A 57,671-nucleotide genomic window follows, 5' to 3' on the forward strand; every position below is an offset into this window, starting at 1 on the left:
TACTCCTTGCTGAGAAATTCAACGAAAACAGATAAACATGGAGCCAATACGTTGCAAACATAGAGGCCGCATCATTTGAATTATGATACGGCCTCCTTTAAAAGCATTTTTGAGAAAGGGCTTTTGCGGTTTGCAGAAGCCCTTCGATTTTAGTTTAGCTATTGGCCGCTTAGTTGCTGCGGGCTTTTTTGTTCCAGGAATTTAGCTACCGCGAGTTTAGCATAGCGTAACTCGTGGAATATGTAATTTAAGTTTTCAACTTAAATTACATACCTCATCAGCGATGCCTAAATTATAACATTGCACATAATTTAAGTTAAAAACTTAAATTAACAAGCCACGAGTTACGCTGCGCTAAACTCGCGGCAGCTACGTAGTTATGGGCTTTTTCTGTTCTATAAAGGCGTTGGCTATATAGGCCACTATCATCACCAAAAAACATCCTATCGGGTTAAGCCATAAGTAAGCAACTGTTTTACTTAAACCCAGGTATATGATGGCGGCTTCGCTAATAATAGCGGCAATAAACACGGGGGTGCCTTTTATCTTTTTCATGTAAAAGGCTACTACAAATACGCCTAAAACGGTGCCGTATACATAAGAGCCTAATTGGTTTACGGCCTCTAACAAATTACCGAGCTTACTGGCGTATAGTGCCATTACGACGCAAACTACTCCCCAAAAAACCGTAGATAGACGAGATGCATTGAGGTAGTTTTGATCGCTGGCGTTTTTGTTGATGGTACGTTTATAGATATCAACCACAGTTGTTGATGCCAGGGAGTTGAGCGCACTGGCTGTTGAGCCCATGGAGGCTAAAAATATAATAGCTATCAGCAGGCCCACCAGTCCATGTGGTAAGTATTGTTTAACAAAGGTGAGGAAAACGTAATTGGTGTCGTTTTCGTCGGCACCCTGGTTGCTCTTCTTCATTACATCAACAGCATCCTGCCTTATCATCTTAGCTTGCTGGTCGGCCAGTTTCAAGGCTTCCTGCGCCTTATCCACCTGTTGCGAATTTTTACTGTCAATGGCTTTTAGCAGCTCAAACGTTTTGGCTTTCCTGTTTTCAAAGGCCTGGGTGTATTGCTCATCAAGGTGATTGTATTGTGTGGCGTAAGCTCCCTTTTTTACATTATCCACCTCGTAATTATTGAAAAACATGGGCGGCCTGTTAAACTGGTAAAAGGCAAAAACCAATACCCCAATCAACAGGATCAAAAATTGCATCGGAATTTTGATCAATCCGTTCATGATCAATCCCAAACGGCTTTGCCCTACCGAGCTGCCTGTTAAGTAGCGGCCAACCTGGCTTTGATCGGTACCAAAGTACGAAAGTTGTAAAAAGAAGCCGCCGATCAGTCCACTCCACACATTGTAGCGGTTGTCCCAGTCAAACTTCCAGTCAATCACGTTCATGCGGCCAAGCTTGCCGGCCATTTTTATAGCGTGGCCAAAGCCTACCCCCTTAGGCAACAAAACAACCAGTAATACCGCAGCCACAAACATCCCCATAAAAATGATGCTCATTTGCAGCAGTTGGGTGTATGATACCGCTTTGCTACCGCCATAAACCGTGTAAAATATAACCAGGCCCCCAATAAACAGTGTGGTGTACACCGTATTGATGTTTAATATGGTTGATAGAATGATAGCCGGCGCATAGATAGCAACGCCTGTAGAAAGACTGCGCAATACCAGGAAAAGGAAAGCGGTTATTGCACGGGTTTTTAAATCAAACCTTTGCTCCAGGAACTCGTAAGCGGTGTAAACTTTTAATTTGTGAAAGATGGGCACAAAGGTGATACAGAGCACGATCATGGCCAGTGGCAGCCCGAAGTAAAACTGCACAAAACGCATCCCATCTGAATACGCCTGGCCCGGGGCCGATAAAAAGGTGATAGCACTGGCCTGGGTAGCCATTACCGAAAAACCTACATGGTACCAGGGCAATGAGCGGTTGCCCACTAAAAACTGATCGATGTTTTTATTGCTGCCGCTTTTCCAGATGCCATAAAGCACTATGCCAAATAGCGTAAGACCTAAAACTATCCAATCGGGTAAGCTCATTCAAAATATTTAGTAATGAGCCAAAATACAAAAACTAAAAAAACCAGCCATGCGACTACAATGCCGTAAAACTGGTTCCAATTTTTTATAAATGAAGGCAGATCAGGATCAGATCTTTTCTCCACGACCTCTTACCAAAACATTGAGGAAGAATGCGGCAGTTAATAAGCCTAATACACCACCAACAAATATCCAGGTAAATCCTTTATCAAGTATTAAGCCTACAAACATACCCGATACCAGGGCAACTATATAGAATACAAAATCAAGGTTGTCTTTTTCTTCTTCGTGATTACTCATATCTGTTGTGTGTTAACGGAGCAAAAATAAGCGATTAATTGAATTATAGCAACAGTTAATTTAGGGAAATGATTTTAATATTTTATAGCTGCCGCGAGTTTAGCTGGTAATTTTAATTTAAGTTTCCAACTTAAATTATGTGGGTTATTATTTAATTTGTCATGAACTTAAATCAACACAATCTTCGTATTTTTCATTTATGAGTAGTAATTATAAATTCCGCAACCAGGAGTGTTTGTACTTTGTAACATTTACAGTAGTAAAATGGCTGGACGTTTTTACCCGAAGAGAATACAAAGATATTGTTGTTGACAGCCTTAAACATTGCATTGAACATAAGGGGTTAGAACTATATGCATGGGTAATTATGAGTAATCATGTCCATTTGATCATCGGAACGCATGATAAACCCATGCAGGATATTTTAAGGGACGTTAAAAAGCATACATCAAAAAAGATCACTCAGGCAATTGCCGAAAACATGCAGGAGAGCAGGCGCGAATGGTTATTGCATTTTTTTGAGCGCGAGGGAAAAAGCAATCCCAATAATGAACATTACCAGTTTTGGCAACAGGGAAACCATCCTATTGAGTTGTATACCAACAAGGTTTTAGATCAAAAGTTAGATTATATCCACATTAACCCGGTAACCGCGGGTTGGGTTGATGAGCCGGAGCACTACCTTTACAGTAGTGCCAGGGATTATGCCGGAGGCAAGGGTTTAATCGATATCATTTTAGTTTAGACTATAATTTAGCTGCCGCGAGTTTAGCGTAGCGTAACTCGTGGTTTGTATAATTTAAGTTTTCAACTTAAATTATGTGCAGATTATAATTTCCAATATCATTTAGTGAGGTGTATAATTTAAGTTTTCAACTTAAATTAACTATTACCACGAGTTACGCTGCGCTAAACTCGCGGCAGCGATTTTTAAAACAACCCAAACTTATCCCGCATCCTGTGCCCTTCTTCCAACACGTAAGTCATGGGTACTTCGTGGCCAAGGTCCTTAAATACCATAATGTCGCGATATTTTTTGGCAATGAGGTTGTAAAATGCGTACTCGTTGTTGGGTGGTGCCAGGTGATCAAGCAGGCCAATGCCTAACAGGATTGGTGTTTTAATATTTTGGGCAAAGTTCTTGATGTCGAAGTAATCGAGGTTATCCAGCACCTGGTCAAATTTTATCCCTTTTTCGCCGGCGTATTTACGCAGGTCATACATTGGCCAGTCGTCCTGGTCGGTAAGGTTACGAATATCGCTCAGGATAGGGTTTTGTGACGAGATCAACTGGGCGCGGCTATCCAGGCCTGCTACAGCCGCCGCGAGGAAGCCGCCCATACTACCGCCCGATACTTCTATGCGTTTAGGATCAAGCTCGGGGCGCGAGTAAATAAAATCTATCGCCCGGATGCAATCCATAATAGCACCACGAAGCACATATTTATTTTTGTCCTCTACATTCAAGCTAATATAATCCAGCCTTTTGGGGTGAATCACATCGCGACTGTTACCCTGTCCGCGTACATTAAGGGCCATAATGGCAATATCATCATCCTGCCCAAGCATGGGTTTCAAATCAACCTGATAGCCAGGTAAAGCCAAAAACGTGGTGAACTTTTTATTTTTGATGGTTGTTTTAGGGATGGTAAGCCAGCCACGCACCGTAATATTATCCAGCGACCGCATTTCAACCAGGTATACCTTTCGATTTTCGGTTTCCTGATCAGTCTGCTCCGTCATTTTAAAATTGGGCTTAACTGCGGCCAACTCAGCTTTGGTGTTTTGCCAGAAGCTGTCAAAATCCGCCGGGCGGCCATGTTGCGATTGGATCTCATCGGGCCTTATACCAAATACACGGCGGGTGGTATCGTCGTAATCAGATACATTCACCATAAAATTGATCTTATAAAAACCCGGCTTTTGCGCAGGCACCGTAAAATCATAACTACTGCTGCTATGTTTAGATAAGATTATTTTACGGGTTTCCTTTGCCACCGTAACACCTGCAGGCGTTACCGCTATATAGGATACAGTGCCCGTTTGCGCGGCGTCAGTTGCATTTTTTACGTTGAAAGTATAACTTGCCCGGCTGCTAAAAATAGCGTCTTTACTCCCTGCGGTAAGTGTTGTGGTAACCTCATCATCAGCCTTAGCTTTATGCCCGGGTATTTTAGCACTCAGGCAATTGGCAATAAACAGGCACACCAGGCTTAATGCAACAAGGGGGGATTTTATGCAGGTCATGATTTTTAAGTATCTCAAATATAATAAACTACTACCGGGTATCTATACGGTAATTTAAAGATGCCGACAGACTTGTGCCCGCGCCCGTATTACGACCGGTAATAAATGTGCCACCGGTTAAAAACAGCGACAGGTTTTTAGCAAACGCGTGCCCATAGCTTAAGGATACCTGGTTAAAAGCAAAATTCCTGCTGGTATTGGGGTTGGCCGAAATAATGGGGTTATTATTGAATAACTTATTGGTACTGGTAGTATAAAAACCGCTAAAACTAAGTGACAGCTGCTCTTTAAATTTTTTGTCGAGCGTTAAGCCATATGTGGCACCATACCTATCCTGAAAAACCGCGTCTTCGCTCATCCCAAAATAGTCGCGCACGCCATTTTCTAACACAAAAAAGCTTTGCTTACCAAACAGGTGGCCACTCCCGGCAAATGCCAGCTTAAGTTCGGCACCGTACTGACCGTAGCCCAGATTGGCATTGTTACGGTAGGTAGGGATGATGCCCGTAGCCTTTAAGCTGAAATAGTATTTATAGTTGATGTTGGCCAGGTAATATTTAAGCCCAATTTCTACATCCTGCAAACCGTTAACGGTTGTTGCGGCAGGGGTTGCATCGGTTTTAAAATAATTCATGGTGTAGGGCACCAATGCCGATAAGGTAAATTTACGACTGATGCCATACTCGCCATATAACGAATAGCTTAATGAATGGAAGCGCCCGTTATCATCAAACGCCCTGCGATGGCTGGTTGAGTCAAATTGTTTATTGGCAAAAAAGTAGCTAACCGATGGCGATAAAATAAACCGGCCCGGCCTGACAGGAAAACCATCGGCATAACTATTTTGATATGATGCCGCAACTAACACCGCGGCGGCAATCAGGTATTTGAATAAGTTTTTATTGAGGGTCATCTGTTTAGTCATTCCTATCCGTTTAAAATAATCCAAAGGTGTCGCGCATCCATGCGCCTTCAAAATCCTTGTATTTCTGGCTTACCTCGTGCCCCAGGTCTTTATAAACCATTACCCTTTTATCGGTATTTAATGAATTATAAACGGCGTATCCATTGCCGGGTGGTACATAAGGGTCAAGTAAACCTAAGCCCAACAAGATAGGGCATTTAACAGTGGTAGCAAAGTTTTTAGTATCGTAATACTCCATGTTTTGCAGCACCTGGTCAAACGTAACATCGGGTTTACCGGCCACATATTTCCTGATATCGGTTATGGGCCATTCAACCGCACCAACTAAATTATGAACATCGCTCAAAATAGGGTTTTGTGCCGAGCATATGGTAACCCTGTTATCCAACCCGGCCAAAGCGATGGCTAAATAGCCACCCATACTGCCACCAGTAGCCAAAATCTGATCATGCCTTAACTCCTTGCGCGAGTAAATAAAATCAACCGCCCGTACGCAATCCATAATTACGCCGCGCATCACATACTTATTTTTATCCTCAATATTGTATGATATAAAAGCATCCCGCTCGGTATGGATCACATCGCGGCTGTTGCCCTGCCCCCGTGTGTTTAAGGTGATGATAGCCAGGTCGTCATCGCGCCCAACAATTGGCTTAAGCGTTACCTGGTAACCCGGCAAGCCCAACAGTACCGAAAACGTTTTGTTTTTGTTGGATGTTTTAGGAATGGTCATCCACCCGCGGATAGTAAGGTTATCCAATGATTTCATCTCGATGAGGAAAACCCTGCGGTTATCGGTGTTTTGTGATGGCTGCTCGGTAACTTTAAATTGTGGCTTCACTTTAGCCAAATCTGCTTTGGCCGATTTCCAGAATGCGTCAAAATCGGCAGGTTTGGGATAAGCCGATTTAATTTCATCTGGCCGGATGCCAAAAGCACGACGGGTGGTATCGTCATAATCAGATACATTGATCATCACATTAAGCTTGTAAAAGCCTGTTTTTAATGAAGGGATTTCAAAATTGTAATGCTCCTCGCTTCGTTTGGCAATTTTTACCGGCTTTGAAAACGTTTTAACCTTAACGCCTTTTTCATCTGTAAGCAGGTATGATACGGTGCCCTCCTGCCCGGTGTTATAGGTATTTTTTACATCGAAGGCGAACGATGCTGTGGAACTAAAAATGCCGTCTTTATTATTAATGCTAAGCACGGTAGATACCGTTTCTTCATCTTCCTTTTTTGGATCTGTTTTTTTGTTTACAGGAGAATCGTGTTGGGCAAAGGCCTGCTGAAAGGCTGTTACTGCAAATAATAAAAGTAAATATGCTTTAAAGTTAGTTGCCATATATATTCATTATGCACTGATCTTTGCCGACTCGTTTTCAGGGTTTCGCGCTTTATTTTTGATCAGGAAGTCTGATTTACGAATATAATGGTTAAGCGGTTCCTCGATGAGTTTGAACAAAGTGATTGAAATAATATTTAGAACGATGAAAGCGTACAGAAGGTTCAAACTATCATACTCAAAAGGCGAATGCCAGTCTACCCCCCACTTATCGTACAGTTCAAAAGTATAGTCATTAAGCCGGTTAAAACCATAGTGCAAAAAATTGTACGTATAGCCTAGATGGATAAGGTAAAATATATAGGAGCTTTTACCCAGCAGCTCCACAAAACGGGTAGACAGAAACTTTTTGAGAATAGTAGTTTCGGTGAGTAAGCCATAAAAAAACAACGCGATAGACATTGCCAGCAGGTAATTGTTGGTAACAATACCCCACGGATTGTGCAAACCAGCCTCGTACTCTTTAGGAATGTTTAGCGTCGACATGATCCATACACAAAAGAAGATCATGAAAAAGCCCAGGTAAGTAAATTTCTTTTTGCTTGTACCATCCAGCTTTTGTTTACGAACGATAAGCGCCAGCTGTATCCCGGCAAAAAACTCAAAACACCTTCCTAAAAAGGTGTACAGCATCATAAAAGTAAAATTGCCAAAAAAGCCGAACCAGTTTACATGGCTAAAAATTAATACCAGCAGAACGCCCAAACCGGTAACCGCGATGGGCTGGATATAAAACTTTTTGTATTTGGTAGCGATAAGGAAAATAAACGGTGCCGAAAAGTAAAAACACTCCTCAACCGTAAGCGACCAGCCTTGTGCTACTCCCGTAAACTTAAACTGATCAAAAAAACCACGTAAAAAAACAATGTTCATCAAAAACATAAGCACCGGGTTTTGTCCCGCGGTAACTATTGGATTTTGCGTAAAATGATAAGCGATAAATGCGCCTATAGTTAAAATGGCGTACATGGGGTAAATACGCGCCACCCGGTTTTTAAGGTATTGCTTAAACCAATCCTTAGTAAGTTTAAAGCTATCGAAATACCTGAAAGCGATTAAAAAGCCCGAAAGCACAAAGAAAATAGTAACCCCGATGTGGAACTCGTTAAAAAAACGTTGCACAGAGTGAGGAAATTTTTCATCAAAAACATAGGCAAAGTGCGATATGAACACCAGGTAGGCAGCCATTGCACGTACGCCGGTTAAGGCCGGAATGTAATTTTGTTGCGCTCGTTGTGACAAAACAATTGTAAGTTAGAAAAATCAACCAGTTTTTTCAACCATAAGTTAACAAAACCAATACCAAAGGTTATAAGGCCGTTAAACGTACTAAATGGGGAATAAGTTTGCGATGCAGCTTTAGTTACTTAACTCGCTGTAATCGACGAAGGTAATTTAAGTTGAAAACTTAAATCAGGTAGGCCACGAGTTAGGCTACGCTAAACTCGCGGTAGCAATTTTATAAAGCCGATCCCTGTACTACGCCTTTGCTCAGTATCCGTTGATCAATATAATATTGGATCTCTGATTTTTTTAAACCCCAGTTGGGTGCAATAAGCAGTTCACGGTCGCTGAGGCCGAAGAGGCGCTGGATCACAATATCCGGGCGAACGCGAGGTAGTAGTTCGCATAAAAAGTCGGCATACTCATCAATACCAAATAGCTTGAAAGGTTCACGTTTGTATTTAACGCCCATTACCGATCCTTCAACAATATGCAGGTGGTGAAATTTCACAAATTTTATCTGCGGGAAACGGTTGATCTCGTCGGCATACTTCAGCATCATATCATGCGTTTCCCAGGGGAAACCAAAAATGGTGTGCACACAAATATCAAGCTTGCTGTTTTCAACCAGTTTAAGGGCGTTTACCAATTCCTGGTGACTGCAGCCCCGGTTAATCTGGCTAAGGGTTTCATCGTAAATGGATTCCATACCCATTTCCAGGTCAACGTCAAAGCGGTCGGTATAGCTTTCTAACAGCGCGATTTTTTCGGCATCGATACAATCGGGGCGGGTGCCGACACTTAAACCAACAATATCTTCTGTGCCATAGCTTAAAGCCTCATCATACATCATTTTTAAATAATGCGCCGGCGCGTAAGTATTGGTATTGGGCTGAAAATAGATAATGAACTTATCGGCTTTATTGCCTTTACGGGCACGCCCCATGCCTTCCATCACCTGCTGCTTAATAGTAGGCGCGTTACGACTTACCGATGGCGTAAACGAATCAACATTGCAATAGGTACAACCGCCATAACCTTTTGAGCCATCGCGATTGGGGCAGGTAAAGCCGCCATCAACAATAACTTTAAACACACGGTGACCTTTGTATTTTTCCTTCAACCACGGACCATAGTTATTATAGCCCTTTTCCCATACCTGTGTTGTTTCGCCTGTTAATTGCATTGTGCTGCAAAGATAGCTTTTTTAGACAAACGATTTTAGGACAAAGGAGTAAGGACTTTTTGGGGTTAAGGATTGACAAATAACAGGACAAAGACTTTTGGAGTAAAAGGCTATTAGAAAGGGCTTGCTCCTTTGTCCGAAGATCCTTCTCTAAAATCCTTAGATCTCGCGTTCTTACTCCTTTGTCCAAAAATCTTTTATCCAATCAATTCACCTTCAAATAAGCCTTCTTATACTCGCTCAAAACTTTGGTTATTTTAGATGGGTTGCGCCATTCAAACAAATGAATTACCCAAACAGTAAAGCTGAGCAGGCCCACCGGGTAAACAATACCCTTCCCCAGTTTATTGATATCGGCATCGCGGCTCGATATCGAATTAATGTAGTCCTTCCCGTTTCGGCTATCAATATCTTCTGCAAAAGCCCAGGCCCCATCCCGGGCATTACTAAGCGCAAACTGGATAAGGATAGAATTGTTTTGCGCGTGCAAACCTGCCAATGATAACAGGGGCGATACCTGGTCAAGCTCGTTGATCACCTCGTAAGTAAGTGCCGAAAGGATGGTGTTGATGGCATTAAAATCTTTATGTACTTCGGCAAGCGGTTGGTTAAAAGCACGCGCGGTTTCTACAACGGCAACACCCAAATCGAGATTGATATGCGCGTTCATACCTATCAGTAGGTGCTGCAATACCATTTTTGAAGGCTTATTAAAAATATCAAACGCCAATTGCCACGATGCGGAAGGTTGCTGTTTTTGCTGCCATTGGTTATAGGCTGTAATGTACCGGCTGGCAAATGTAACATCCAGTTGCTCCATCCTTGGGCCGTTTTCAAACTCGCCATTAACGATGCCTTCCTTTACCTTGCAGGTAACCTTATGGTATAAGGCAGCAAAATAACCCGCCCGGCTGCCCGTTGCAATAGCGTCGGCAATAATGGCTTCCAATTGCTGAATGATCTGATCGATAGTGGTGGCCTGGCTCATATATTGACCAATATACGACTTTGGGACGATAGGACTATGAGACTTTTTGGATGATGGGACTATCGGACTGTGAGACCAAGGCAAACGCATCTAAATAGTTAACGGCGATAAGCTGTTATTTAATAATGGCTAACGGGATAAGCTTATGGCGTCGGGAAGACATAAGCATCAAACGATACCTTGTTTTTATTGCGTGGTGCTGGTTAAATCATCCAAGTGTTGAAGGGGCTTGTATTGGCAAACAACAGGCAAAATATTGGGATGCGCTTAAATTGCGCAATACGCCAGTTTAATGCTAACCCTGTTAAAATATAAAATATTGATTGTCAGTTTATTATAAATTAATATCTGGAATGTGTTAAGTTATGTTAACCCAATTAGATGCGTTTGCCCTTATGGTGAGACTTTTAGATTATAGATTGATAACAAGTTGTCTCCTCGCTCCAAAACCTATCTCCAAAACCTCGCAGTCCTATAGTCCAAAAGTCTCACAGTCTTTTCGTCCCCAAGGTCCAAAAACTCCTATCTTGCGCTTTATGTCGTTAACCGCTGCAACCGGCAATACCCAATCAAAACCGCATTTATTTTATGCAGACTTTTTGCGGGCGCTGGCAACTGTAGCGGTGATCACCCTCCATAATGCTGCTGATCCGGCTGCTCAGTACGGCCATATCCCTCAAAACGACTGGCTATCTGCCGCGTTTTATAATGGTCTTTGCCGTTTTTGCGTGCCCATGTTTGTTTTGCTGAGCGGCAGTTTGTTGCTCAATCCGGCTAAAGATGTCACCATTAAGGAGTTGTTTACCAAACGCCTGTCCAAACTGGTTATTCCGCTGGTATTCTGGAGCGCTTTTTATATGGTGTTTTATCATTATTTTGATAAAACCTACCCCAGTGCCAGCTTTGTGTACTATTTAAAGGCTTTTTATAGCGTGCCGCTGGTATTCCATTTTTGGTTTTTATATATGATGACGGGGATTTACCTGGCTTACCCTATTATTAACCTTTTTATCCGGTCGGCAACCGAAAGCCAGGTATTGTATTTTATTGCGATTTGGTTTATTGCCAACTGTGTTTTGGGGATCATAGATATATCTTTTGAAACCGCCAACAACATCGAGTTACATGTTTTTACGGGCTATATCGGTTATTTTGTATTGGGTTACTATTTAAAAAACTTCTCCTTCTCAAAAAAAACGTTGTATACATTGTATACGCTGTCTGTAATAGCTTTTATCACATCAATAGCAGGCATCATTTTATTGCAGGTGTACCATTTCAAACATGCTACAGATCTGATTGAAAGCGACCTTACCCCCGAAATCCCTTTTGCCATAGCGGGCTTGTTCCTGTTTATGAAAAACTATCCCTTCGACACTAAACAGCAATGGTGGAAAATATTGGTTAACAACATCAGCAAGGAAAGCTACGGCATTTACATATTACATGTGCTGTGCATGCAACTTGTTTTTGGTAAAGGATTTTTAAATACCAGCTTCGGCACGCTGAGCCTGTTGTGGGTTATTCCTATTAAAATGCTGACAGCCCTAAGCCTTGCCTTTATCCTGGTAAAAATCCTGAAGCGAATCCCGTTGTTGAAGCTTACACTTTAGTTTAGTAGCAAGTAGTTAGTATCAAGTCGCAAGTACTGAAAACTGGGTATTTTTTCTGTAGAGACGCATATTTGCGTCTCTACAGAAAAAAGCTATTGTGGACAAATCAACCTTGATTCCCTCCCCAAAAATCTTGATACTTGATACTAACTACTTGATACTAAAAAATGCTTTTCGAGGACGAAACTTTTACCAAAACCCCTGCTACGCAAATCAGCGGCCGCAACCGTACCTATGAAAATTGCAAATTTATTTCCTGCGATTTAAGCGGGGCCAATTTGAATGGTGTTGTATTTATCGATTGCATTTTCGACGGCTGCAACCTGGCCCTTGCCGATGCCGGTGACGCGGGCTTTCAAAATATTGTATTTAAACACTGCAAACTAAGCGGGCTAAATTTTAGTAAAGCACGTGATTTTCTGTTCGAGGTGCATTTTGAGCATTGCATACTGGATAATGCCATCTTTTATAAAAAGAAAAATAAAAAGGCCCGCTTCAATGACTGCTCCATGTCCGAGACAGACCTTACCGAAGCCGACCTTACCGAGGCCAAATTCATCAACTGTAACCTTAACCGGGCGTTCTTCAGTCGCACCATATTAAAAGGAGCCGACTTGCGCAGCAGCTACAATTTCATTATCGATCCGGATGATAACATGATCAAAAAAGCCATGTTCAGCCTGCACGGCTTACCCGGATTACTGGCTAAATATGATATTAAGATTGAGGGATAATATTTTGATGCTTATTGAGTTATAGTACTTCCCGGATCAGAATAAACCTTATGCGAAAAATTGTACTGCTTGTAACATTGCTGCTAAACATTGACGGCGTTTTTGCACAAACGCATGATACCACGGCATTGAGCTACAAGCTAACAAGCTGCTTTACCTCTGAAATAGATACTATGGCCTATATGGCTTTGGTGTTGCATCCCGAAAGGAAACTTAAAACGGTAGCCCGCAATCCATGGAACATAAATGTGCGCCTTGCAAGCAATCCAATTTACAATCAACCTTCTGCAGATAGTTATCCGCGCCTGCAAAATAGCGATACACTTGACGCTTACCAGCGCTTCAATAAGTTCAACGATGCTGTTTTAAATGGCAATATAAAAAAGGCAGAAGCGCAAAAGGAATTTAAGCTACTGCTTCATTACATTAACCATTGGCTTTTTGTGCGCAGCCAGACAGATCAGTTAGGTGATGCTTGGGTATTTCCCTTAAAAGGATACAATTACCATGCTATTGGTGGCAACGGAGATGGCTATTCTGATAAAGGCTATCGTTACCTTGATGGCAACAAACATGGTGCACATCCGGCTCACGATATTTTTATAAACGATAAAAACCAGGACTGTATTGACGACCGTAGTCATAAGCCCGTAGATGTGCTTGCTGTAGATCACGGGATTGTGATTGCCTGCAGTGACACCTGGCAAACTGATAGCGATCTACGCGGTGGAAAGTATATCTGGATATACCATTTTGTTTATGGTTATCATCCCAGTGGGAATCAAAAATCAGATTCTTTTAGATCAGGGATCATTACCTATTACGCCCATAACAGTAAGATATTTGTACATCCAGGTCAAGAAATAAAGCCAGGCGACAAAATTGCAGAGGTTGGTCGTACCGGCTATAACGCCTATAAAAAGCGCTCGCCTACACATTTGCATTTTTCGGCATTTAAGCTGTTTGATGGCTTGCCGGTGCCATTTAACCCTTATCAACAATTAAAAAAAGCGAAAACGTTATGAAAGTTTTTTTACTGCTGATAGCGTCTTTGTTGTGGACCAGTCCGGCTAAAACAGATAATGTGGTAAGCCGTTTTAAAGCACCAGCAGGATATAAACAAAGCTCCGCAACGCCGGGTAGTTTTGCGGCCTGGCTACAGGCCATACCCTTAAAACCTTACGGATCGCAATGTTTAACTTACCAGGGTAAGGTGGCCCGCACCGAATCATATACGGCCGGCATTCTGGACGTGAGCGTAGGCAATTACGATTTGCAGCAATGTGCCGATGCCGTAATGCGTTTACGCGGCGAATACCTGTATGCTCAAAAGAATTACAATGCCATCTCCTTTAACTTTACCAGCGGTTTTAAGTGCGATTTTACGCATTATGCCGATGGCTACCGTTACAACAATGATCATTGGGTTTTAAAAGCAAAAAGAGACTACAGCTACCCCAATTTTATGCGATACATGACCCTGGTGTTTAGTTACGCGGGAACCCTATCGCTCCAAAAAGAATTAAAACCTGTTCAAAACCCGGCTACCTTAAAAACCGGGGATATATTCATTAAAGGAGGTTCGCCGGGGCATTGTTTTATAGTGATGAACGTGGTGGAAAATGCCCAACACCAAAAGAAATTCCTGCTGGCGCAAAGCTATATGCCCGCCCAAAGCATCCAATTACTGCAATACCAGGAAGATCCATGGTTTAGCGTTAGCGAGCCCGCATATATTTTGTATGGCGAATTGGTTAGTCCAGCTTATTTAAAACGATTTGAGTAAAAGCTGCAATGCAATTAGTTGGTATTTTAACTTGAATGAATAGAGGTAAGGGAGGCTACAGTATGGATACATCTTTTAGAATCGTATCACTAAACAAAAACGTTGTCATTTCGAACGAACCTGAAGGGAATTGCGCGCCGGAGGTGAGGAGAAATCTTATAAAGGTGGACAATCGGCCATGTGAGGCGTATAAGATTTCTCCTCGCAACCCCGCTTTTACCTCCCCAGGCTCGTTCGAAATGACATTTTTCTTTAATAAAAAAGATGTGTCCACACGGTAGGTAAAGTGGAGTTATCTTTTCTCGACCCTATCATAAAAGCCGCCGAAACTGTTATTTTTTACAGCTTCCTCATTAAAAAAATCACCCGGGAAACCTAATTCTATGGCGCTGGCATCGCTTAAGCGTTTCATTTGATCGGCAGTTAAGGTGCTTTCAACTGTTTTAAGGTTATCCATTAGCTGATCTACCTTGGTAGCACCAACAATAGGGATGCAGGAAAAATACTGTTGCCGTGTCCAGTTCAAGGCCACGTGGCTTTCGCTTACGCCAAGCTCGGCTGCTATCTCCATTACAACTTTGGTAATGGCTTCGCTGCGGGCGTCCAATCTTTTGCTTTCGGGTTTTATACGGCCTTTATCGCCTTTTAAATATTTACCGGTAAGCGCGCCGCCCGCCAAGGGTGCCCATGGTGTAACCGTCATACCAAAGTGTTTAGCCATCGGGATTAGCTCACGTTCGGCGGTACGGGCCAGCAGGCTGTACTCTACCTGTAAAGCAATGAACTGGCTCCAGCCCATTAGTTCGGCCAAAGTATTTCCTTTCGCTACAACCCAGGCCGGGGTATCGCTAATGGCGGCATAAGTTATTTTGCCCTGTTTAATCAGGTCGTCCATGGCACGCAGCACTTCATCTATTGGGGTAATGTTATCCCAGATGTGCAGGTAAAGCACGTCAATAAAATCAGTTTTAAGGCGCTTTAAACTTTCCTCAACACTGCGCATCATATTTTTACGATTATTGCCCGATGCGTTAGGGTTGGTTACATTATCCTTTAAAGTGTATTTGGTAGCCAGTACAAAATAATCACGATCATGGTGTGCCATATAATCGCCAATGATCTTTTCGCTGGTGCCCAGTTTATAGATGTTGGCAGTATCAAGGAAGTTGCCACCCGCGTTGGCGTAAGCATCCATAATATCAAAGCTGGTTTGCTTATCTGCCCCCCAGCCAGCTTCGGTACCAAAACCCATAGTGCCCAGGCACAGTTCAGAAACTTTAAGGCCGGAACGGCCAAGTAATTTGTAATTCATAAGCCAGTGACATTAATTATATGTCATTGTGAGGCACGAAGCAATCGCAAACTTTACAGGGCGGACTTGCACAGTTCGCGATTGCTTCGTGCCTCGCAATGACATCAACAACAAAACAATAACAAAATTGCTTTGTAATATTAAACAATACAAATGTATTACCATGAAAATTATAACACTGTATACCCCCATCCATATCCACGAGTTGTTTAACATTTTGCAGCATAAGCTTAATGAGCTTTTTCACGAGCGCAGGCAAAGTGATATCAATTTCACCATCAGCGGTAAAGATGATGTGTTGGAGATCAGTCAGCTGGATTTGTATGAGGGCCCATTGTTTAACCTGGAGGTTGATGGCCACGAGCTAAAGATAACCCGTAACGAGCATTATGTTGATGATGTAAACTCGCTTACCATCGAGTCTATCCTGAACGATCTGTTTGCCGATGTGGCCGGTCGCTTTGGTACCGACCTGGTGCAGGAAGGTTAGGTATTAGTTAATATAATTTATAGCTTTAACAGAAAATTTACCTGTTATGCGTAAAAATTATTGCCTCCTTATCCTGCTTTTAATTTTATCATTTGCCACTTACGCCCAAAACCCTATTAGCCTGCAGGGCCAGCCGGTAATTATTAACAAGGATACCCTTTTTAAATTTTACACCGGGCAGGGTCTTTTTGAAGCCCATGAACGTGCCGAGGTTGTAACCAAACGCATAGAGGGGCTTATCAACAGCATTGATTTCAATAAAGATTCGCTCAGGCTCAGCAATGATTCCAACCTGTCGGTTATCACTTACAAATCGCAGATCATCATGGCGGTTAATAACCAGGATGCCCGGTTCTCGGAAGTTAACCGCCAGCAACTTGCCGCCAGTTATTTAAATATCCTGAAAACCAAACTGGGCAATTATTTTGCTAACAACAGCACCCAACAGGTAACCATTAATATTTTAGAGGCCACCGCGGTTGTTATCCTGCTTATCATTTTAATCTGGGCCTTAAATAAAGCCGCCAGGTGGGTTAAACTAAAGCTCCTCAGGGCCTGGGAAGCACGGATGGATAAATTAGCCGCCCAGGGCGCACCTGTGGTGTATGCGCATCGGCTGCTTCCGCTTATTACCGGGTTATTGCGTATTGGGCGCTTTATACTCATCATTTTACTGGTTTACATGGCGCTGCCTGTGTTGTTCTTTATTTTTCCATCCTCAAAGCCCATTGCCAATTTATTACTGGGCTATATTGTAACACCGTTTAAAAGCATTTTACTTGCCATAGTTAACTACATTCCCAACCTGCTTACCATAGCCGTTATTTACCTTGTTACACGGTACATTGTTAAACTGGTAAAATTTATTGCTAACGAAATTGCACAGGGTGCTATCAGCATCAATGGCTTTTATGCCGAGTGGGCCATGCCTACCTACAATATCATCAGGGTGCTGCTCTTCGCGTTTATGTTTGTGGTGGTTTTTCCTTACCTGCCGGGGTCCGACTCTAAAATTTTCCAGGGGGTAACCGTGTTTTTGGGCGTACTGTTCTCTTTGGGATCATCATCGGCCATATCAAATATGGTATCGGGCATTGTACTTACCTATATGCGCCCCTATAAAATTGGCGACCGTATAAAAGTGGGCGAAGTAAGCGGCGATGTGGTAGAAAAAAATCTGCTGGTTACCCGCCTTCGCACTATAAAAAACGAAGATATAACCATACCCAATGCCACTATATTGAGCGGGCACACCGTTAATTACAGCACCGTTGCCAAAACCATGGGCCTGGTATTAAACACCACGGTAACCATTGGCTACGATGTACCCTGGCAAACTATCCATAACCTGCTCATCAGCGCCGCCGAAGCCACCGAAGGCATCATGACCGATAAAAAACCCTTTGTACTGCAAACGGCCCTTAACGATTTTAACGTGAGCTACCAGCTAAACGCCTACACCGCGTTATCAAACCAAATGGCTGCGGTTTACTCCCGCTTACATCAAAACATACAGGATAAATTTAACGAGGCTGGGGTAGAGATCATGTCGCCGCACTACACCTCGTTGAGGGATGGTAATCATATCCAGATCCCTGATGGGTATGTGCCCGAGGGATACAGTAAGCCGGGGTTTAAGGTAGAAGGTGATGGAAATATCCAAAGCTAAATTTACTTACCTACCATCCCCAAAAAGAAAAAACCTGCCACTGGGGCAGGTTGACATTTAGTTATAGAACAGTTAATAGTTAAAGTTCAAATTTGGCGTTTACTGAATACTGATGATTTTGTAAAGCACCCAGTTATCTGTTTCGTAAACGCGTTTGTAGTTTATCCCACTGTTTACAATACGAATAAGTGGAATATACCTGTTGTTTAGCTGGGTGTAACCCGTAAAAGGGTTTTTAGCCGTGGCAATCAGTATATAATCGTCGTATTTATAAGGTGTTTCTATGCCGCTCAAAAACAATTCCTGGTAGGGCAAGGTCAGTTGCTTGATATTGTTGGTAAACGCGGCAATAGGGTAAGCCACCGCATCGTCTACAAGCACATGGGAGTTTTTGGGGAGGCCGTTAATGTAATCAGCAATTTCCATACTTTCATGCTGATCTGTATTTGGCGTGCGGTTAAGCAGCGTGGCCATATAACTTCTTTCTTCGGGGATGAGTGAGTTACGCAGAAAGTCAAAACCAGTATAAAACTGCACCAACACTACAAGTGCTACTATAATTTTAAACACCCGTTGATTTTTAACCGTTTGCGCTTTAAATATTAAACATAGCAAAGCCAGCACAAGAAACACCATGTAATACTCATAGGTGAGATAAAGCTTATCATATTCAATGTGCAAAAACTCAATAAAAGCAAATGGTGTTAAAATAGTTAATGCCTGGTAAGTGCTTTCGCGAAAAAGATATATGGCCACCAAAATGAGCGGGCAAAAATAAATTACCCTGGCCGATACCAATATCGATAACTCGGGTAATTGGTAATTGGTAGCCGCGGTGGTCATGTCGTAGTTAAGCTTATCAACCAGTACCGTCCACGTAGCGTACGGACTTTCAATGAAATAGTTAAGATCATTGGCGTGCGTTAAGTTTAACAGCTTATAGCAAATGATAGATGCAATAGGCAATATAAACAGGATGATATAAATGGCAAACGTTTTACCGATTAGCTTACGACGTAATGACGGGCTGTTGAAACTTAAAAACAACCTGAATATAGATTCCTTTTCGCCCAGGTTTAAACTTTGCAATGTGATGGCCAGTACCAGTGGTACAAAAAACAAACTAAGCCAGATAAATTTATAATCGCAAAAAATAAGCGTAACCAACGACATACTGGCCAGCGAAACGTGAAACGTAGTATTTGAGCGATAAAATTTAAGCAGGTTAAAAAAGAACAGGAAGAAAAATATAAGTACCAGGTAAATGGCCTTGCCCGATGTTGCCGTGTAAACAATTCCCGGGTGAAAAAAGAACATCAGCACAACCAGGTACAGGTAAAAGTCATCATTTTTAATACGGCTGCTCATGGAAACCGCTATGAGGTAAAACAAACCGGCAGTACCTATGGCAGATGCAATTACCGGTGCCAGGAAAGTGTTGACAGAGCTAAAAATAATAGAGCAATAAAAAGGCAAAAGCGGCGCCGTAAGGCCCATTACTTTAATGCGGTTGCCTACGCCTTCAAAAATGATCTTGGTCTTCTCAATATAAAAAATAGATTCCCGGTTATAATAACCCAAATGGTTTAAATACACGCCTATTACAATGTAGTAAATGGCAAGCATCGCGGTTATTATAAACAGATATTGACTTTTTGATATCCTCATTTTTATTTAACAACGTTTGTAGGGTTATTAACTTTACTTAAACCATGATTGGTTTTTTCCCAGTAAAACGGATTGGTAATAAGCTGGTACAAACCCATATAAGCTGCTGCCGAGTGCATTAACCAGTACACCGGGTTGGCAATGGCAAACAATATGAGCTCAAAATAGCGGCGCTTAAATACAGCCATCATGTTTACGTAAATCATCAGAATGTTACCCACCATCAAGTTAAATATTGCCATAAATAAAACCCAATCCGGAAATAACGACCGGATGGTTGAAAAATCAAACACAACATAACAAACAAATATGGCCAGCAACAAAGGGTACACTAAAAACGTTGCCGATGTGGCGCCAATAAAAAAGTTAAAGCCCAAAAAGCCTTTCCAGCCCACTTTACGCCACAGGGTTGCCGGGTTACGCATGTGTACCAGCCAGGTTTGCATATATCCTTTAATCCACCTTGAGCGCTGCCTGATCCAATTAAAGGGTTCATTGTTGGCCTCTTCATAAGTGGTTGAGTTTACAATAGCCACCTTATACCCCTTAGCATAAGCGCGAACGCCAAGATCGGCATCTTCGGTTACGTTAAACGGGTCCCAGGCACCCAGTTCAACCAGCGCATCCATTTTAAAATGGTTACTGGTACCACCTAATGGAATAGGGATATCCAGGGTATCCAGTCCGGGCAGCATATAATCAAACCAGTATGAATACTCCAGCGTAAACATACGGGTCAAAAAGTTCTCATTACGGTTAAAGTAGTTTAGCGCGCTTTGAATACAGATATAGTGCTCTGGTAGCTTGGCGAACAGGGCTACCACTTTTTTAAGCTGATCTGTATCAGGAATATCCTCGGCATCGTAAATGGTTAAAAATGTTCCTCTTGAAAAGTGTAAACCGTAGTTACAAGCTTTGGGCTTGGTTTTAGGCATATGAAATGGCACAACAATCACTTCAAAAACAGCAGGAAAATCCAGGTTTTGCACCGCTTTTAAGGTTTTATCGTCATCTTCCTCAATAAGCAGTTTAATATCTAATAACTCACGCGGATAATCTAAACTCTGCAAATTCCAGATGAGTTTTTTAATCAGCTTATCTTCTTTATATACCGGCAAAAGTATGGTGTATGGTGGTAGTTCGTCATTAACAACGTTGCGCACTTCCTCCTTACTTACCGCCTGGTGCAACTCAAACCGGGAACCTACCAGCGCCAGGAACAGCTTAAATATAATAGCCACCAGGAAAAACAAACTTATAATTACGTTAAGTATGATGGATGTATTTTTAAAGCTTAAAACCATCCCTACAGCTATAATAGCCAGCAGGCTAAAAATAACTACAAGCTGTGGTGTGGTAAAAGTTATTGATGCCGAGCTTTTGGGGTCGCGGCGTAAAAGTTCATATACTGCTGCTTTAACATATTTTTCGCCAAGCAGCTTGTGGCTCAGCCAGGTAATATCCAAATCATAAGCAATGATAATATCGGGCTCCATATCGTAAGTAAACCTGATAAAATCTATAAAAAGCTGATCTGTAGGGTCGGCCATTAAGGTTACCACCCGGTTATTCTCTATCCTCAGCGGTAGGGCCAGGTGATCATTGGCAAATTTAAGTTCAACCTGTTTTAAAACTTCGGGATCAAATGCCTCTTCTCTTATTTGTGCAAAATGATAGCCGGCGTTGCTTAATGAGCGTTCATAGTTTTTGCGGGAAATGTAGCCAAAGTTAAGTGCTATCTTAACATAGGCCATTCCCGATGTTTCTGCAAAACTTTTAATCTTTACCTGATCGCCTGGTGTGATAAATCCGTCATTAGCCAAAAGTTCAGGAATTGAAATACTCATTATATATAGGTTACTTTATTAGTATCAAGTAGTTAGTATCAAGTAGTTAGTAGTAAGCATCAAGTAGTAAGTATCAAGTAGATGGCGTGATTTTAAAAATCTTACTACTTGATACTTACTACTAAAACCTAATCGTTAAACAGATCCTGTGACTTTTGAACCCTTGAACGAACATACAGGAATGATAACAGTATTAATATCAATATACCTAATAGTATGTAAAGATTGTAGCTATCCCAGAAACGGGTTAAACCACTTTTGGTATCAATGTACTCCAGGTTTTCGCTTGATTTATTAATGTTAAACAGGTACTTGTTGGAGTTAACATCAGAGATACAAACATTGCTTGACAGGGTGGAAAGTTGCTCGGTAATTGATTTTGAAGCGGCTAAAAATGCTTCGCCCACATGCACCCCTGTTGCGGTAATTACCAACGTGGCATTGTTGCTGCGGCCATAAAAAATTTGAGCCAGGCCGGCCGATACCGTATCTGACAGTGAATATACCGGCGTATTATTATCTGTTCTGTACAGCCTGAAATCTTTTTCAAAATTGATAGGTGCATCCCTAAACTCTTTCAGCAATTTATCATCCTTTGATAATAATGCAATGATGTTGTATTTTTTTAGATCTGTTGAAGGAATATCATCAGAGTAAACAAATTCTGGGAAGTTGTTGGCATTGATGTTGTTGTTTAGCTCATAAATGATCTCTCCCATTGCTCCGGCGGCGTATTTAGCGTAATCTTTGGTTACCACTATGCGGGTAGTTCCGGTGTTAAACGCTTCAGGGTATTGATAAAAGCTCAAATCACTGGTTACAAAAGGATTTTTTGATTCCAGGTATGATTTGTCAACATCAACTTCGGCAAAAAAGTTGGTAAAGCTGTCCTTACAGTGGCCACTTGTTGGGTAAAACCTAAATTCGGCTTCAAGTGTATTGTATTTGTGATGCTGATAACGGTTAATAGTAATACCGGTATTTAGTTTACCGGTACCATCCAGTTTTTCGCTGCTTATCAATAATCCATTCAGGTAAATGTTAAAGAAACCACGGTCGCCGGGGTTTAAAGCACTGTAGTTGGCCACAAAACGAATTTCAACTTCTTTGGGTGTAAAGCTAAAATCACTGTTTTTAAAACTATAAGCACTTTTTAGTGAGCCAATGCCCGATAAAAAGTCGCTTACGCCCCCTATCTGTTTCAGCGATAATTTTGAGCGGTTTTCATCAATAGTTTTTGAAAATGTATTTTGCGCTTTTTCAATTAACAGGTAGTCGCCATAAGTTGAGTTAAGTATGTTCATATTACCCAAAGCGGTAATAGCCTTTTCGTACCCGGCATCGTCACCACCGGTAACAAATAAAACCTCTTTGGCTAAGCTTTCCTGGGTAGCGGTTTTAATAGCAGTTAATACCCCATTAGTTTCAACCATACGGGTATTGGTATCAGTTACGGTAACAACTGATTTGTGCAGGTAAAATAAGCCCTGTCCGTTTTGTGGCGTAACTTTTACCAGCTCGCGCATATTGGTAGTTAAAGCGCTTATGTTGCCTACTTTAATGTAGTTGCGTACGCTATCAGGTAAATGAGTTTCGTCATAAACCATGATATCGCGTGTTTGCGTCTTTTTTAAACGTGCATAGGCCCAGGCTACAGCCTTAAGGTCATGCAGGGTTGGGTTTGCCGGATAAACTATCGCTTTTTTTGAATCGAAGCAATTGCTGATATTTACGTTATCAAAAAAGTTTTTATTACTGCGGATGAGCGATAAATAAGAGTAGTTTTTAACCTTTAACCACATGGCTGGATTATCCAGATCGCGGCATATATCATCGGTAATAGTAAGCAGGGTTTTGATCTGTATTTTAAGGAATTTATCGTTCGAAAGATCGGCCCGGGTTAAATTAAGTACTATCCGCTGAATAGAGTCTTTGGTCATCCTGCCGCTGTAGGCTGGCTTATTATTTATAACCACGTTGATATAAGAGCGGTCTTTCAGCAAAGCCTGTGAAGGCTCAAAATATAAAACCACCTTGCTGCCGTTCATTTCGGTAAGCGGGGTAATTTTGAAGTAAAATGAATTAGCACCGCTCATTCCGTATATTACATCATCGTCATGACCCAGCGCTTTGAAGGTTACAATGTTTTGTGCTTTCGACGCTGTACTCAATATAAATACAAAAGCTAATAAGGAAAGAAATTTATTCATCTGGTTGTAAATAATTAATTTATAACGTAAAATTCTACTCTGAAATAGTTGCCGTTTTCGTCACTCCGATAGGTTAACTCGCCACCCATTTCCTGGGTCATTAATTTGGCTATAGATAAACCAAGGCCCAAACGGCTTTCTGTAACGCCCGATGTATCATTCAAGGTTTTGAGCTTGTTGAACATCATGTCTAATTCACTCTGGCCTATAGCAATACCTTCATCAATGATTTCAAAAACAAAGTGCTGACGCTGAAGACTGGTTACAACCTTTAATGTATTATTGGTTTGTGAAAATTTTATAGCGTTTGATAACAGGTTTTGAAACACCTGCCCGGTAAATACCTTATCAAGCCTTACGTTAAGCGGTAATTTTAAAATATTATCAATCAGGTGGATGTTTTTCATTAGGGCCGTTTCATACAGGCCTTTAAAAACATGCATCACCTCAATATTTACATCAAAAATTTCTATATTAAATTTCATTTCGGGCGATTCAATCTCCTTAACATCCATCAGCTTATTAAGCATATACTGCATTTTTTCGGCCGACTCAGCTATATACCCCACAAATTCCTTCTGATCGCTGCTTAAGCGATAGTCCTCCTCCTTAATCATATTGTTACTCATCACAACAGAGCCTATCAGGTTTTTAAGATCATGGCCCGCTATATTAATGAAGCTGTTCTTTTGCCCATCAAGCTTACGTAATTGCTCATATTGCATATCAATAAGGTTATTTTTTTCATTGATATCGGTATTCTGTTGCTTTAACTGATCGTTTGATTTCTCAATCAGAATTTGTGACCGTACGTCGCGCTGCATCACCTTATAGCGGGTATTAGGTATAAGGCATGATATTGCTGCTATAATAAAAAACAACTGCCCGCCATTGTTAATCACAATATCAAGGTTATATTCATGTTGTGCGTTAAAAAATATAGCAAGCAGCAAAATCGCTGCTAAAAACTGGATAATGGAGTTAATGGGCTCCCAAAACACCAGCAGGTTAAAGAATAAAATGACCGTTGCAAAAATTGAATAATAAACATTTAAGCTTTGTACATTCACAATATTGCAAAGTATTGCCGATGTAACCGATAGCAACAGCATGGATAAGTGCAGCAATATCCGGTAATCGTATTTTTTATACTGGATAAAACTGTGTAGCGCGTAAATAATTAAACAGGTTATGATGCGAACAATCACCAACTGGATCCAGATATCCTGAGCGTAGATGTAGTCAACAATGGCAAAAAGGGGATAAAGAAAAACAATAGTAAAAACAATGTTATTTGTTTGGAACCACGCTTTTTTTGAGGTCTCTTTTATTAATTCTTCTTTTGTAATTTGAACAAACATTATTCGCTATCTTAGAATTATAAATTAAAATTAAGGCCTGTGTTAATTGTAGGGGTTAGTAATGCTGCGAAAAACAAAATTATCCGTTTTACGCAGGTTTTAAACTTTTTGTTAACATTATTATTCTTAACAATAAATTGCCTTGTTGCAAAAAGTAGTCCAAAAGAAAACTCCCAACGGGCATTAGCGTTTAAACGGACAAAAAGCCTCGATAACGGGATAAGCTTTTCATGGCTTGAGCAAACCTGGAATAAAGCACCGCTTAACCAAAACGCTATAAAAGACAGCGATTTTGAACTGCTTAAAAAACTGGGGTTCAAAAGCATCAGGCTACCAATAGCCTTTTCATATCTCGAAACAGAACAAACATTAACAGCGCAGTTATTCAGGAACATTGATAAAGTGGTTAAGCAAAGCCATAGGTACGGTTTTAAATTGGTTTTGGATTTACACAACGGCAACTTAAATGACACCAATTATACTGCCCAAACAGCTAAAATTATCAGTATATGGCTAAAGATAACCCAAAGATACAGGTATACCAGCCCCGATGAAGTATTGTTTGAGTTATACAACGAACCGCCCCACATGAACCCCGATGTGTGGAAAGATGCCGCATATAACATCGTAACCGCGCTGCGTAAAGTTGACAAAAACCGCACCTATATTATTGGAGCATCAAATTATAACAGCATATATGAACTGAGCCGCTTTGTAAGGCTGGCCGACGAAAACATCATTTACACTTTTCACTTTTACGAACCCTTCTTTTTTACCCACCAGGGCGCCGAATGGATTGGCAACCAGGTTGCAACAACCGGGGTAACATTTCCTTATAGTGCGGAAAATTTTCCAGCCCTTAACCCAAAGGCAAAAGGAACACCAGGAGAGGCGCACTACCAATTGTACAAAAAAGATGGCAATGAACGCTCTGTGAATGATAAATTACAGATAGTTAAAGATTGGGGTAATAAATACGCGGTGCCCATTCTTTGCGGCGAATATGGGGTATACAACAAATACGCCGATTTGGATAGCCGTTGCAGATATATTAAAGCTGTAAGGGCGGCATTAAAGCGGCTGAACATCCCCGGAATGATGTGGGATTACAACAGTTCTTTCTCCATATTTACCGGCAAGCCCTCCATACTTAATTTACCAACGTGTATGAAAGACGCAATAGGTTATAATCCCGCAAAATGATGTAACTTTATTGTGCTTTAAATGTTACCTTTGCTCACTAATACGGTTATATGGAATTTTTTGTAGAAAAACGAAGAGAAGTAATGGGGCACATTGAAAAATTCATGCTCGAAAAGATGTATGATTTTTTGAAGCCGGTTGACAATATTTGGCAACCATCAGACTTTTTGCCCGATTCGTCAAGGGATTCTTTTTTCCAGGAGATCAAAGAACTACAGGAAAGCGCCGCCGGTTTAAGCTATGACCTTATTGCTGTTTTAGTTGGCGATACCATTACCGAAGAAGCCCTGCCCACCTACGAATCATGGTTAACCATGGTTGATGGTGTGAGCAAAAACGAAGATGGCGGCTGGATGAAATGGACCCGCCACTGGACCGCCGAAGAAAACCGCCACGGCGATTTGCTTAACAAATACTTATACCTGTCTGGCCGCGTAAATATGCGTATGATGGAAGTATCAACCCAGTACCTTATTGCCGATGGCTTTGATATTGGCACCGGTACCGATCCGTACCGTAACTTCATCTACACCTCCTTCCAGGAGCTGGCTACCAATGTATCGCACAGGCGTGTGGCATCGCAGGCTAAAAAAGACGGCGATACCCTGCTATCAAAAATGTGCGGTGTAATTGCCGGCGACGAAGCCCGCCACGCCAAAGCATATAAATACTTCATCGAAAAAATATTTGAGGTTGATCCAAGCGAAGCCATGATAGCCTTTGAGGATATGATGCGCAAAAAGATTGTAATGCCGGCCCACTTCCTGCGCGAAGTAGGCTTAAAAATAGGCCAAACTTTTGGGCACTTTACCGATGCCGCCCAGCGTTTAGGCATCTACACAGCTATCGACTATGTAGATATCCTGAAAGAACTGATTGAGGATTGGCACATTGAAAGCGTTCCGGATTTGAACGAAGCCGGTGAAAAAGCCCGTGACTATATCATGAATCTGCCAACCCGCCTGCTACGCGTAGCCGACCGTATGAAAAACCCTATGCTTGAGTACAAATTCAGCTGGATTAATAGTTAAACTATCCCGATTTTAAAAGCACCAAACACGGTGTTTGATTTGAACATCGCTGAATATATTTCCCCCCTTTTCGCTTTGCGAATAGAGGGGATTTTTTTTTTGATGGTCTCCGTAAGACTTTCTAATGATGGCTTATAGCGTCCAAAAGTCCCACAATCTAAAAAGTCCAAAAAGAATTACCAAATCTCCCTTGCATTCTGTGATTCGTATATCAAATGTAGTTGCGAGAACATTGGCGTGGTGCGGTGAAAACACCAGGGAAATCGCTTTTAACATTTTGGCATAAGATAACGTCTTTCAATGAGCACAATAGGTAGCCGCTATGCGGCATTGACTATTTAATAAGATGAAAGAATGCCGCATAGCGGCTACCTATTTGTAGAACAAGTATTTTGCTCCATAGGAGCTACCTTTTGCTATACAAATCTTTAAAAGCGATTTCCCTGGTGAAAACACCAACCACAAGCTGAATCTGCAGAATATTTTATATGATCTATGAGGCGAATATTTAGCGCTCAATCTGTCAAAATTCGGGAGTTTTTCAGAATAATAATGGCTTTTATGGGTTAAATTACTGATGATGAGCGAATAAAGTGTTCCATCTTTTTTCTTTTTAAAAAACATTAAATATTTGATAATGAGACAGAAAGGTGTTCGGGGTGTTCCAGGCGTTCCACCCGTTCCGGTGGAACGGTAACAAGGTAATGCATAGTACCATCAGCCTAAGCGAACAAAAAACTTCAGAGGTTTAGCCGGATTTCTTTATTTTTAAACAGGCTATAAAAAGTCCAAAAAGAATTATGGAATCTCCATTACCCCTGCATCTATTGGGGTAAATGAGCAATCCATGAAAAAAATTACACCTCTGATCTTATTGGTTACCGTGATGTTGATAACGCAGGCGCGGTTGGTTTATGCACAGCAGCCACAACTTACGGTTGATGGTAAAAGTAATAATGGCGTGCAACTGCGGCAATTAAAAATTGATGTGGCTATTTATGGCAATGTTAGTCGCACAACGTGGCAGATGACCTTTTATAACACCACCAGCCGCATTTTGGAGGGTACACTTACCTTTCCATTAAAAGATGGTGTAAGCGTAAGCCGCTATGCATTGGATGTTAATGGTCACATGCGCGAAGCCGTACCGGTAGACCGGGGCAAAGGTGCCGTAACTTTTGAAGCCATAGAACGCCGGCGGGTTGATCCGGGTTTGCTGGAGCTGGTTGCGGGCAATACCTTCCGCACCCGCATTTATCCAATAAATCCCAATAGCAGTCGTACAGTAATCATCGGGTACGAGGAAGAAATTCCGCTGGCGACTAATGGCAACCTTAAATTTACCCTGCCGCTCAACTTACAGGATACCGTTCAAAATTTTCAGCTAAGGGCATCAGTAATACAAAGCGCCACCGCACCCGTGCCAGATGATACCAACAGCGATGATCTTAAGTTTGATAACCACCGCAATATTTACGCGGCTACTATCAGCAAAAACAATTATGTGCCCAATCATTCAGTGGCTTTTACCATACCCAAACCACTGGATGCTGCCGAAGTAATGATCCAGGCAATGGGCAATAAATATTACTATTTTATAAATACCACGCTGCAACAGCAAAGCATTAGCAAGCCCATGCCCACACATATCGGTTTGCTTTGGGATGCATCACTGAGTGGCAGCAACCGCGATATCAAGAAGGAATTGGCCCTGTTAGATGTATACTTAAAAAAGGTAGCCAATGCGCAGATTACCCTGGTTACTTTTAGCAATACCTTGTTAAAAAAACAAACATATACCATTAACAACGGCGATTGGGCCGCGCTAAAAACCGATTTAGAACACATCACCTACGATGGGGCCACCAATCTGGCCAATCTTAATTTAGCTCAATACCTTGCCGATGAGTTTCTGCTGATGAGTGATGGCCATCAAACCTTAGGCGAAGGCGGCATCAAATTAACCAACAAACCTGTTTACTGCATTACATCGGCAGCAGTGGCCGACTATAGCAACCTAAAACTCATCGCCCTGAAAAGCCACGGTGAACTCATTGACCTTACCAAAGATGACACCCAAAAAGCGCTGACAAGTTTAACAACCCAGCCCCTGCACTTTTTAGGGATTAAGACCGGCAATACGGTTGAAGAAAACTACCCCTCGCTACCTGTTGCGGTTGGGCATACTTTTTCTGTAGCGGGCATTACGCGCAATCCTAACCAAACCCTGGTGTTGCAATATAGCTATGGCAACACGGTAAGCTACGAAAAAAAAGTTGTGCTCGATCTGCAACAGAACGCGGTAGATAGCCTGGATGTGGCCAAACTGTGGGCGCAGAAAAAAATAAGCGAGCTGGATATTAACTATGATGCCAACCGGCAGGAAATTGAATCATTAGGTAAGCGTTTTGGTATCATTACCCGCAATACATCACTTATTGTATTAGAAACGTTGAATGATTACCTGCAATATGAAATTGAACCACCTGCCGAACTCCGGGCTCAATATGATGATATTATTAAACAACGTGGCAGTAATAATGCGCAGCAGATGCCCCGCGATAACCTGGGTACCAGCAAAAGCATCCTTACCGAACTAAACTACTGGTGGAATAACGAGCACAAACCCGAAGATGCAACCGTACCGGTGCCTACTCCTGCACAGGTAGTTAAACCAACCAAACGCAGGATAAGCAAAATCCCGCATAAAACAACTGCCAATACCGTTGCCCAGGTGCAGATTGCCGAACCTGTAAGTGACGCGAATACTGCTCCCGCCAGGCCTTCGGCCCCACGCAGTATGCCGGTATCAAATAGCAGCCAGCTTGCCGAGGTAGTAATTGTGGGTTATGCCGCACAACGGAAACAGGCAATGTTAGGCTCTGTCACATCTGTAAAAAACCAAACTATGAGCCAATCCGTAGCTACTGTAAATACTCCGGATGATCAATTGAAGGAGACCTCCTCAAATGCAACCGTTACGCAAAGCCTTACAGGAAAAGTCGCCGGCGTACGGGTTGGCGCAGGCAGCCCTGGGTCAGCCAACCAGGTCATGGTACGTGGCATTGGCAATGTAGCCGATAATGTACAGCCTCTTTATGTAGTAGATGGCAGGGTGGTAACTAACTCGGCAAATATCAACCCTAATGATGTTAAGGGCGTCCAGGTATTAAAGGACGCAAGTGCAAGCGCCGTATATGGTTCACGCGCGGCCAACGGAGTAGTTATTATTACCACCAAAAATAGCAGTGCTTCGCGTGCAGATACGGTTCGGACCCAACAAGGGGCAACCAACAGCGGCATCAGCGTTACTTATCAAAAACCAGATGCCGACTATTTACGCGCCATCCGCCAAACTGATAAAGCGGTACAATACCAAAAATACCTCGATCTGCGCGCCTCCTTTAGCAGCAATCCGCTGTATTACTTTGACGTGGCCGACTATTTTATAAAAACAGGCAATAAAGAATTGGGCATCCGCGTGCTGAGCAACCTGGCCGAGCTTGACCTCGAAAGCTATGAGCTATACAAAATGCTTGGCTATAAGTTTAAACAGCTGGAAGATTATCCCGCCGAAGTTTACGTATTCAGGAAAGTGACCCAATTACGGCCGCTTGACCCGCAAAGCTACCGCGATTATGGTTTGGCTTTGGACGATGCCGGCCAGCATCAACAGGCACTTGATGTATTGTACAGCGCCATGATCAAAAGCTATACTAACGAGGCCGATGGATTGTACGCGGGCATCCAGGAGATCTTCCTGCCCGAAATCAACCGCATCATAGCCCTTAATAAAGGTAAACTCAACCTCAAAAATATCGATAAAGACCTCATTAAACCCCTGCCTACAGACATACGCATTGTGATGGACTGGAACATGAATAATACCGATATTGACCTTTGGGTTACCGACCCGGCCAACGAGAAATGCTACTACGGGCACCGTTTTACCGCCATTGGCGGCCGCAATTCGCACGATATGACCCGTGGTTTCGGTCCGGAGCAGTTTATGCTGAAAAAGGCTATCAAAGGCACTTACAAAATAGAGATCAACTATTACGGCAATAGCCAGGTAACCATAGCCGGGCCAACCACCATTATGGCCGAACTATTTACCCATTACGGCACTCCGCAGGAAAAAAAGGAGATAATTGTACTGCAAATGAAAAAAGATGCCAGCGGAGCTGTTTACGTGGGCGATTTGGATTTTCGTTGAGTGACTTGGGGACTTTTGGGACGAGTGACTTTTAGACGATGGGATTTTTTGAATTAAGGATAACTGACTAAAACGCATTGCCACACTAACATATTGGTGCGGCGATGCGTTTTCTATCCATCATTTCATACAGTTTGCGATATAATATCGGCAGGAATTACTGTGCTGTTTTGGGCTGGTGCATAATCAGCGTATTTAAAACTTCCTCTATTTCGGGAACAGGCATTTTTGAGACTAAATAGTAGTCTTTGGTTCCATTTTTATCCCAGGAGTTGCTGCCATCGATGTTAGCTATCATTTTGCCTTGTACAACGTTAAAATATTTTTCATAACCCCGCACTGCAACCAGCACGGCGGTTTCGTCCCAGCTCATTCTTCCCTTTGCGTCGTTAGGGTCAAGCAGAATACTTTTTTGAAATACATCTTTAACCGGTGAGTCAACAATAGATTGATCTGTTACAATCTGCAAACCTGTGTGGATTTTTGCGCCGATCTCAAATCCGCTAAGAATAATGGGGGAGGGCCAATTGTCAAATGCTATTTTTGATGAAAGGGAATCTTTTTTGATATTAAACTCCTTAAACGTCCCAATTTCATTGTTAAAGCACCCAGCCATACTCACTAAAAGCTTTACTTTTTTCCTGATCAACGCGGTGCCATTTAACGGGGATATATTATCCGGTTTGGATTGAAGCAGGTTAGCCATATTAGTCATAAAACCGATGGTAACAATAGTTACACTTTGATCGGGTTGTGCCGCAAGTATCTTCCTGTATAGCGTGGTCGCATCCTGGGCATCATCGTTATTTTTAATTTTGTGGGGATACCGGGCAACAATCAAAGAATCCCATTTTTGCCAGGAAGGTAAATTAACGGCATCGCCTCTTACCACACCAATAGGAACATCGGGCTTTTTAAAATAGGTATTCAGTACACTCAATGCGGGTGCGGCAAGCCTGTGTTTATTACTGGCCATGGTTGCAAGGATCCTGCATTCGCCCTGATCTGCCAACGCGTGTAAAATAGCGATTGCTCCTACATCGTCATAATCAGGACCTATATCAGTATCCAATATGATGTTTTTGGGTTCCTTTTGTTGGGCAAACGCAAAAGACCCTAAAACCATAGCAAACAGCAGCAAAACAATCTTATATTTCATGGTTGTTGTTATTTCCCCTTTTTCGTCTTAACTCTTGACTCTTAACTCTTGACTCTTTTCCTTTTCCCTTTTCCCGCTTTCATTTTTAAATTCAGCAGCTCTACCAGTACCGAAAATGCCATCGCAAAATAAATGTATCCTTTAGGGATATGTTGCTCAAAAGCTTCGGCCAGCAGGGATACACCTATCAGCAGCAGGAAAGACAGGGCGAGCATCTTTACCGTTGGGTGCTTATTTACAAAACCAGCTACGCTGTTGGATGCCCACATCATAATACCTACAGCTATTACAACCGCCAGGATCATGATTTCCACATGGCTGGCCATACCCACCGCTGTGATCACCGAATCTAAAGAAAATACGATATCCAATATCATAATTTGGATTATGGTGGCTACGAAGCCCTGCGGTTTAACGTTCTCATTATTTTCTTCGTCGCCTTCAATTTTATGATGGATTTCGGCAGTACTCTTATAGATCAGGAATAAACCACCAATAATCAGGATCAGGTCGCGGCCCGAGATGGCCAATTTTTCTGCCCAGCCCGCGTCGGTAACGTGAAACAAAGGTGCCAGGTTAAACAACGTTGCGGTAAGCGTCATCACCCAACTAATAGACAATAGCAGCAAGACCCGGGTGATCATGGCCATGCCCAAACCCACACGCCGGCCTTTGGCTTGTTGTTTGGCAGGTAATTTATCTGATAGGATAGAGATAAACACAATATTATCTATGCCCAAAACTATCTCTAACACGGTTAAAGTAAGCAGGGAGATCCATGATTCGGCCTGGGCAAATATTTCTAAATTCATAGGGTAGCGATGAGTTTGCCCAAAAATAACAAAACCCCTATCGTTTCCGATAAGGGTTTGCATAAAAGGTTAATATATGTGGGTTAATCGAATTTTACGCTCCCAAAGTTAGAGTTGATGGTGATGGTTTTATCCGCGCCGTTTTTACCAATATGACCTTTATAGGTTTTTGTTGGGTTAAAACCCCGTTCGTCATCACCAGGTGTTTTGTTGCTGATGTTTACAGCGTGATCGCCATAATTAAAGCTGCCATAGCGTACAGTTACATCAAAATCGGCATTGGGTTCATCGGTCATACCCAATTTAATGCTGGAGTATGATGAGTTAACAGCCAGGTTTTTCATATTTCTGTCCAACTCACCGATGCTAACACCGCCACCAAATTTCACGTTGATATTACCTGATGTTTTGATCTTACCAATTTTGGCCGAGCTATAGCTTAGTTTGGCATTCAGCTTATCGCAATCGCCAAGGTCAAGGCTGCCAAAGGCTACATCCAGGTCGCCGCCATTAAGAAAACCAATTTTGGCGTTGCCATATTTAACTTTGATCTGGCTACCCGGGCTGCTTAAAGTTTTGGCCAACAGGCTCCCATATGAATTGGTAATAATTAATTTACCACCAAGATCTGGCAAGTCCGTAGCGCCATATTTATTACTGATGGTTAGCGGGTTTTTAGCCGGCATATACACGGTATAATTAATCTCTATACTGCGGGTTGAGCTATTGCCACCACCAAATATGTTCGACCATGAGCCGCTATTATCGCCAGAACTGATCTCGGTTTTAAAGTAAACCCCGTTGCCGTCCTTACTATCGCGGATCACCACGTTATCTAACATCTTTTGGGCTTTATCGCCATTACTTGTACCTACTCTTATAGCTACATCAACTTTCACTTCGTTTTTAGCCCAGGTATTTACGGTGATCTTGCCAAATTTGTTGTCAATATTGATCACATCATTAGCATCAACTGTATAAGTTTTGCTATATGTTTTGGTTTTTTCAACCAAATCCTGGCTTTTTGCATTGTTGCCGGCGTCATTACCATCGGTATCATAGCTAAAATTGAAGTTGTTATCAAAATCCTTAAAGCCGTAAGCTATCATAGGGGCCAGCTTATCAAACTTAAAAGCAAAATTTACCATGCTATCATTAAATTTATAGCTAAAGTTTTTGAAGCTATCAAAGTTGTAGCTGAAGTTTTTATCAAAATGCTTAAAGTTTTTGCTCAGCGTTTTCATTTGCGTTTTCATGTTTTTATTGAAACGCTGTTTGTTAAGGCTGTTCATCTTTACCTGCAAATCGTGCATTTTGGTTTGCAGCTCTTTCATCTTAAGCTGATAATCCTTCGAATCCACGCCGGAGTCATCATCATCATTATCTGATGTGGCAACTTTTGGGGCAACAGGCTTAGCCGGTTTAACGGGCTTTTTTTGCTGTGCCGACCCTGCCAGGCCAACGGTTAATAAAACCGTTAAAGCAAGCAGGAACGGGTTAAATATTTTTGATTTCATCTTCCTTGTTGTTGTTCTTTGTTTCGTTAAACTGCTCTATAACATTTAATTGCTGACTTAGCACATCTGTTTGTATTTGCAAGTTCCGGATCATTGCACGTAAAACATCCTCCTGGTTAGGGCTGGTGGCTAAATCATTATTGAGTTTTTTGTAGGTAGAGTCCATTTTGGCAATTTCCGAAGTAAACTCCTTGTACAATTGCGGATCGCCTTTTGAGGCGGTTTTAAGCTCGTTTAACTGCGATTCAACAAGCGAAGCGTAGTGAACCTGTTGTTTGGCGTACTCGGGGTTAATAGCAGCCAGGTTAACGTTTTTTGCTCTTTTTTGGCTTTGAATATACAAGCCGAAACCTATCCCCATTACGATGATGACCGATGCGGCTACTTTTAATACGAAGGCCAGCGAAAAGGTTTTTGCTTCGCGCTTTTTTGGCTCTTCCTCCAGCAGCGTTAAACGCGCTTCTATTTTGCCCCACAGATCTGCCGATGGCTCGATCTCGTCAAATTCATCGTGATTATTTTTCATGAAATCTTCAAATCGCTTGCTCATGACACTTTTCCCTTTCTGCTTAAAATTTCCATTAGTTTTCTTTTAGCTCTCAAGAACTGGGTTCTTGATGTGTTTTCTGATATATTTAAAATCTGTCCTATTTCTTCGTGATCGTAACCTTCCAGCAGGTAAAGCGATAATACAACCCGGTAACCATCCGGTAGTTGTTTCATAGCTTCTTTAACCAATGCTACCTGGTACTGCACATCATCCTCATCGGCGCTTTCCTCATCCGGGATGTTTTCCAGGTGGTCGCCTTCCAATTCAATCCACTCCAGCTTACGTTTGCGCAATAAGTTTATGCTGCGGTTAACCACAATTTGTTTAAGCCATAGGCCAAAAGTAGTTTCCTGCCTAAAATCCTTTAGCTTGTTAAAAGCATCAAGGAAAGCTTCCTGCAAAACATCTTCGGCTTCGCCAATATTGCCCACTATCCTAAAGGCCACGTTCAACATCGCTTTTGAATATAAACGGTACAGCTCATAGGAAGCTTTTTTACTTCCCTGTTTGCACTCCGCCACCAGGCTGTAATGTTTATCTATAAATATTGCTTCCAATTGCGTTAAGCTTCAGGTTAATAGACGCAGGTTGTTTTGCAACGTTGCACAGAACAAAGAAATATTTTTTGGATACCCGGATTTCAGATTGAAAGGCATAAATATCTCAAATCTCCACCCGCAATCAATAGTAATCGCAAAGCCATAAAAATTAAAGCACCCGGTTAGCGGCAACCCTATGTTTATTTTTGTGTTGTTATATTAATATGAGTACAAAAAAGATCCGACTGAGCGTGCTTGACCAGTCGCCGATAAGAAAAGGGGCTACTGCGGAGCTTGCCGTTCAGGAAACTATTCAACTGGCCAAACTTGCCGACGAATTGGGATACACCCGTTACTGGGTATCCGAACACCATAATACCGGCATTTTAGCCGGCTCTACTCCCGAAGTATTGATAGCCCACCTGGCCGGGCAAACCAAACATATACGGGTAGGCTCTGGCGGCATTATGATGCCCAACCACAGCACTTTAAAAGTTGCCGAAAACTTCAGGATGCTGGAAGCACTGTTTCCAGGTAGAATTGACCTGGGCATGGGCCGCGCACCGGGTACAGACCGGATAACTGCTTCGGTATTAAACCCATCAAACCAGTTTAAAGAGCAGGATTTTATAGAACAGCTGGCCGATTTGAATAACTATTTTCATGACACCTATGAGCCGGGTACAATAGGTGCCAAAATAAGGGCCATCCCCCAGGTTAAAACGGTACCGGCGCAATGGCTGCTTAGCTCAAGCGGGCAAAGCGGCTTATTTGCGGCGCACTTTGGTATGGGTTTTTCTTTCGCCCATTTTATTAACCCCAATGGCGGCCCTGAAAATGTGAAACTATACCGCGAACGCTTTCAACCATCTGACGACCTGTCGCAGCCCGAGGTTAACGTAGCCATTTTTGTTTTTTGTTCAGAAGATGAAGAGCAAATAAAACAGCATCAGGCTGTGATGGACCACCGGTTTTTACAGTTTGAAAAAGGTGCCCCCATTGTTCCGCTAAGTTATGACGATGTTAAAGACCAGGTTTATACCACGCACGAACAGGAACGCATCCGGCATAACCGTTACCGGGTAATTACTGGCACACCATCAGAAATTAAACTGAAGCTAACCTGGCTGGCCGATGACTACGGTATTGATGAAATTATGGCCGTAACTATTTGCGAGAGTTTTGAAGCCAGGTTAACATCGTATAAGTTGCTGGCACGGCAGTTTGAGTTGTAAGGTAATCGGCTAAAGATTGTTATTACACAAGGTAAAAAACTCCGAGGGGAAAATAGCGAAATAAAGCGATGTCATTGTGAGTTTCAAAATCCACGGAAAGTGAAGGTGGGAATGACAATTATCTTTAACCCCACCGTCACAGTCCGCGGGATTTTGAAACTCCCCATGACGTTTTGTAAAAAATGTTTGTCATCAGAATGACAGGGTGTAGAAGGTAGTTCTTACGTCATCCTCACCTTCACAGTCCGCCGGATTTTACAACTCGCAATGACATGATGGAGCCATCACAGGCAGGAACGAAAGCAACGGCGTCATTAATTGACGGATATAGCTTATATATCCATCAACTCCTTTTTCTTCTTGCTTTTCATCCGCTTAGGTACAAACTCCAGGATCTCGTTTTTCAGGGCCTCGATCATTCTTCGTTTTAAAAAATTGCGTTGTATCACAATGCTTACTTCGCGGGCCGGTTCCGGCGATTTAAAGTAGCGTACTTTATCTAACTGCTTTTCGGTAAGTTCGGCAAGGGCAAGTTCGGGCAATATGGTGGCTCCGTTATTTTGGTCAACCATACGTTTCAGGGTTTCCACACTACCTGTATTGTATTCAAAATGCTGAAAGCCTTTAGTAGTTTTGCGTCGCTGGCAAATGTTTAGCACCTGTTCGCGCATGCAATGCCCTTCGTTCAGCACCCATATCTCTTCCATATCAATATCATCGGGTGTAATGCTCTTCTTTTTTGATAGCCTGCTGTTTTTTGATACGTAGGCTACAAAGTTTTCGTAAAATACAGGGATCTCGGTTAGGTTATTTTCGTGCAGCGGCGTTGATAAGATACCGCAATCAATCATACCTAATTTTAACTGTTGCACAATCTCTTCGGTGGTTTGCTCCCATACAATCAGTTTTACCTGCGGATACTTTTCAATAAAGCCGTGAATAATTTTTGGTAAAATATAGGGCGATATAGTAGGTATAATACCCACCTTCAACTCACCCGATAGCTCCTTTTGCCTATCGGTGATGATCTCTTTGATCTTCTCACTTTCAGATAACATCACCCGGGCCTGGGTTATTATTTCAATGCCTATTTCGGTAGGCGTAACGGGCTGCTTACTGCGGTCAAACAGTTTAACGCCAAGGGTATCCTCCAATTTCTGCACCTGCATACTCAGCGTCGGCTGGGTTACAAAACATTTTTCGGCGGCTACCACAAAACTGCGGTAAGTATCAACCGCTACTATATACTCCAGTTGTGTTATGGTCATATCATATAGATAAATTCTATTCAAATATAACAATTATTGATTTTTTCTATTAGAATATTATCATCAAGTTTGACTTACAAAACTCAATTGCTATGGAAACCAAAAAAAAGCTTACTACTGCATCTGGCAGGCCTTACGTGGAGAACGAAAACTCACAAACCGCCGGTCCACGGGGTCCTATACTGCTGCAGGATTACATTCTGCACGAAAAAATGGCCCACTTTAACCGCGAGCGTATCCCCGAAAGGGTTGTTCATGCCAAAGGATCGGGCGCTTATGGTAAATTGACCATTACACATGATATCAGCAAATACACCCGCGCCAAAGTTTTCAATGCCATTGGCAAGGAAACTAAACTGTTCCTGCGTTTCTCTACTGTAGGCGGCGAAAAAGGCTCGGCCGATACCGAACGCGATCCTCGTGGTTTTGCTATTAAATTTTATACCGAGGATGGCAACTGGGACCTGGTTGGTAACAACACCCCCGTATTTTTTATAAAAGATCCTAAAAAGTTTGGCGACTTTATACACACTCAAAAGCGCGATCCGTATACCAACTGCAAAAGCGCTACCATGATGTGGGATTTTTGGTCGCTTAACCCCGAGAGCCTGCACCAGGTAACCATTTTGATGAGCGACAGGGGTACACCATACGGCTACCGCCACATGGATGGCTTTGGCAGTCATACCTTCTCCTTCATTAACGCTGCCAATGAACGTTTTTGGGTTAAGTTCCACTTTAAAACGTTGCAGGGCATTAAAAACTTTACCGACGCCGAAGCAACTGAAATGAAAGGTAAAGCACCAGACTTTGCACAGCACGACCTGCTAACCCATATTGATAACGGCGATTTCCCAAAATGGGCGATGAAAATACAGGTGATGCCCGAGGCTGATGCCAAAACATACCATATTAACCCATTTGATTTAACCAAAGTATGGCCGCATGCGGATTACCCGCTGATTGACGTAGGCGTACTGGAACTGAATGAAAACCCTGATAATTATTTTGCCCATGTTGAACAAGCTGCCTTTGCCCCGGCACACGTAATTGATGGTGTTGGCTACTCGCCGGATAAAATGCTGCAGGGCCGTATCCTATCGTACCCGGATGCGCACCGCTACCGTTTAGGGGGCAATTACGAGCAGATCCCCGTAAACAAATGCCCATACCTGGTGAGCAATTATCAAAGAGATGGCCAAATGACCGTTAATGGCAACCATGGCTCGGCACCAAACTATTTCCCTAACAGCTTTGATGATATTGAGGTTGACCAAAGCTATAAAGAACCAGCCTGGGATTTTGGCAGTTCGGTAGGCGATTGGTATGACCGCAACGCCGAAGGCGAAAACGATCATTACAGTCAACCCGGTGCATTATACCGCTTAATGGATGCGCAGCAAAAGCAGGATCTGATTGCAAATGTGGTTGGCGCAATGAGCGGCATTGACGGGCCTAAAAAAGACCTGATAGTTAACCGCCAGCTTTGCCACTGGTTTAGGGCCGATATTAACCTGGGCATGGCCATAGCCAAGGGCCTTGAGCTTGATCTGTCTGAAACCATGAAACATATGCCGGCGTAAGTCAGTTGGCAGTTTTAAGTTTGCAGTTAGCATGCCTAATAGAAACACAGAAGGCGATAGGTAAACCTATCGCCTTCTGTGTTTGAACCTAAAATTATTGAACTAAGGAATTCATCGAATTTTCCTTAACTTGTTTATCTAATTTAAAAAAACTGCAAACTGCAAACTGCAAACTGCAAACTGCAAACTGCAAACTACTCCACCGTTACCGATTTAGCCAAATTCCTTGGCTGATCTACGTTACAGCCGCGCATTACGGCTATGTGGTAGGCCAGCAATTGTAGCGGAATAGTTGCTATCAGCGGTACAAAAGCTTCGTGGGTTTGCGGGATCTCGATCACGTAATCGGCCATGGCACGTACTTCGGTGTCACCTTCGGTAACAATAGCTATAACGTGGCCTTTGCGGGCTTTTACTTCCTGTATATTGCTAATTACTTTTTCGTAAGATGAACTTTGGGTTGCAATTACCACAACCGGCATATCATCATCGATCAGGGCGATAGGGCCGTGCTTCATTTCAGCTGCAGGATAACCTTCGGCATGAATGTAAGAGATCTCTTTAAGCTTTAAAGCCCCCTCCAATGCAACAGGGAATGAGCTCCCCCTACCCAGGAACAGACAATTGGTACTATCCTTAAACTTGGCTGCAATTTTGATCACGTGATCATTGCATTTCAACGCCTCTTCTACCAATTGCGGAATCTGATTTAGCTCGGTTAAATATTCAACCAGTTTGCTTTGGGTAATTTTACCACGCTGCTGGGCAATATAAAACGCTATGAGGGTTAATACGCTCACCTGGGCGGTAAATGCCTTGGTTGATGCCACACCAATTTCGGGACCGGCATGGGTATACACACCTGCATGTGTGGTACGAGGGATGGATGCGCCAACCACGTTACAAATCCCAAATATGGTAGCCCCTTTTTCTTTAGCCAGCTCAATAGCGGCCATGGTATCGGCAGTTTCGCCAGACTGAGAGATGGCTATCACCAGATCTTTTTCGGTGATGATGGGATTGCGGTAACGGAATTCAGAAGCATATTCAACTTCTACCGGTACACGGGCGTATTCCTCTATCAGGTATTCGCCCACCAGGCCGGCATGCCATGAGGTACCACAGGCTATGATGATGATCCGATCAACGTTTTTTAGCTTTTCGGTATATTCTTTGATCCCCCCTAATTGTACTTTCCCTTGCTGCGGATAAATACGACCGCGTAAACAATCTCGGATTGACCGGGGCTGCTCATAGATCTCCTTTAACATAAAGTGCTCATAGCCGCCTTTTTCAAGCATTTCCAGCTTCAGGTCAAGTTCCTGGATGTAGGGAGTTTGTACCGAGTTATCGATGTTTTTGATCAGCAGGTTCTCGCGATGAATGTAAGCGATCTCGTTATCATTTAGGTAGATCACGTTCTTAGTGTACTCTACAATTGGGGTGGCATCAGATGCTATGAAATATTCGCCTTTACCAACGCCAATAACCATAGGGCTACCTTTGCGGGCGGCAATCAACAGATCTGGTTCATCGGCACTCATAATCACAATAGCATAAGCGCCTATCACCTTGGTTAGTGAAACCCTAACCGCTTCGCGCAGATCCAGGCCTGTTTGGGCCATAATATCCTCTATCAGGTGAATTAAAACCTCGGTATCCGTGTCGCTTTTAAAAACGTGGCCTTTGGCAATTAACGTTTCTTTAATAATGCCGTAGTTTTCGATGATCCCATTGTGGATAATGGTAAGCTTACGATCTCCCGACGAATGCGGGTGTGAGTTTCTGTCGCTTGGCGCGCCGTGGGTAGCCCAACGGGTATGCCCCATGCCTATTGATCCTTTCAGGTCAATATCTTTTACAAACTTTTCAAGGTCATCAACCTTGCCGGCTTTTTTATAAACCTTAAGCTCCTTATCTAACAGGGCAACACCGGCGCTGTCATAGCCCCGGTACTCTAACCTGTGAAGTCCTTTTATAATAATGGGATATGCATCCCTAAAACCTATATAACCAACAATGCCGCACATAGTAAAAATTTAGTATTTGTATTGGCGCAAAAATATCAGCTATATAACATACATCACAGGTAATTATTTTAATTATTTAATAAAAGAGCAACTTTTTTTCGTACTTAAAAATAAATTTTAAGAAGTGCATTGGGCTTAAACAAAAAAATCCCCTAAGCGGGGATTCTTTTTATTTAAAACAGTGTTTTAGTACTTTGGAATTTTGGTGTAGATCAAATTCAATTTGATACGGTAAGGCGAGCTTTTATCGTTACCTATCAATATAGCACGGGCCGCAATTTGCGCGCTTGGCGTTATGGCCGTTGCACCTGTTGTTGAATTTACTTCGCTGGTATCAATAGGCGCTATGTAAGTCCCATAATCAACCGTTTTTTTGCGGATAAGATTTTGGATATAGCTGGTGATCACAAAACGATAAGCTTTAACAGGTTCTTTGGTAGTACGTGAATAAAAGCCACCAAATAAACCAGCCTGGTACAATGCGTTAGACGAATTGGCATCCTGAATCAAAATCCTTTGATTAGCAATATCCAACTGGTACATTGTAAGCTTAGATAAAGGCGCAAACGGTATTCCAGAACCTTGTACTGGTGTAATCACCAGTTCGGCACGGTTTAACACTATCGAATCGGGATTTAACTTATCTAAACCAGGGAATGCGATTTTTGAACGCAAGCCGCCTAAACCTTGTAAATAAACTGTAGTTTGAGTGGTACTGGTATTTTTAGCCGCTTTTACCGCCGCGCTATACGTCCGTTTTATTTCGGCTGCATGTAGCGGGAAGGTAAGCCTTGCCGTTGCCGTATCTATCGTAGTATCTTTAACTGCTTTGTAAAACACATCTAAGTACGATGAAGCAGCTGCCAGGTTTAACTGTAAAGTACCACCGGCATTTGAAGGCTGCGCCCTTTCTAAAGTAACGTACAAACCTTTAACCGCGTTTTGGAAGGCAGCATCCGATGCTAAGGTTGCTCCACTGGCGTTAAACAGGTTATCATAAATAAACTTTTTGCTAAATGGTATACGCAATTGAGGTGCTACCCTTTGCACGGTGTCCAAAGTATCGGCGCGGATCCTCACAATAGTTAAACTATCGTGGGTATTTGCTGTAAACGTTTTGGTTGCCAATAAGGTAGATTGCGCGTTCCAGTGACTATTGCTGTAATAAGTTGATGTTGTTGGCTTATCGATAAGCTGGTAAACATTCACTTTATATTTTGTAGCTACCGAATCGCCGTAAAATCCATCAGCATAACCTAAAACCATCACGGCCGAATCGATAGTAAGTGTACCTGCAGGCACGGTATACGGCGTGGTTGGCATTAACAAGCCAAGGGCAACATTTGATTTTACGGTACCAAAGGCCGGATCAACAAATTCGCCAAGTGGTGTTTTTGCAAGAGCAGATGTAACAACTGCTGTTGAATCCTCATCAACCGTATTAAAGGTAATATTGGTATCAACAAGCAGGGTGCCGCTAATTTGGTTTGAAGTATCAACACCCAAGCCAATACTATCCTGGCGCTTACAGCTATTCAAAATAAAAAGACTTATTAACAGGGTCAATAAGTCTAATCGGAAAAATTTCATATATAATATTAAGTCTTATGCAACATGCACCAATTCGTCGTTGGTAATTTCGTCGTAAAAATTGTAATAATTTTCGAAATCTGCGGTAGAATCAAATTCCAAAACCGATTTATTGCTGTTTTTAACATTATTTAACACATCTGCGTCGATATTCTCGCTGCCCAAAACAATCCCGTCTGAGTATTGTATTGCACCTGCATAAAGCGCAGTATTAGTACCTTCTTTGTAAGCGTCAACGTGCTCTTCAGTCATATTGCTCATGATTGCTTTTTGAGCAAACTCAGCATCTAACTTATCCTTAAAATCATTCTCGTAAATGGAGTAAATGATTTTTGAATGTTTGAAAGTTGGATCGTCTTTGTAAGTAGTTTTCAGGTATGCAGGCACCAAAGCACTCATCCAACCGTGGCAGTGAATGATATCAGGAGCCCAGCCCAGCTTTTTCACAGTTTCTAATGCGCCTTTGCAAAAGAAAATCATTCTCTCATCATTGTCGGCATAAAATTTACCGTCCTTATCACCAAACACATGTTTACGCTGAAAATATTCTTCATTATCTAAAAAATATACTTGCATACGTGCTGCGGGGATAGATGCTACCTTGATGATCAGCGGGTTATCATTATCGTTGATAATAATATTCATACCCGATAAACGGATAACTTCATGAAGGCGGTTCCTGCGCTCATTAATATTGCCAAAACGCGGCATAAGAATCCGGATCTCGAATCCCTTCTCCTGCATTGCCTGCGGGAGTTGGCGTGTTATTTCAGCAATTTTTGTGAGTTCAAGGAAAGGAGACATTTCATGAGTTACAAACAATAGCTTAGATTTACCCATCACTTAATCAGTATTAAAAATATGTAAGAAGTCAAAAAATTTGAGTTTGCAAATATAATCATTATTATATGAACTGTCAACGAATTGTGCAAGTAACTTTTGGTATTTTTTGCGTAAATGCACACCTTTGCCGAATTTAGTAATTGTTATTACATTGAAGATATTTACCACCCGGCAAGAAGTAGCCCAGTATTTTACCCATAAAACAGGCAAAACCGTTGGTTTTGTGGCAACTATGGGCGCGTTGCATAATGGCCATATATCGTTAATAAAGCAGGCGCAGCAGGTTTGCGATGAAGTTGTGTGCAGCATTTTTGTAAACCCCACCCAGTTTAACGACCCCAAAGACCTTGAAAAATACCCCCGGCCAATAGCTACAGATATAGCTATGCTGGAGCAGGCCGGCTGCGATATTTTGTTTAATCCGCTGGTGAGCGAAATGTATGATGATAATGAGAAATGGCATTTAAACATAGGCGAGCTGGAGCATTTATTGGAGGGCAAGTTCCGCCCCGGTCATTACCAGGGGGTAATGCAGGTGGTAAACAAACTGTTTAACATCATCAAACCTGATGTGGCATTTTTTGGCCAAAAAGATTACCAGCAATTTATGGTGATCAGCAAAATGGTTGAACTGATGCAGATGCCGGTAAAGCTAATCATGTGCCCTATTGAGCGGGAAACCGATGGCCTGGCCATGAGCTCGCGCAATGTACATTTAACCGCCGATGACAGACAGCATGCCCTTATCCTATCCAAAACATTAAGCTGGGTTAAAGCCAATTTTAACTCTGATAACATCCCACAACTGCAACAGCAAGCCGAAGCTATGATCAATACCGAACCCGGCATAGTGCTTGAGTATTTTGAAATTGTTGATGGCGATACCCTATTCCCCGCCACTCATCAAACCCAAAAAGTTGTTGCCCTTGTAGCCGCCCGCGCGGGTAAAACAAGATTGATTGATAATATGTTGATAGTGTAAGAGTTGATGGTTCATAGATCATGGTTCATAGTTGATAGATCATGGTAAAATTCCAACATTTAGAATCCGACACCTTCCGGCTATGATCTATGAACCATCAACTATGAACTTCTACATTGAACTGTAAAACTTTACAGCCATGATCTATGAACCATCAACTATGAACTTTTTCCCCGATAATTTATTTATAACTTTGCACCATGATTATTGAGATATTGAAGTCCAAAATTCACAGGGTGAAGGTAACGCAGGCAGAGCTGAATTACGTGGGCAGTATTACAATTGATGAAGACCTTATTGAGGCAGCTAATATTATCCCCAACGAGAAGGTACAAATAGTAAACAATAATAACGGTGCCCGTTTTGAAACCTATGTTATAAAAGGCGAGCGCGGCAGCGGTACAGTTTGCTTAAACGGCGCTACCGCAAGGCTGGCCCAGGTTGGCGATATTGTGATCATTATGTCATACGCGTACATGGAGACCGACGAGGCCCGCGCTTATGAACCTATCCTGATATTCCCTGATGCCGATAATAAACTGATTAGGTAATAACACCCATTTTATTAAAAAATTTATTGACAGCGGCTTAAAAAGAGCCGCTTTTTTTATTTGTTATTTTACCGGGTTACCACCGCCCTCCTGCTTAACAATTAAATAACGTTACCCTAACGTTTAATAAAGTAATTTAGGACCGTTATAATGCCCCTCCTTTATCAATGAAACTACCTTTAACCTTTGTTTTACTTTTTTTAGCATCGCTTTGCTTTGCCCAACGCCAAAATGTTTATTTTCTGAAAAATAACGGCAAACATGTTGAAGTACGCGATAGCGCAGACTATATCAGGATAGTACGCGAGCCTGATTCGGGCTCGGTAAACTTTAATGTGTTTGAGTACTATCTTGATGGTAAAGTACAGATGCTTGGTAAATCATCGACGGTTGATCCGCTTACGCTTGAAGAGCAATGTATCCGCTTTTTTAAAAATGGCGGCAAGAAAACAGCATCAACTTATAAAAAAGGCCTGCTTATCAATATCGAATATTACTACTTTCCCAACGGCAAAATTTACCAGGCACTAACTTATCCTGATAATGGGCTGCTTTATAATGAGCTCGAAAACAATTTCCTGATTAACGAGTGCCGCGACTCAACCGGAACATCATTAGTAAGCGAGGGAAACGGACACTATATAGGCTATGATGAAGATTTTAAAAAAATTACCGAACAGGGCGATGTAAAAAACGGCAAACGAGAAGGCGTTTGGCAAGGACGCAATGATAATCGTCATACTTCATTTGAAGAAACCTATAATAACGGAATACTCGTTACAGGCTTTGCCAAACTTGACGATGGTAAAACTGTAAACTACACGAAAGCACGAAGCGTGGCACCGCAGTTTAGAGGCGGACTTGACGGTTTTGCAAGATATCTTTCAAACAATATTCAATATCCTGATATTGCCCGTGAAAACAACATCCAGGGCAAGGTTGTATTAAGTTTTGTGGTAGAAAAAGATGGGCGTATAACAGAAATAAAGGTAACAAAGTCTGTTGTTCCAGTTATTGACCAGGAGGCTGTCAGGGTGTTAAATAACTCACCTAAATGGGTTCCTGGAACAATGTATGGGTCGCCGGTAAGGGTGCAGTATTCGGTGCCTGTAAGCTTCGCTTTAAATTAATTACTTAACGCTCCCTCGGCTCGGCACCAATGCTAAGTGATAATTTCAGGTTGACGTCAATATCTACACCTTTGCGCAGCAGGTAAACCATACGGATGCGTACCCCAGGCTCCCTTACTATCTCATCTAAAAAGTGCGAGTTATCAATATCCAACACAACGCTGTTACCAGAGTTTGCCGCAATATCTTTACGAATGGCCACCAACACCTCATCGCTGCCATCGGCCTTAGCCATATAAACCCGCAGGGCCGATATATTACCTATGTTATAATTTGAAGGATCTTTTGACTGCAATTTGGCCGATATGATACGTACCTCGCTAATCTGATTGGCGTTGTTGCCATCCTTGGTAAAATCCTGATCGTAACTATTACCGGTGCTTATCACTGTGTGCGGTTCGCCTATCTTTGTATTCGCCATAATCACAAGATCGGCCGTATAAGGAAACGTCGATTTCATGATAGACTGCAGCATACCACAGCTTCCCAAAAGCAGCATAGCAGCAAGCAGAAAAAATACAGGTTTCTTCATCATAGTTTATTGCTGTAAGGTAATTGTACTATATTACAATTACAAGTTTAATTGGTTTTCATGTGCTTTACACCGCATAAATATATTAAGATTTTATGGAAACAAATAGTTCTACAAACAGGTTGCCGCTATGCGGCAGATTTGCACAATGAAACAGCCATTTTTATCAACATTAAATCATGTTAAAAACCAGGGCTTTAATTGCCGCATAGCGGCTACCCATTTGTAAATCCACGAAACTTTACAACATCGTGCGGATTTGACACCGAGAAGGAGCTAAAACTCTCCGAAATGCTAAAATTTAAGGACGTACATAAAATATAAACATTTATTGAAAAAAAAGATTAATTGTGTCCTTCAAAACTCTATCTTTGCACCCCGACACTGAGGTCGGGATTTCTCGCCTTCAGTGCATAGGAAAAATCGTTTAAAGGAGACAAAATCCTTTAACTTTTGACTTAGAACTTTTGACTTAAAAAAAGCCCTATGCCCAAAGATAATTCCATCAAATCCGTTCTGATAATTGGCTCAGGCCCCATCATTATTGGCCAGGCCTGCGAATTTGATTACGCCGGCTCGCAAGCCGCCCTTTCCCTTAAAGAAGAAGGTATTACCGTATCCATCATTAACAGTAACCCCGCCACCATCATGACGGATAAAGTTATTGGCGATCATGTGTATCTGCTGCCTTTAACCACTGCAAGTATCGAACAGATACTTAACGAGCAAAAAATTGACGCCGTATTACCTACCATGGGTGGCCAAACCGCGCTTAACCTTTGTATTGAGGCAGCAGAGCAAGGCATATGGGAAAAGTACGGTGTTAAAATTGTTGGTGTTGACATTGCGGCCATCGAAAAAACCGAAAACCGGGAAGCTTTTCGCCAGTTAATGGTTGATATTGGTGTAGGTGTTGCCAAATCAAAAATTGCAAACTCGTTCCTTGAAGGTAAAGAAGGCGCGCAGGAAATAGGTTTCCCGCTGGTTATTCGCCCAAGCTATACCCTTGGTGGTAAAGGTGCCGGTTTTGTACACAAAAAGGAAGATTTTGATGCCGCTTTAAGCAAAGGCTTACAGGCATCACCAACCCACGAGGTTTTGGTTGAACAGGCCGTTATAGGCTGGAAAGAATATGAGTTAGAGCTGTTGCGTGATAATAACGATAACGTGATCATCATCTGCTCTATCGAAAACTTCGATCCGATGGGCATCCACACCGGCGACTCGATCACCGTGGCTCCGGCCATGACATTGAGCGACCGCTGCTACCAGGATATGCGTAACCAGGCTATCCGCATGATGCGCGCCATTGGTAACTTTGCCGGCGGCTGTAACGTACAGTTCTCGGTTAATCCCGCCGATGAATCTATCATCGCCATTGAAATTAACCCACGCGTTTCGCGCTCATCTGCCTTGGCATCAAAGGCAACCGGTTACCCAATTGCTAAAATTGCCGCCAAGCTGGCTATAGGTTACAACCTCGATGAAATAGAAAACCAGATCACCAAAACAACTTCGGCTTATTTTGAGCCTACATTGGATTATGTGATTGTGAAGATCCCCCGCTGGAACTTTGATAAATTTAAAGGTGCCAACCGCGAGCTTGGCCTGCAAATGAAATCGGTAGGCGAAGTTATGGGCATTGGCCGCAGCTTTATTGAAGCTTTGCAAAAAGCCTGTCAAAGTTTAGAGATCGGTCGTGCAGGTTTAGGTGCCGATGGCCGCCAGAGCCGCAACCTGGAAGAAATCATGTACAGCCTGGAGCATCCAAGCTGGGACAGGTTATTCCATATTTATGATGCATTAAGCTTAGGCGTACCTATCGAATCGGTACGTAAAGTTACCAAGATCGATCGCTGGTTCCTGAACCAGATTATGGATGTGGTTAACTTAGAGAACGAGCTACGCCGCTACTCACTGAACAACATCCCTGAAGATTTCCTGTTCACCCTTAAGCAAAAAGGCTTCTCAGATACCCAAATCGCTTATATATTAGGTAACGTTACCGAAGAGGATGTTTACCAGCGCCGCAAGGCCTTAGGCATCAACCGCGTTTATAAAATGGTTGATACCTGCGCTGCCGAGTTCCCTGCTAAAACCCCTTACTACTACTCTACTTACGAAGGCGAGAACGAATCTATCTGCTCCGATAAAAAGAAGATCATCGTATTAGGATCGGGCCCTAACCGTATTGGCCAGGGTATCGAATTTGATTACAGCTGTGTTCACGGCTTATTGGCCGCCAAAGAATCGGGCTTTGAAGCTATCATGGTTAACTGTAACCCCGAAACGGTATCAACCGACTTTAATATGGCCGATAAGCTATACTTTGAGCCGGTTTACTGGGAACATGTACGCGAGATCATCGAACTGGAAAAACCTTACGGGGTAATTGTTCAGCTTGGTGGCCAAACGGCTTTAAAAATGGCCGAAAAGATGCATGAGCATGGCATCAGGATCATCGGTACGTCTTTCGACAACATGGATATTGCCGAAGATCGCGGCCGCTTTAGCGACTTGCTGAAAGAATTAGAAATCCCTTACCCTAAATATGGTGTTGCCGAAAGTGCCGAAGAAGCCCTTGAGGTTGCACATGAAGTAGGTTACCCGGTATTGGTTCGCCCAAGCTACGTGTTAGGTGGCCAGGGTATGAGCATTGTAATTAATGATGAAGACCTGGAGAAAGCCGTAGTTAGCTTGCTGAAAAACCTGCCCGGCAACCGTGTATTGATAGACCACTTCCTTGACCGTGCTGCCGAAGCCGAATCTGACTCAATCAGTGATGGCGACGATGTACACATTGTTGGTTTAATGGAACACATTGAACCCGCGGGTATCCACTCCGGCGATTCATTCGCGGTATTGCCACCGTTTGATCTGTCGGACGATGTGATCAGCAAGATGGAAGAGTACACTGTAAAAATTGCCAAAGCATTAAACGTGCGTGGCCTGTTAAATATCCAGTTCGCTATCAAAAACGACCAGGTGTATGTGATTGAGGCTAACCCACGTGCATCACGTACGGTTCCTTTCATTGCAAAGGCTTATGATGTACCTTACATTAACATAGCAGCTAAAGTGATGCTGGGTGTAAACAAGTTGAAAGACTTTACCATCGAGCGTAAACTATGGGGTTATGCCATCAAAGAACCGGTATTCTCCTTTGATAAATTCCCTGAAGTAAACAAGGAATTAGGTCCTGAAATGAAATCGACAGGCGAGGCTATCCGCTTCATTCCTAACCTGCAGGACCCTTATTTCCGTCACTTGTACAAAGAGAAATCAATGTACCTGAGCAGATAATTAAAACATTAAATTACTATTTGTTGTAGTTTAAGGGCTAATAACATTTGTCCCGACATAAGTCGGGACAAATTATTGTTAAATTTAGTTTCTATAATTTGAAAGTTAATTCAAATAACCAGGCCATCAACCTTAATAATGTTGATCCTGAGGATTTAGGTGAAGTTCTTGGAAAAATTGAAAAATCATTTAATATCAGTTTAGAAGATACATCTGTTAGAGAGGTTAAAACCTTTGGCAAGCTTTGCGATATTGTTGTTGAAAAAGTAAAACATGTAAACAACGAAAGCTGTACTACACAGCAGGCATTTTATAAGATCAGGAATGCCATTAACTCCACCGTTACCGCCCCAAGGGAAATGGTAAAACCCCAAACTAAGCTTGAGGACATCTTTCCCCGCGATAACCGTATTGTGGTTATCAACGAGATAGAAAGAGAAATGGGCTTTCAACTTAACCTGCTGCAACCTAAACAGGGTGTTATAGCCACTTTTGCTTTTGTACTTATCGCTTCATTAGCTGGTTTCTTTTTTCAACCTGTGATGGCTGCTGTAGGTTTAATTGTTGCCCTTGCAGGTTTAGCACTTGCTGGCAGGTTTGGTAAAGAGCTAAAAGTAAAAACCCTTGGCGACCTGGCCGAAAAAGTTGCTAAAGAACATCATCTTAAATGCAAACGCGAGGCCGCAACCGTAAACCAGGCCGAAATAGCCAAAAAAATTAAAGACCTGTTTACCACCAATCTATACTTAGAATCATCTGTTTTAACCCGCGATGCCAGGTTTAATTAACAAATAGTTAAAAAACATATAAATCCTTATTGTTAATTTGCATAAAAAAACACTTTATGCCTGCTAACAATAAGGGTTTTGTATTTTCGATACTATTCCTATGCACTATTTTTTGCGCCGATAAAGCTCATGCCCAGGCAAAAAACGCCATCGGTATTGGTGTAGCCCTCAACACATCAAGGGAAAACAGCCAGGGTTTTGGCGGCCTTTTACAAGGCGAAATCAAACTAACCAAATCTGTAAGTTTGGTACCATCAATAGGTGGTGAGGTACCTTATGCCGTTTATGCGGGCCTTGCGGGCCGGTACTACTTTAATCCAACTTTGTATGTTACAGCCGGCAGTTTCGCGCACTATAATGGCGATGATGCAGGTGGCATTGGCGGCACGGGTGGTATCGGCTTTATGCTGCTTTCAAGTCACCGGCAAACGCTCGACCTTAACCTTCATGGCGATTATATGAAAAACGATTACCGTGCCACACCGGTTGCGGGCATACGGCTTATTTACAGTTTTTCGTTTACGCGGCTTGATTAATTTATAACGCCGATCCTATTTATCAACCAGCAAGCCTCTTACCTCAAACGTTACCTTTCGTTTAGGATCGGTTTTTACCTGGTGTTGCTTTTTACCTGTCACGGTATCGCCGGCCAGGTGTTGCAGGTCATCGGCAATAAATAGCTTTTGGGCTACGCCATCAATGATCACTGTGCGCCCGGTCAGCTCTTTGGGCAGGGTAATGTTATAATCCTTAAAATGCGCCGCTATGATCTTGCTATTGCCGGCGTCCATCTCAAACCAGCCGCCTTTTGCTTTGGTCACCCTGATCACTTTACCCTCAATAGCGGTGATGATCCGTGTTTTTTTGCCCATAAAAGCTTCCACTTTATTGGCCCCCATCACCGTTAGGGTATCTGGTTTTTGGCCGTAAACCATGCCATGAGGTATAGGGATATGCTTTTGAGCAGCTACTGATACAGCGCAAAACATCGATATAAAAAACAACAGAAATTTCATGACTACAGCTTTTAAACACAACAGTGCAACGGGCAAAATGTTGCCTGCGTGGCTTATTGAATTTTAACTGTTACATTTGCCGGCATTAAAGCGTATATATTCACTGTAAACTCATTTATTTGTATTCAATTTGCAAACATCATTTACTTAAATGTTAATGAATGTTAAAATATCTTAATAAAGTAATAAGCTATAGCAAGTTGTTTATTTTTACGGTGTATAAAATACCCTTGCTATATTAATTTGTATAATTCAAAATGAACAAAACCCTTACTCAATCTGTGCTTGCTGTGGCATTTTTATTTATCATTGCTTTGGCCGGAACAGGATGTCTTAAAAGCAATAATTCGGCAAGTTTGCTACCAGTTTTAAGAACAAGCGACGTAGTTAAAGATGCTGCCGATACCAGCGCCCGCAGCGGCGGACTGATTACCGAGAACTCTACCGACGCGATTACCGCTAATGGTGTTTGCTGGAGTGCTACCAATGCAACCCCTACCATTGCCGACTCAAAAACCACAGATACTGTGCTTAACCTGTATTTTGTTAGCAGAATGCATCCGCTTAAGGTTAATACTAAATACTATGCACGTGCATACGCAACAAATGCTGCAGGTACAGCTTACGGAAGCGTAGTTGAGTTTACTACCGGGGCCGATCTTTCTGCCAAAGTTGGTACTGTAAGCACTTTTGCAGGTAGCGCAGCCGCAGGTTTTGACGATGCTACGGGTGCCGCGGCTACATTTTACAGCCCACAAGGAATTACAATTGACGCCAGCGGGAATTTTTACATAGCCGATGCATTAAACAGCGCTATCAGGAAGATGACCAGTGCCGCCGCGGTAACCACCATTACCGGTAACGGTACTATTGGTTATGTTGATGGCTCATTGGCCGATGCGCGTTTTTATGCGCCACAAGCCCTGGTTACCGATGCCACCGGAAACATTTATGTAGCCGACTTTAGCAATAACATGATCCGTAAAATTACTCCCGGTGGTGTGGTAAGCACCCTTGCAGGAAGTGGTACTGCAGGTTATGATGACGGAACAGGCGCTAATGCCAGTTTCAACAACCCACGTGGTTTAGTATTTGGTGCCGATGGAAACTTATATGTAGCCGATAGAGGTAACAACCTTATCCGTAAGGTAACCACAGCCGGCGTGGTAACTACATTTGCCGGCAACAGGGCTGCAGCCCAGGTTGATAACCTTACGGGCACCAGCGCCTCATTCAACAAGCCATCGGGCATAGCTGTTGACGCATCGGGCAACCTGTATGTAGCTGATTCGTTTAACTACTCTATCCGTAAAATTACAGCTGCCGGTGTGGTGACTACCTACTTCGGCAAATCAACCCACAGGATAGTAGGCACACCATCTGCCATAAGTATTGATGCCAAAGGCAACATGTTTATAACAGATCAAACCGGCCGCGTATTTGAAGTAACTTCCGATAAAGTGCTTATACCATTAGCTGGCTTAAGTGCAACTGCCGGCTTTACCGATGGTACCGGGACCAGTGCCCGTTTTGCATCGCCGCAAGGTGTAGTTGCCGATGGCAACGGAAACATTTACGTAACCGACGCCGGCAATAACAGCATCCGTAAAATAGTATTACCTTCTTTATAGAGGACTTTGGGGACGATAGGACTATTGGACGATAGGACTTAGACAGTTAAAAAGAGGATGGAGAATACGTATTCTCCATCCTCTTTTTGTTTATATCCTTTTTTTGATATCTCATAATCATCTCACAGTCCTACCGTCCAATAGTCTCCAAGTCCAATAGCCTATCCAAACAACTGCCCAAATACTTCTTCAATGCTGCTCACTATTTTGATATCGATATCATAGCGGGACAGGTCCATCCGTTTTTTATCCTGGCCGCCTGATGGGAGGTTGTATTTGGAGATAAAGATTTGGTTAAAGCCAAGCTTCTGAGCTTCGGCAATGCGCTGTTCAACACGGTTTACAGCGCGAATCTCGCCGGATAATCCTATCTCGCCGGCAAAACATGTTTTAAAGGGTATGGGCATATCCTCGTGCGAGGAGATGATGGCCGCGGCCAAACCCAGATCGATAGCCGGATCTTCTACCCGGATGCCGCCGGTAATGTTCAAAAACACATCCTTGGCAGCCAGCCTGAAACCACAGCGTTTTTCCAACACAGCCAGCAACATACTCATCCGTTTGGTATCAAAGCCTGTTGCGGTACGCTGTGGCGTGCCATAGGCCGATGTGCTTACCAGCGCCTGGGTTTCAATCAGCATGGGGCGCATGCCCTCTAACGTAGCCGATATGGTAATGCCGCTCAAGGGCTCATCCCTGTGCGATAGCAGGATCTCGGATGGGTTTGATACTTCCCTTAGCCCCTCGCCTAACATTTCATAAATACCCAGCTCAGATGCCGAGCCGAAACGGTTTTTGATGGTGCGTAGTATACGGTACACGTGGTGCCTGTCGCCCTCAAATTGCAGCACGGTATCAACCATATGCTCCAATATTTTGGGCCCGGCTATCATACCATCCTTGGTAATATGCCCTATCAGGAACACCGGTGTAGAGGTCTCCTTGGCAAAGCGCAGCATTTCGGCCGTACACTCCCGTACCTGCGACACACTGCCCGGGGTAGATTCAATATGTGAGGAATGCAGGGTTTGAATAGAATCAATCACCACCAGATCGGGCTCCAAAGCCTCTATTTGTTTGAAAATGTTTTGGGTTGATGTTTCTGTCAATATAAAACATCCGCTCCCTATTGCTCCCCCTTCAGGGGGCTGGGGGGCCAATCTTTCCGCCCTCATCTTAATCTGTCTTTCACTCTCCTCGCCCGATACATACAGCACCTTAATGTTGGGCATATTGAGCGCAAGTTGCAGCATCAGGGTTGACTTACCTATGCCCGGCTCCCCACCTATCAGCACCAATGACCCGGCTACTATACCGCCGCCCAAAACGCGGTTAAACTCCTTATCGGGTGTTAGGGTACGTTGCTCTTCGCTAAAAGTAATATCGGTTACCTGCACCGGTTTGTTCGCCCGTTGCTGTGTGGTTGATGCGGGTTTCCAGGCGGGTACTGCCGCGTTGCCTTTGTCAATAATTTCCTCAACAAAGGTGTTCCACTGCTGGCATGAGGGACATTTGCCCAGCCATTTGGGCGATTCAAAGCCACAGCTTTGGCAGAAATAAGCGATTTTGGTTTTTGCCATTATTGTTTGATATGCAAATTGCAGATGTGCAAATATGCAGATTATTACCTAATTTACTAATTTAATTAGCATATCTGAAATCCATGGCTCATTTTCTATCTAAAACCTAAATAATCGCTGATTATCAACACATTAAATTATTAACTTTATAAGTTAACACGGCGGCATAGAACCACTTTTAAAAGCAATCAGTACGCTAACCGTTATCAACGGTACTTCAAAAGAGAGGTTAATAGCATAAAAATGGCTATCTTTTGTAACCTCCCATACACCTTTGGGATCCTTTTGAACACCTTTGGAATGACTTTGAAGCCCCTGCGGGTATCCTGCGGATCACCTCCCGATTACCGACAAGATAGTGTCACCATTAAAGACGGTTTTAGTACTTAATTTTGCAGGCGATAAAATCGGCAATTTGCAGGGTTTTTAAAACCCGGAAGATTAGTTGAATGATTGCGGGTGTTCGAAGCCCAGCTTGTAGGCAACTTGGGCGATGGAAAGGTTAGTAGTACTTAGCATCTCCTTAGCCTTCTCAATCAGTTTGGCATGAATGTGTTGCTGCCTGTTTTGCCCCGTAAGCGTACGCAGCATATCGCTGAGGTAATGCGATGACACGTTCAACTGCCCCGACAGTTGCTCAACCGCAGGCAGTCCATCAATCAAGGTTTTTTCGGTATCAAAATACCCGGCTAACAGCTCCTCTACTCGGGTGAGCATATCATTATTGGCTGCTTTGCTCCTGTTTTCATGATGCTTATTTTGAAGCATGAAAATCCTAAAAAAGGAATTTCCATGATTAGTATTCCTTGACTGAAGCTTACCCGCACTTTACGTATTTAGGATAATTATAGACTTACTTAAACCATCGTAAATTGGGGCCGACCTTTTTAGCCGGCCCTAATTTGAATTTTTATTTTATAGCATCATTAACGGTCTGGCTATCCACAAACTGTTCAAAGCTGATGATCTTGCCGTCTTTCAACTTCCAAACATGCGCCACCCTGGCTGTAAAGGGTTTGCCGGTGAGTTTATAGGTGCCTGTATAAGTACCATACGCAACAACCTTGTCGTCACTGGCAACATAGTCTTCCGGAGTGAACTTATAGCCTACCCATTCGCTGCCTAAACGGCTGAATACATTTTTGGCAATATTTTCCAGGCCGATATAGGTACCACCGTAGGGAAATCCTTTGGCTTCCGTCCAGCTGATATCTGCAGCCACATATCTGGCTAAGTTCTTACCGTTCTCCTCCGAAGTTTTACCTTCATAAGTGCTCCTTACAATTTCTAAATTGGTCATTTTCTTTTGATTTAAAGTACAACCCGGCAATGCGATAAGCAGTGCCAGGCCGAACGATTTAAATAATTTTACCATTTCATTTCACCCGTGTTTACTTTAGCACCAATTTGCAGGGCGGTTTCAAAAGTTAACGTCGGATATTTTGCTTTGATCGCTTTGATCAGGGCTTCAGAAGTCTTGTTATTTTTTAACGCCTCTTCGTAAAACTTAATATAACTTTCTGTATGTTTTACAGCACCAATATCAAAAGGGCTTGCAGAATTGGCGTGGGCAGGAACCACAATAGCCGGATGCAGGGCTTCAATTT

Annotated in this window: 47 protein-coding genes (1 of these 47 running past the window's edge); 19 read left to right on the forward strand and 28 right to left on the reverse strand. The window is 42.6% G+C overall.

Annotation, left to right across the window (positions count from 1 at the left end):
- Nucleotides 1–369: 369 nt before the first annotated feature.
- Both FHS10_RS21060 and FHS10_RS21065 read right to left on the reverse strand, forming a co-directional pair.
- Nucleotides 370–2,070, reverse strand: coding sequence for a sodium:solute symporter family protein (locus tag FHS10_RS21060; protein ID WP_259094327.1), 1,701 nt, complete (start codon nucleotides 2,068–2,070; stop codon nucleotides 370–372).
- A 108-nt stretch (nucleotides 2,071–2,178) separates the two neighbouring features.
- Nucleotides 2,179–2,370, reverse strand: coding sequence for a hypothetical protein (locus tag FHS10_RS21065; RefSeq protein WP_259094328.1), 192 nt, complete (start codon nucleotides 2,368–2,370; stop codon nucleotides 2,179–2,181).
- Nucleotides 2,371–2,569: 199 nt separating this feature from the next.
- On the opposite strand from FHS10_RS21065, the gene FHS10_RS21070 reads away from it, so the two are divergent.
- On the forward strand, nucleotides 2,570–3,115 hold the full coding sequence (locus FHS10_RS21070) for an REP-associated tyrosine transposase (protein ID WP_259094329.1): 546 nt from the start codon (nucleotides 2,570–2,572) through the stop codon (nucleotides 3,113–3,115).
- A 185-nt stretch (nucleotides 3,116–3,300) separates the two neighbouring features.
- On the opposite strand, the gene FHS10_RS21075 is transcribed toward FHS10_RS21070, so the two are convergent.
- From FHS10_RS21075 to FHS10_RS21100, 6 genes are all read right to left on the reverse strand, one after another.
- Nucleotides 3,301–4,617: an acetylxylan esterase gene (locus FHS10_RS21075; protein ID WP_259094330.1), complete on the reverse strand. Its 1,317-nt coding sequence runs from the start codon at nucleotides 4,615–4,617 to the stop codon at nucleotides 3,301–3,303.
- A 31-nt stretch (nucleotides 4,618–4,648) separates the two neighbouring features.
- On the reverse strand, nucleotides 4,649–5,542 hold the full coding sequence (locus tag FHS10_RS21080) for a hypothetical protein (protein ID WP_259094331.1): 894 nt from the start codon (nucleotides 5,540–5,542) through the stop codon (nucleotides 4,649–4,651).
- Between the two features lie 10 nt (nucleotides 5,543–5,552).
- Nucleotides 5,553–6,887, reverse strand: a complete 1,335-nt coding sequence (locus FHS10_RS21085) for an acetylxylan esterase (RefSeq protein WP_259094333.1) — start codon at nucleotides 6,885–6,887, stop codon at nucleotides 5,553–5,555.
- Between the two features lie 9 nt (nucleotides 6,888–6,896).
- Nucleotides 6,897–8,129: an acyltransferase family protein gene (locus FHS10_RS21090; protein WP_259094335.1), complete on the reverse strand. Its 1,233-nt coding sequence runs from the start codon at nucleotides 8,127–8,129 to the stop codon at nucleotides 6,897–6,899.
- Between the two features lie 217 nt (nucleotides 8,130–8,346).
- The gene (mnmL, locus tag FHS10_RS21095; RefSeq protein WP_259094337.1) at nucleotides 8,347–9,297 is read right to left on the reverse strand and encodes a tRNA modification radical SAM protein MnmL/YtqA; all 951 of its coding nucleotides are present in this window, start codon (nucleotides 9,295–9,297) and stop codon (nucleotides 8,347–8,349) included.
- A gap of 205 nt (nucleotides 9,298–9,502) precedes the next feature.
- Nucleotides 9,503–10,285 carry a DUF5995 family protein gene (locus FHS10_RS21100; protein ID WP_259094339.1) on the reverse strand — a complete coding sequence of 261 codons (783 nt, stop codon included), beginning with the start codon at nucleotides 10,283–10,285 and terminating at the stop codon, nucleotides 9,503–9,505.
- Between the two features lie 536 nt (nucleotides 10,286–10,821).
- Here FHS10_RS21100 and FHS10_RS21105 point away from each other — a divergent pair.
- The 4 genes from FHS10_RS21105 to FHS10_RS21120 all read left to right on the forward strand — a co-directional run bounded on the left by FHS10_RS21105 (nucleotide 10,822) and on the right by FHS10_RS21120 (nucleotide 14,418).
- On the forward strand, nucleotides 10,822–11,898 hold the full coding sequence (locus FHS10_RS21105) for an acyltransferase (protein ID WP_259094341.1): 1,077 nt from the start codon (nucleotides 10,822–10,824) through the stop codon (nucleotides 11,896–11,898).
- Nucleotides 11,899–12,065: 167 nt separating this feature from the next.
- Nucleotides 12,066–12,632 (forward strand): pentapeptide repeat-containing protein, encoded by a 567-nt coding sequence (locus FHS10_RS21110; RefSeq protein WP_259094343.1) that lies wholly within the window; start codon nucleotides 12,066–12,068, stop codon nucleotides 12,630–12,632.
- A 50-nt stretch (nucleotides 12,633–12,682) separates the two neighbouring features.
- Nucleotides 12,683–13,657 (forward strand): M23 family metallopeptidase, encoded by a 975-nt coding sequence (locus FHS10_RS21115; protein WP_259094346.1) that lies wholly within the window; start codon nucleotides 12,683–12,685, stop codon nucleotides 13,655–13,657.
- Complete coding sequence (locus FHS10_RS21120) at nucleotides 13,654–14,418, forward strand: DUF4846 domain-containing protein (protein ID WP_259094349.1); 765 nt, start codon at nucleotides 13,654–13,656, stop codon at nucleotides 14,416–14,418. Before FHS10_RS21115 ends, FHS10_RS21120 begins: the two co-directional genes overlap by 4 nt.
- Before the next feature lie 292 nt (nucleotides 14,419–14,710).
- Here the strand turns inward: FHS10_RS21120 and FHS10_RS21125 are convergent, their stop codons facing one another.
- Entirely contained in the window at nucleotides 14,711–15,730 is a 1,020-nt protein-coding gene (locus FHS10_RS21125; protein ID WP_259094351.1) for an aldo/keto reductase, read from the reverse strand.
- A gap of 163 nt (nucleotides 15,731–15,893) precedes the next feature.
- Between FHS10_RS21125 and FHS10_RS21130 the strand changes: the two genes are divergently transcribed.
- Nucleotides 15,894–16,220 (forward strand): hypothetical protein, encoded by a 327-nt coding sequence (locus tag FHS10_RS21130; protein WP_259094352.1) that lies wholly within the window; start codon nucleotides 15,894–15,896, stop codon nucleotides 16,218–16,220.
- 46 nt (nucleotides 16,221–16,266) lie between these two features.
- Complete coding sequence (locus tag FHS10_RS21135) at nucleotides 16,267–17,889, forward strand: mechanosensitive ion channel family protein (protein ID WP_259094354.1); 1,623 nt, start codon at nucleotides 16,267–16,269, stop codon at nucleotides 17,887–17,889.
- Between the two features lie 99 nt (nucleotides 17,890–17,988).
- Here FHS10_RS21135 and FHS10_RS21140 read toward each other — a convergent pair whose 3' ends face one another.
- The 4 genes from FHS10_RS21140 to FHS10_RS21155 all read right to left on the reverse strand — a co-directional run bounded on the left by FHS10_RS21140 (nucleotide 17,989) and on the right by FHS10_RS21155 (nucleotide 24,975).
- Nucleotides 17,989–19,557 carry a hypothetical protein gene (locus tag FHS10_RS21140; RefSeq protein ID WP_259094356.1) on the reverse strand — a complete coding sequence of 523 codons (1,569 nt, stop codon included), beginning with the start codon at nucleotides 19,555–19,557 and terminating at the stop codon, nucleotides 17,989–17,991.
- A gap of 2 nt (nucleotides 19,558–19,559) precedes the next feature.
- Complete coding sequence (locus FHS10_RS21145) at nucleotides 19,560–21,404, reverse strand: glycosyltransferase (RefSeq protein ID WP_259094358.1); 1,845 nt, start codon at nucleotides 21,402–21,404, stop codon at nucleotides 19,560–19,562.
- Between the two features lie 128 nt (nucleotides 21,405–21,532).
- The gene (locus FHS10_RS21150) at nucleotides 21,533–23,614 is read right to left on the reverse strand and encodes a cellulose biosynthesis cyclic di-GMP-binding regulatory protein BcsB (RefSeq protein WP_259094361.1); all 2,082 of its coding nucleotides are present in this window, start codon (nucleotides 23,612–23,614) and stop codon (nucleotides 21,533–21,535) included.
- 14 nt (nucleotides 23,615–23,628) lie between these two features.
- Nucleotides 23,629–24,975, reverse strand: coding sequence for a sensor histidine kinase (locus FHS10_RS21155; protein ID WP_259094363.1), 1,347 nt, complete (start codon nucleotides 24,973–24,975; stop codon nucleotides 23,629–23,631).
- A gap of 108 nt (nucleotides 24,976–25,083) precedes the next feature.
- On the opposite strand from FHS10_RS21155, the gene FHS10_RS21160 reads away from it, so the two are divergent.
- The 3 genes from FHS10_RS21160 to FHS10_RS21170 all read left to right on the forward strand — a co-directional run bounded on the left by FHS10_RS21160 (nucleotide 25,084) and on the right by FHS10_RS21170 (nucleotide 31,425).
- Entirely contained in the window at nucleotides 25,084–26,178 is a 1,095-nt protein-coding gene (locus FHS10_RS21160) for a glycoside hydrolase family 5 protein (protein WP_259094365.1), read from the forward strand.
- 50 nt (nucleotides 26,179–26,228) lie between these two features.
- Entirely contained in the window at nucleotides 26,229–27,209 is a 981-nt protein-coding gene (locus tag FHS10_RS21165) for an acyl-ACP desaturase (protein WP_259094367.1), read from the forward strand.
- Between the two features lie 847 nt (nucleotides 27,210–28,056).
- Nucleotides 28,057–31,425: a DUF2135 domain-containing protein gene (locus FHS10_RS21170; protein WP_259094369.1), complete on the forward strand. Its 3,369-nt coding sequence runs from the start codon at nucleotides 28,057–28,059 to the stop codon at nucleotides 31,423–31,425.
- Nucleotides 31,426–31,582: 157 nt separating this feature from the next.
- Here the strand turns inward: FHS10_RS21170 and FHS10_RS21175 are convergent, their stop codons facing one another.
- From FHS10_RS21175 to FHS10_RS21195, 5 genes are all read right to left on the reverse strand, one after another.
- Entirely contained in the window at nucleotides 31,583–32,584 is a 1,002-nt protein-coding gene (locus FHS10_RS21175) for a nucleoside hydrolase (RefSeq protein WP_259094371.1), read from the reverse strand.
- A gap of 41 nt (nucleotides 32,585–32,625) precedes the next feature.
- On the reverse strand, nucleotides 32,626–33,396 hold the full coding sequence (locus tag FHS10_RS21180; RefSeq protein WP_259094373.1) for a TerC family protein: 771 nt from the start codon (nucleotides 33,394–33,396) through the stop codon (nucleotides 32,626–32,628).
- Between the two features lie 83 nt (nucleotides 33,397–33,479).
- Nucleotides 33,480–34,913, reverse strand: coding sequence for a DUF4097 family beta strand repeat-containing protein (locus tag FHS10_RS21185; RefSeq protein WP_259094375.1), 1,434 nt, complete (start codon nucleotides 34,911–34,913; stop codon nucleotides 33,480–33,482).
- Nucleotides 34,894–35,439, reverse strand: coding sequence for a hypothetical protein (locus FHS10_RS21190; protein WP_259094378.1), 546 nt, complete (start codon nucleotides 35,437–35,439; stop codon nucleotides 34,894–34,896). The genes FHS10_RS21185 and FHS10_RS21190 overlap by 20 nt, the downstream gene beginning before the upstream one ends.
- A gap of 20 nt (nucleotides 35,440–35,459) precedes the next feature.
- The gene (locus FHS10_RS21195) at nucleotides 35,460–36,020 is read right to left on the reverse strand and encodes an RNA polymerase sigma factor (RefSeq protein ID WP_259094380.1); all 561 of its coding nucleotides are present in this window, start codon (nucleotides 36,018–36,020) and stop codon (nucleotides 35,460–35,462) included.
- Between the two features lie 206 nt (nucleotides 36,021–36,226).
- On the opposite strand from FHS10_RS21195, the gene FHS10_RS21200 reads away from it, so the two are divergent.
- Nucleotides 36,227–37,237 carry an LLM class flavin-dependent oxidoreductase gene (locus FHS10_RS21200; RefSeq protein WP_259094382.1) on the forward strand — a complete coding sequence of 337 codons (1,011 nt, stop codon included), beginning with the start codon at nucleotides 36,227–36,229 and terminating at the stop codon, nucleotides 37,235–37,237.
- A 332-nt stretch (nucleotides 37,238–37,569) separates the two neighbouring features.
- On the opposite strand, the gene FHS10_RS21205 is transcribed toward FHS10_RS21200, so the two are convergent.
- Nucleotides 37,570–38,505: a hydrogen peroxide-inducible genes activator gene (locus FHS10_RS21205; RefSeq protein ID WP_259094384.1), complete on the reverse strand. Its 936-nt coding sequence runs from the start codon at nucleotides 38,503–38,505 to the stop codon at nucleotides 37,570–37,572.
- 92 nt (nucleotides 38,506–38,597) lie between these two features.
- On the opposite strand from FHS10_RS21205, the gene FHS10_RS21210 reads away from it, so the two are divergent.
- Nucleotides 38,598–40,088 carry a catalase gene (locus FHS10_RS21210; RefSeq protein ID WP_259094386.1) on the forward strand — a complete coding sequence of 497 codons (1,491 nt, stop codon included), beginning with the start codon at nucleotides 38,598–38,600 and terminating at the stop codon, nucleotides 40,086–40,088.
- Between the two features lie 194 nt (nucleotides 40,089–40,282).
- On the opposite strand, the gene glmS is transcribed toward FHS10_RS21210, so the two are convergent.
- The 3 genes from glmS to FHS10_RS21225 all read right to left on the reverse strand — a co-directional run bounded on the left by glmS (nucleotide 40,283) and on the right by FHS10_RS21225 (nucleotide 44,548).
- A complete protein-coding gene (gene glmS / locus FHS10_RS21215; protein ID WP_259094388.1) occupies nucleotides 40,283–42,118 on the reverse strand; it encodes a glutamine--fructose-6-phosphate transaminase (isomerizing) in 1,836 nt (611 codons plus the stop codon).
- Nucleotides 42,119–42,304: 186 nt separating this feature from the next.
- Entirely contained in the window at nucleotides 42,305–43,708 is a 1,404-nt protein-coding gene (locus FHS10_RS21220; protein WP_259094389.1) for a DUF4270 family protein, read from the reverse strand.
- 15 nt (nucleotides 43,709–43,723) lie between these two features.
- The gene (locus FHS10_RS21225; RefSeq protein ID WP_259094391.1) at nucleotides 43,724–44,548 is read right to left on the reverse strand and encodes a glycogen/starch synthase; all 825 of its coding nucleotides are present in this window, start codon (nucleotides 44,546–44,548) and stop codon (nucleotides 43,724–43,726) included.
- Nucleotides 44,549–44,702: 154 nt separating this feature from the next.
- On the opposite strand from FHS10_RS21225, the gene panC reads away from it, so the two are divergent.
- From panC to FHS10_RS21240, 3 genes are all read left to right on the forward strand, one after another.
- Nucleotides 44,703–45,533, forward strand: a complete 831-nt coding sequence (gene panC / locus FHS10_RS21230) for a pantoate--beta-alanine ligase (RefSeq protein ID WP_259094392.1) — start codon at nucleotides 44,703–44,705, stop codon at nucleotides 45,531–45,533.
- A 200-nt stretch (nucleotides 45,534–45,733) separates the two neighbouring features.
- Entirely contained in the window at nucleotides 45,734–46,084 is a 351-nt protein-coding gene (gene panD, locus FHS10_RS21235) for an aspartate 1-decarboxylase (protein ID WP_259094394.1), read from the forward strand.
- Between the two features lie 167 nt (nucleotides 46,085–46,251).
- Entirely contained in the window at nucleotides 46,252–47,214 is a 963-nt protein-coding gene (locus tag FHS10_RS21240) for an energy transducer TonB (RefSeq protein WP_259094396.1), read from the forward strand.
- 4 nt (nucleotides 47,215–47,218) lie between these two features.
- Here the strand turns inward: FHS10_RS21240 and FHS10_RS21245 are convergent, their stop codons facing one another.
- Nucleotides 47,219–47,749 (reverse strand): hypothetical protein, encoded by a 531-nt coding sequence (locus tag FHS10_RS21245; RefSeq protein WP_259094397.1) that lies wholly within the window; start codon nucleotides 47,747–47,749, stop codon nucleotides 47,219–47,221.
- A gap of 483 nt (nucleotides 47,750–48,232) precedes the next feature.
- Here FHS10_RS21245 and carB point away from each other — a divergent pair, with 483 nt between their 5' ends.
- From carB to FHS10_RS21260, 3 genes are all read left to right on the forward strand, one after another.
- The gene (gene carB, locus FHS10_RS21250; protein WP_259094398.1) at nucleotides 48,233–51,049 is read left to right on the forward strand and encodes a carbamoyl-phosphate synthase large subunit; all 2,817 of its coding nucleotides are present in this window, start codon (nucleotides 48,233–48,235) and stop codon (nucleotides 51,047–51,049) included.
- Nucleotides 51,050–51,147: 98 nt separating this feature from the next.
- Complete coding sequence (locus FHS10_RS21255) at nucleotides 51,148–51,837, forward strand: hypothetical protein (protein WP_259094399.1); 690 nt, start codon at nucleotides 51,148–51,150, stop codon at nucleotides 51,835–51,837.
- Between the two features lie 56 nt (nucleotides 51,838–51,893).
- A complete protein-coding gene (locus FHS10_RS21260) occupies nucleotides 51,894–52,373 on the forward strand; it encodes a hypothetical protein (RefSeq protein WP_259094400.1) in 480 nt (159 codons plus the stop codon).
- A 15-nt stretch (nucleotides 52,374–52,388) separates the two neighbouring features.
- On the opposite strand, the gene FHS10_RS21265 is transcribed toward FHS10_RS21260, so the two are convergent.
- A complete protein-coding gene (locus tag FHS10_RS21265; RefSeq protein ID WP_259094402.1) occupies nucleotides 52,389–52,853 on the reverse strand; it encodes a DUF4920 domain-containing protein in 465 nt (154 codons plus the stop codon).
- Between the two features lie 257 nt (nucleotides 52,854–53,110).
- Between FHS10_RS21265 and FHS10_RS21270 the strand changes: the two genes are divergently transcribed.
- Nucleotides 53,111–54,484 (forward strand): NHL repeat-containing protein, encoded by a 1,374-nt coding sequence (locus tag FHS10_RS21270; protein WP_259094403.1) that lies wholly within the window; start codon nucleotides 53,111–53,113, stop codon nucleotides 54,482–54,484.
- 161 nt (nucleotides 54,485–54,645) lie between these two features.
- Here the strand turns inward: FHS10_RS21270 and radA are convergent, their stop codons facing one another.
- The 4 genes from radA to FHS10_RS21290 form a co-directional block, all read right to left on the reverse strand.
- Nucleotides 54,646–56,064: a DNA repair protein RadA gene (gene radA / locus FHS10_RS21275; protein WP_259094405.1), complete on the reverse strand. Its 1,419-nt coding sequence runs from the start codon at nucleotides 56,062–56,064 to the stop codon at nucleotides 54,646–54,648.
- 441 nt (nucleotides 56,065–56,505) lie between these two features.
- The gene (locus FHS10_RS21280) at nucleotides 56,506–56,832 is read right to left on the reverse strand and encodes a helix-turn-helix transcriptional regulator (RefSeq protein ID WP_259094407.1); all 327 of its coding nucleotides are present in this window, start codon (nucleotides 56,830–56,832) and stop codon (nucleotides 56,506–56,508) included.
- A 142-nt stretch (nucleotides 56,833–56,974) separates the two neighbouring features.
- Nucleotides 56,975–57,439: a nuclear transport factor 2 family protein gene (locus FHS10_RS21285; protein WP_259094409.1), complete on the reverse strand. Its 465-nt coding sequence runs from the start codon at nucleotides 57,437–57,439 to the stop codon at nucleotides 56,975–56,977.
- A protein-coding gene (locus tag FHS10_RS21290; RefSeq protein WP_259094411.1) for an MBL fold metallo-hydrolase crosses the window boundary here: on the reverse strand, nucleotides 57,433–57,671 show its final stretch. 652 nt of this gene lie beyond the right edge of the window; only the last 239 of its 891 coding nucleotides appear in the window; the start codon falls outside the window, past its right edge — the gene reads right to left on this strand; it ends in the stop codon at nucleotides 57,433–57,435. Before FHS10_RS21290 ends, FHS10_RS21285 begins: the two co-directional genes overlap by 7 nt.

This window comes from Mucilaginibacter dorajii (assembly GCF_024808255.1).
Taxonomy (GTDB): domain Bacteria; phylum Bacteroidota; class Bacteroidia; order Sphingobacteriales; family Sphingobacteriaceae; genus Mucilaginibacter; species Mucilaginibacter dorajii.

Excerpts from the sequence above, each read along its gene's own strand:
- FHS10_RS21225 (WP_259094391.1), bottom strand. The coding sequence starts at position 44,548 with ATGGGTAAATCTAAGCTATTGTTTGTAACTCATGAAATGTCTCCTTTC.
- carB (WP_259094398.1), top strand. The coding sequence starts at position 48,233 with ATGCCCAAAGATAATTCCATCAAATCCGTTCTGATAATTGGCTCAGGC.
- FHS10_RS21110 (WP_259094343.1), top strand. The coding sequence starts at position 12,066 with ATGCTTTTCGAGGACGAAACTTTTACCAAAACCCCTGCTACGCAAATC.
- radA (WP_259094405.1), bottom strand. The coding sequence starts at position 56,064 with ATGGCAAAAACCAAAATCGCTTATTTCTGCCAAAGCTGTGGCTTTGAA.
- FHS10_RS21115 (WP_259094346.1), top strand. The coding sequence starts at position 12,683 with ATGCGAAAAATTGTACTGCTTGTAACATTGCTGCTAAACATTGACGGC.
- FHS10_RS21220 (WP_259094389.1), bottom strand. The coding sequence starts at position 43,708 with ATGAAATTTTTCCGATTAGACTTATTGACCCTGTTAATAAGTCTTTTT.
- FHS10_RS21180 (WP_259094373.1), bottom strand. The coding sequence starts at position 33,396 with ATGAATTTAGAAATATTTGCCCAGGCCGAATCATGGATCTCCCTGCTT.
- FHS10_RS21280 (WP_259094407.1), bottom strand. The coding sequence starts at position 56,832 with ATGCTTCAAAATAAGCATCATGAAAACAGGAGCAAAGCAGCCAATAAT.
- FHS10_RS21200 (WP_259094382.1), top strand. The coding sequence starts at position 36,227 with ATGAGTACAAAAAAGATCCGACTGAGCGTGCTTGACCAGTCGCCGATA.
- FHS10_RS21270 (WP_259094403.1), top strand. The coding sequence starts at position 53,111 with ATGAACAAAACCCTTACTCAATCTGTGCTTGCTGTGGCATTTTTATTT.
- FHS10_RS21185 (WP_259094375.1), bottom strand. The coding sequence starts at position 34,913 with ATGAAATCAAAAATATTTAACCCGTTCCTGCTTGCTTTAACGGTTTTA.
- glmS (WP_259094388.1), bottom strand. The coding sequence starts at position 42,118 with ATGTGCGGCATTGTTGGTTATATAGGTTTTAGGGATGCATATCCCATT.
- FHS10_RS21065 (WP_259094328.1), bottom strand. The coding sequence starts at position 2,370 with ATGAGTAATCACGAAGAAGAAAAAGACAACCTTGATTTTGTATTCTAT.
- FHS10_RS21150 (WP_259094361.1), bottom strand. The coding sequence starts at position 23,614 with ATGAATAAATTTCTTTCCTTATTAGCTTTTGTATTTATATTGAGTACA.
- FHS10_RS21140 (WP_259094356.1), bottom strand. The coding sequence starts at position 19,557 with ATGAGGATATCAAAAAGTCAATATCTGTTTATAATAACCGCGATGCTT.
- FHS10_RS21120 (WP_259094349.1), top strand. The coding sequence starts at position 13,654 with ATGAAAGTTTTTTTACTGCTGATAGCGTCTTTGTTGTGGACCAGTCCG.
- FHS10_RS21285 (WP_259094409.1), bottom strand. The coding sequence starts at position 57,439 with ATGGTAAAATTATTTAAATCGTTCGGCCTGGCACTGCTTATCGCATTG.
- FHS10_RS21085 (WP_259094333.1), bottom strand. The coding sequence starts at position 6,887 with ATGGCAACTAACTTTAAAGCATATTTACTTTTATTATTTGCAGTAACA.
- FHS10_RS21165 (WP_259094367.1), top strand. The coding sequence starts at position 26,229 with ATGGAATTTTTTGTAGAAAAACGAAGAGAAGTAATGGGGCACATTGAA.
- panD (WP_259094394.1), top strand. The coding sequence starts at position 45,734 with ATGATTATTGAGATATTGAAGTCCAAAATTCACAGGGTGAAGGTAACG.
- FHS10_RS21070 (WP_259094329.1), top strand. The coding sequence starts at position 2,570 with ATGAGTAGTAATTATAAATTCCGCAACCAGGAGTGTTTGTACTTTGTA.
- FHS10_RS21175 (WP_259094371.1), bottom strand. The coding sequence starts at position 32,584 with ATGAAATATAAGATTGTTTTGCTGCTGTTTGCTATGGTTTTAGGGTCT.
- FHS10_RS21130 (WP_259094352.1), top strand. The coding sequence starts at position 15,894 with ATGAAAATTATAACACTGTATACCCCCATCCATATCCACGAGTTGTTT.
- FHS10_RS21125 (WP_259094351.1), bottom strand. The coding sequence starts at position 15,730 with ATGAATTACAAATTACTTGGCCGTTCCGGCCTTAAAGTTTCTGAACTG.
- FHS10_RS21105 (WP_259094341.1), top strand. The coding sequence starts at position 10,822 with ATGTCGTTAACCGCTGCAACCGGCAATACCCAATCAAAACCGCATTTA.
- mnmL (WP_259094337.1), bottom strand. The coding sequence starts at position 9,297 with ATGCAATTAACAGGCGAAACAACACAGGTATGGGAAAAGGGCTATAAT.
- FHS10_RS21135 (WP_259094354.1), top strand. The coding sequence starts at position 16,267 with ATGCGTAAAAATTATTGCCTCCTTATCCTGCTTTTAATTTTATCATTT.
- FHS10_RS21190 (WP_259094378.1), bottom strand. The coding sequence starts at position 35,439 with ATGAAAAATAATCACGATGAATTTGACGAGATCGAGCCATCGGCAGAT.
- FHS10_RS21100 (WP_259094339.1), bottom strand. The coding sequence starts at position 10,285 with ATGAGCCAGGCCACCACTATCGATCAGATCATTCAGCAATTGGAAGCC.
- FHS10_RS21245 (WP_259094397.1), bottom strand. The coding sequence starts at position 47,749 with ATGATGAAGAAACCTGTATTTTTTCTGCTTGCTGCTATGCTGCTTTTG.
- FHS10_RS21080 (WP_259094331.1), bottom strand. The coding sequence starts at position 5,542 with ATGACTAAACAGATGACCCTCAATAAAAACTTATTCAAATACCTGATT.
- FHS10_RS21210 (WP_259094386.1), top strand. The coding sequence starts at position 38,598 with ATGGAAACCAAAAAAAAGCTTACTACTGCATCTGGCAGGCCTTACGTG.
- FHS10_RS21155 (WP_259094363.1), bottom strand. The coding sequence starts at position 24,975 with ATGTTTGTTCAAATTACAAAAGAAGAATTAATAAAAGAGACCTCAAAA.
- FHS10_RS21240 (WP_259094396.1), top strand. The coding sequence starts at position 46,252 with ATGAAACTACCTTTAACCTTTGTTTTACTTTTTTTAGCATCGCTTTGC.
- FHS10_RS21060 (WP_259094327.1), bottom strand. The coding sequence starts at position 2,070 with ATGAGCTTACCCGATTGGATAGTTTTAGGTCTTACGCTATTTGGCATA.
- FHS10_RS21265 (WP_259094402.1), bottom strand. The coding sequence starts at position 52,853 with ATGAAATTTCTGTTGTTTTTTATATCGATGTTTTGCGCTGTATCAGTA.
- FHS10_RS21145 (WP_259094358.1), bottom strand. The coding sequence starts at position 21,404 with ATGAGTATTTCAATTCCTGAACTTTTGGCTAATGACGGATTTATCACA.
- FHS10_RS21260 (WP_259094400.1), top strand. The coding sequence starts at position 51,894 with ATGCCTGCTAACAATAAGGGTTTTGTATTTTCGATACTATTCCTATGC.
- FHS10_RS21170 (WP_259094369.1), top strand. The coding sequence starts at position 28,057 with ATGAAAAAAATTACACCTCTGATCTTATTGGTTACCGTGATGTTGATA.
- FHS10_RS21205 (WP_259094384.1), bottom strand. The coding sequence starts at position 38,505 with ATGACCATAACACAACTGGAGTATATAGTAGCGGTTGATACTTACCGC.
- FHS10_RS21075 (WP_259094330.1), bottom strand. The coding sequence starts at position 4,617 with ATGACCTGCATAAAATCCCCCCTTGTTGCATTAAGCCTGGTGTGCCTG.